The 55,258-nt window shown below is 60.3% G+C and carries 57 protein-coding genes (1 of these 57 cut by a window edge); 32 read left to right on the forward strand and 25 right to left on the reverse strand.

From position 1 onward, the window contains the following. Positions 1-387 precede the first annotated feature (387 nt). The 3 genes from infA to aat all read right to left on the reverse strand — a co-directional run bounded on the left by infA (position 388) and on the right by aat (position 2,165). Positions 388-606 carry a translation initiation factor IF-1 gene (gene infA / locus AC0Z5Z_RS18400; RefSeq protein WP_002553999.1) on the reverse strand — a complete coding sequence of 73 codons (219 nt, stop codon included), beginning with the start codon at positions 604-606 and terminating at the stop codon, positions 388-390. Between the two features lie 112 nt (positions 607-718). Next, positions 719-1,426: an arginyltransferase gene (locus AC0Z5Z_RS18405; protein WP_041477071.1), complete on the reverse strand. Its 708-nt coding sequence runs from the start codon at positions 1,424-1,426 to the stop codon at positions 719-721. Positions 1,427-1,484: 58 nt separating this feature from the next. Further along, positions 1,485-2,165, reverse strand: a complete 681-nt coding sequence (gene aat, locus AC0Z5Z_RS18410) for a leucyl/phenylalanyl-tRNA--protein transferase (protein WP_310216873.1) — start codon at positions 2,163-2,165, stop codon at positions 1,485-1,487. Between the two features lie 521 nt (positions 2,166-2,686). Here aat and ftsK point away from each other — a divergent pair. The 6 genes from ftsK to cysG all read left to right on the forward strand — a co-directional run bounded on the left by ftsK (position 2,687) and on the right by cysG (position 10,366). Beyond that, the gene (gene ftsK / locus AC0Z5Z_RS18415) at positions 2,687-5,095 is read left to right on the forward strand and encodes a DNA translocase FtsK (protein WP_041477069.1); all 2,409 of its coding nucleotides are present in this window, start codon (positions 2,687-2,689) and stop codon (positions 5,093-5,095) included. A 67-nt stretch (positions 5,096-5,162) separates the two neighbouring features. Then, on the forward strand, positions 5,163-5,783 hold the full coding sequence (gene lolA, locus AC0Z5Z_RS18420; RefSeq protein WP_016775262.1) for an outer membrane lipoprotein periplasmic chaperone LolA: 621 nt from the start codon (positions 5,163-5,165) through the stop codon (positions 5,781-5,783). Positions 5,784-5,978: 195 nt separating this feature from the next. Then, entirely contained in the window at positions 5,979-7,301 is a 1,323-nt protein-coding gene (locus AC0Z5Z_RS18425; RefSeq protein WP_041477068.1) for a replication-associated recombination protein A, read from the forward strand. Next, a complete protein-coding gene (gene crcB, locus AC0Z5Z_RS18430) occupies positions 7,301-7,675 on the forward strand; it encodes a fluoride efflux transporter CrcB (protein ID WP_016775261.1) in 375 nt (124 codons plus the stop codon). The genes AC0Z5Z_RS18425 and crcB overlap by 1 nt, the downstream gene beginning before the upstream one ends. Before the next feature lie 15 nt (positions 7,676-7,690). Then, positions 7,691-8,971, forward strand: coding sequence for a serine--tRNA ligase (gene serS / locus AC0Z5Z_RS18435; RefSeq protein ID WP_056788907.1), 1,281 nt, complete (start codon positions 7,691-7,693; stop codon positions 8,969-8,971). Next, positions 8,972-10,366, forward strand: a complete 1,395-nt coding sequence (gene cysG, locus AC0Z5Z_RS18440) for a siroheme synthase CysG (RefSeq protein ID WP_252867863.1) — start codon at positions 8,972-8,974, stop codon at positions 10,364-10,366. A 116-nt stretch (positions 10,367-10,482) separates the two neighbouring features. On the opposite strand, the gene AC0Z5Z_RS18445 is transcribed toward cysG, so the two are convergent. From AC0Z5Z_RS18445 to AC0Z5Z_RS18475, 7 genes are all read right to left on the reverse strand, one after another. Further along, positions 10,483-11,484, reverse strand: a complete 1,002-nt coding sequence (locus AC0Z5Z_RS18445) for a glutathione S-transferase family protein (protein WP_256809119.1) — start codon at positions 11,482-11,484, stop codon at positions 10,483-10,485. Between the two features lie 91 nt (positions 11,485-11,575). Then, positions 11,576-12,577 (reverse strand): glycosyl transferase family protein, encoded by a 1,002-nt coding sequence (locus AC0Z5Z_RS18450; protein WP_256809120.1) that lies wholly within the window; start codon positions 12,575-12,577, stop codon positions 11,576-11,578. Further along, on the reverse strand, positions 12,574-12,909 hold the full coding sequence (locus AC0Z5Z_RS18455; RefSeq protein WP_016770652.1) for a TusE/DsrC/DsvC family sulfur relay protein: 336 nt from the start codon (positions 12,907-12,909) through the stop codon (positions 12,574-12,576). The genes AC0Z5Z_RS18450 and AC0Z5Z_RS18455 overlap by 4 nt, the downstream gene beginning before the upstream one ends. Further along, positions 12,906-13,199: a sulfurtransferase complex subunit TusB gene (gene tusB / locus AC0Z5Z_RS18460; protein ID WP_457262726.1), complete on the reverse strand. Its 294-nt coding sequence runs from the start codon at positions 13,197-13,199 to the stop codon at positions 12,906-12,908. The genes AC0Z5Z_RS18455 and tusB overlap by 4 nt, the downstream gene beginning before the upstream one ends. Beyond that, positions 13,199-13,555, reverse strand: coding sequence for a sulfurtransferase complex subunit TusC (gene tusC / locus AC0Z5Z_RS18465; protein WP_095182056.1), 357 nt, complete (start codon positions 13,553-13,555; stop codon positions 13,199-13,201). Before tusC ends, tusB begins: the two co-directional genes overlap by 1 nt. A gap of 2 nt (positions 13,556-13,557) precedes the next feature. After that, positions 13,558-13,950, reverse strand: a complete 393-nt coding sequence (gene tusD, locus AC0Z5Z_RS18470; protein WP_457262728.1) for a sulfurtransferase complex subunit TusD — start codon at positions 13,948-13,950, stop codon at positions 13,558-13,560. A gap of 165 nt (positions 13,951-14,115) precedes the next feature. After that, entirely contained in the window at positions 14,116-14,445 is a 330-nt protein-coding gene (locus tag AC0Z5Z_RS18475) for a DUF6388 family protein (protein ID WP_041477057.1), read from the reverse strand. Positions 14,446-14,578: 133 nt separating this feature from the next. On the opposite strand from AC0Z5Z_RS18475, the gene AC0Z5Z_RS18480 reads away from it, so the two are divergent. After that, the gene (locus AC0Z5Z_RS18480) at positions 14,579-14,929 is read left to right on the forward strand and encodes a hypothetical protein (protein ID WP_485611493.1); all 351 of its coding nucleotides are present in this window, start codon (positions 14,579-14,581) and stop codon (positions 14,927-14,929) included. Between the two features lie 102 nt (positions 14,930-15,031). Here AC0Z5Z_RS18480 and AC0Z5Z_RS18485 read toward each other — a convergent pair whose 3' ends face one another. After that, the gene (locus AC0Z5Z_RS18485; RefSeq protein WP_095182055.1) at positions 15,032-15,457 is read right to left on the reverse strand and encodes a GNAT family N-acetyltransferase; all 426 of its coding nucleotides are present in this window, start codon (positions 15,455-15,457) and stop codon (positions 15,032-15,034) included. A 152-nt stretch (positions 15,458-15,609) separates the two neighbouring features. Between AC0Z5Z_RS18485 and AC0Z5Z_RS18490 the strand changes: the two genes are divergently transcribed. The 5 genes from AC0Z5Z_RS18490 (at position 15,610) to AC0Z5Z_RS18510 (ending at position 20,053) form a co-directional block, all read left to right on the forward strand. Further along, complete coding sequence (locus AC0Z5Z_RS18490) at positions 15,610-16,050, forward strand: hemerythrin domain-containing protein (protein ID WP_016775257.1); 441 nt, start codon at positions 15,610-15,612, stop codon at positions 16,048-16,050. Positions 16,051-16,257: 207 nt separating this feature from the next. Beyond that, the gene (locus tag AC0Z5Z_RS18495; protein ID WP_095182054.1) at positions 16,258-16,893 is read left to right on the forward strand and encodes a lytic polysaccharide monooxygenase auxiliary activity family 9 protein; all 636 of its coding nucleotides are present in this window, start codon (positions 16,258-16,260) and stop codon (positions 16,891-16,893) included. A gap of 98 nt (positions 16,894-16,991) precedes the next feature. Beyond that, positions 16,992-17,579, forward strand: coding sequence for an NUDIX domain-containing protein (locus AC0Z5Z_RS18500; protein WP_315436169.1), 588 nt, complete (start codon positions 16,992-16,994; stop codon positions 17,577-17,579). Positions 17,580-17,727: 148 nt separating this feature from the next. After that, complete coding sequence (gene ggt, locus AC0Z5Z_RS18505) at positions 17,728-19,455, forward strand: gamma-glutamyltransferase (protein ID WP_485611494.1); 1,728 nt, start codon at positions 17,728-17,730, stop codon at positions 19,453-19,455. 64 nt (positions 19,456-19,519) lie between these two features. Continuing rightward, a complete protein-coding gene (locus tag AC0Z5Z_RS18510; protein ID WP_485611495.1) occupies positions 19,520-20,053 on the forward strand; it encodes a cysteine hydrolase family protein in 534 nt (177 codons plus the stop codon). A 156-nt stretch (positions 20,054-20,209) separates the two neighbouring features. Here AC0Z5Z_RS18510 and AC0Z5Z_RS18515 read toward each other — a convergent pair whose 3' ends face one another. Continuing rightward, a complete protein-coding gene (locus AC0Z5Z_RS18515) occupies positions 20,210-20,524 on the reverse strand; it encodes a DUF7693 family protein (RefSeq protein WP_150741133.1) in 315 nt (104 codons plus the stop codon). A gap of 160 nt (positions 20,525-20,684) precedes the next feature. On the opposite strand from AC0Z5Z_RS18515, the gene AC0Z5Z_RS18520 reads away from it, so the two are divergent. Next, complete coding sequence (locus AC0Z5Z_RS18520) at positions 20,685-22,130, forward strand: SulP family inorganic anion transporter (RefSeq protein ID WP_041477048.1); 1,446 nt, start codon at positions 20,685-20,687, stop codon at positions 22,128-22,130. Here AC0Z5Z_RS18520 and AC0Z5Z_RS18525 read toward each other — a convergent pair. Next, positions 22,098-24,329 carry a response regulator gene (locus tag AC0Z5Z_RS18525; RefSeq protein ID WP_485611496.1) on the reverse strand — a complete coding sequence of 744 codons (2,232 nt, stop codon included), beginning with the start codon at positions 24,327-24,329 and terminating at the stop codon, positions 22,098-22,100. The genes AC0Z5Z_RS18520 and AC0Z5Z_RS18525 overlap by 33 nt on opposite strands. 186 nt (positions 24,330-24,515) lie before the next feature. Then, the gene (locus AC0Z5Z_RS18530) at positions 24,516-25,034 is read right to left on the reverse strand and encodes a carboxymuconolactone decarboxylase family protein (protein ID WP_095182048.1); all 519 of its coding nucleotides are present in this window, start codon (positions 25,032-25,034) and stop codon (positions 24,516-24,518) included. Between the two features lie 131 nt (positions 25,035-25,165). Between AC0Z5Z_RS18530 and AC0Z5Z_RS18535 the strand changes: the two genes are divergently transcribed. Then, a complete protein-coding gene (locus AC0Z5Z_RS18535; RefSeq protein ID WP_258706908.1) occupies positions 25,166-25,981 on the forward strand; it encodes an AraC family transcriptional regulator in 816 nt (271 codons plus the stop codon). Between the two features lie 3 nt (positions 25,982-25,984). On the opposite strand, the gene AC0Z5Z_RS18540 is transcribed toward AC0Z5Z_RS18535, so the two are convergent. Then, entirely contained in the window at positions 25,985-26,878 is an 894-nt protein-coding gene (locus tag AC0Z5Z_RS18540) for a DMT family transporter (RefSeq protein ID WP_485611497.1), read from the reverse strand. Positions 26,879-26,967: 89 nt separating this feature from the next. On the opposite strand from AC0Z5Z_RS18540, the gene AC0Z5Z_RS18545 reads away from it, so the two are divergent. Further along, entirely contained in the window at positions 26,968-28,299 is a 1,332-nt protein-coding gene (locus AC0Z5Z_RS18545; protein WP_485611498.1) for an aminotransferase-like domain-containing protein, read from the forward strand. A gap of 40 nt (positions 28,300-28,339) precedes the next feature. Beyond that, positions 28,340-28,717, forward strand: a complete 378-nt coding sequence (locus tag AC0Z5Z_RS18550) for a c-type cytochrome (RefSeq protein ID WP_485611499.1) — start codon at positions 28,340-28,342, stop codon at positions 28,715-28,717. A 508-nt stretch (positions 28,718-29,225) separates the two neighbouring features. On the opposite strand, the gene AC0Z5Z_RS18555 is transcribed toward AC0Z5Z_RS18550, so the two are convergent. Then, a complete protein-coding gene (locus AC0Z5Z_RS18555; RefSeq protein ID WP_485611500.1) occupies positions 29,226-30,881 on the reverse strand; it encodes a sensor domain-containing diguanylate cyclase in 1,656 nt (551 codons plus the stop codon). A gap of 177 nt (positions 30,882-31,058) precedes the next feature. Between AC0Z5Z_RS18555 and AC0Z5Z_RS18560 the strand changes: the two genes are divergently transcribed. After that, on the forward strand, positions 31,059-31,394 hold the full coding sequence (locus AC0Z5Z_RS18560; RefSeq protein WP_095182042.1) for a hypothetical protein: 336 nt from the start codon (positions 31,059-31,061) through the stop codon (positions 31,392-31,394). Positions 31,395-31,468: 74 nt separating this feature from the next. On the opposite strand, the gene AC0Z5Z_RS18565 is transcribed toward AC0Z5Z_RS18560, so the two are convergent. Together AC0Z5Z_RS18565 and AC0Z5Z_RS18570 are read right to left on the reverse strand one after the other, a co-directional pair. After that, entirely contained in the window at positions 31,469-31,948 is a 480-nt protein-coding gene (locus AC0Z5Z_RS18565) for a phage infection protein (protein WP_423521375.1), read from the reverse strand. A 124-nt stretch (positions 31,949-32,072) separates the two neighbouring features. Beyond that, the gene (locus AC0Z5Z_RS18570; protein WP_150634961.1) at positions 32,073-32,642 is read right to left on the reverse strand and encodes a chorismate mutase; all 570 of its coding nucleotides are present in this window, start codon (positions 32,640-32,642) and stop codon (positions 32,073-32,075) included. Between the two features lie 198 nt (positions 32,643-32,840). On the opposite strand from AC0Z5Z_RS18570, the gene AC0Z5Z_RS18575 reads away from it, so the two are divergent. From AC0Z5Z_RS18575 to AC0Z5Z_RS18590, 4 genes are all read left to right on the forward strand, one after another. Then, positions 32,841-34,199, forward strand: coding sequence for an MATE family efflux transporter (locus AC0Z5Z_RS18575; RefSeq protein ID WP_071171782.1), 1,359 nt, complete (start codon positions 32,841-32,843; stop codon positions 34,197-34,199). Positions 34,200-34,272: 73 nt separating this feature from the next. Next, positions 34,273-35,313 (forward strand): acyltransferase family protein, encoded by a 1,041-nt coding sequence (locus AC0Z5Z_RS18580; protein ID WP_485611501.1) that lies wholly within the window; start codon positions 34,273-34,275, stop codon positions 35,311-35,313. Between the two features lie 61 nt (positions 35,314-35,374). After that, positions 35,375-35,932, forward strand: a complete 558-nt coding sequence (locus AC0Z5Z_RS18585) for a YceI family protein (protein ID WP_150634963.1) — start codon at positions 35,375-35,377, stop codon at positions 35,930-35,932. 87 nt (positions 35,933-36,019) lie between these two features. Further along, positions 36,020-36,706: a GNAT family N-acetyltransferase gene (locus AC0Z5Z_RS18590; protein WP_056788965.1), complete on the forward strand. Its 687-nt coding sequence runs from the start codon at positions 36,020-36,022 to the stop codon at positions 36,704-36,706. 63 nt (positions 36,707-36,769) lie between these two features. On the opposite strand, the gene AC0Z5Z_RS18595 is transcribed toward AC0Z5Z_RS18590, so the two are convergent. Next, positions 36,770-37,210, reverse strand: a complete 441-nt coding sequence (locus tag AC0Z5Z_RS18595; RefSeq protein ID WP_460061906.1) for a hotdog fold domain-containing protein — start codon at positions 37,208-37,210, stop codon at positions 36,770-36,772. Positions 37,211-37,368: 158 nt separating this feature from the next. Between AC0Z5Z_RS18595 and AC0Z5Z_RS18600 the strand changes: the two genes are divergently transcribed. Beyond that, positions 37,369-38,001, forward strand: coding sequence for a TetR/AcrR family transcriptional regulator (locus AC0Z5Z_RS18600; RefSeq protein ID WP_095182036.1), 633 nt, complete (start codon positions 37,369-37,371; stop codon positions 37,999-38,001). 217 nt (positions 38,002-38,218) lie between these two features. Here the strand turns inward: AC0Z5Z_RS18600 and AC0Z5Z_RS18605 are convergent, their stop codons facing one another. Together AC0Z5Z_RS18605 and AC0Z5Z_RS18610 are read right to left on the reverse strand one after the other, a co-directional pair. Next, a complete protein-coding gene (locus AC0Z5Z_RS18605; protein ID WP_431078066.1) occupies positions 38,219-39,343 on the reverse strand; it encodes a DmpA family aminopeptidase in 1,125 nt (374 codons plus the stop codon). Between the two features lie 72 nt (positions 39,344-39,415). Beyond that, positions 39,416-40,519: a polyamine ABC transporter substrate-binding protein gene (locus tag AC0Z5Z_RS18610; protein ID WP_150634964.1), complete on the reverse strand. Its 1,104-nt coding sequence runs from the start codon at positions 40,517-40,519 to the stop codon at positions 39,416-39,418. A gap of 111 nt (positions 40,520-40,630) precedes the next feature. Between AC0Z5Z_RS18610 and AC0Z5Z_RS18615 the strand changes: the two genes are divergently transcribed. Beyond that, positions 40,631-41,410 carry a helix-turn-helix transcriptional regulator gene (locus tag AC0Z5Z_RS18615; protein WP_485611502.1) on the forward strand — a complete coding sequence of 260 codons (780 nt, stop codon included), beginning with the start codon at positions 40,631-40,633 and terminating at the stop codon, positions 41,408-41,410. Between the two features lie 122 nt (positions 41,411-41,532). Here the strand turns inward: AC0Z5Z_RS18615 and AC0Z5Z_RS18620 are convergent, their stop codons facing one another. After that, positions 41,533-42,474, reverse strand: coding sequence for a class I SAM-dependent methyltransferase (locus AC0Z5Z_RS18620; RefSeq protein WP_485611503.1), 942 nt, complete (start codon positions 42,472-42,474; stop codon positions 41,533-41,535). 198 nt (positions 42,475-42,672) lie between these two features. Here AC0Z5Z_RS18620 and AC0Z5Z_RS18625 point away from each other — a divergent pair, with 198 nt between their 5' ends. From AC0Z5Z_RS18625 to AC0Z5Z_RS18640, 4 genes are all read left to right on the forward strand, one after another. Further along, the gene (locus AC0Z5Z_RS18625; protein WP_056788985.1) at positions 42,673-43,086 is read left to right on the forward strand and encodes a response regulator; all 414 of its coding nucleotides are present in this window, start codon (positions 42,673-42,675) and stop codon (positions 43,084-43,086) included. A 56-nt stretch (positions 43,087-43,142) separates the two neighbouring features. Then, entirely contained in the window at positions 43,143-43,811 is a 669-nt protein-coding gene (locus tag AC0Z5Z_RS18630) for an HAD-IA family hydrolase (RefSeq protein WP_460095115.1), read from the forward strand. A 351-nt stretch (positions 43,812-44,162) separates the two neighbouring features. Next, positions 44,163-44,960 (forward strand): SDR family NAD(P)-dependent oxidoreductase, encoded by a 798-nt coding sequence (locus tag AC0Z5Z_RS18635; protein ID WP_073471267.1) that lies wholly within the window; start codon positions 44,163-44,165, stop codon positions 44,958-44,960. A 21-nt stretch (positions 44,961-44,981) separates the two neighbouring features. Then, positions 44,982-45,392: an SRPBCC family protein gene (locus tag AC0Z5Z_RS18640; RefSeq protein ID WP_252878487.1), complete on the forward strand. Its 411-nt coding sequence runs from the start codon at positions 44,982-44,984 to the stop codon at positions 45,390-45,392. A 131-nt stretch (positions 45,393-45,523) separates the two neighbouring features. Here AC0Z5Z_RS18640 and AC0Z5Z_RS18645 read toward each other — a convergent pair whose 3' ends face one another. Both AC0Z5Z_RS18645 and AC0Z5Z_RS18650 read right to left on the reverse strand, forming a co-directional pair. After that, entirely contained in the window at positions 45,524-46,918 is a 1,395-nt protein-coding gene (locus tag AC0Z5Z_RS18645) for a sensor histidine kinase (RefSeq protein ID WP_150634970.1), read from the reverse strand. Next, positions 46,896-47,579 carry a response regulator transcription factor gene (locus AC0Z5Z_RS18650; RefSeq protein ID WP_056788996.1) on the reverse strand — a complete coding sequence of 228 codons (684 nt, stop codon included), beginning with the start codon at positions 47,577-47,579 and terminating at the stop codon, positions 46,896-46,898. The genes AC0Z5Z_RS18645 and AC0Z5Z_RS18650 overlap by 23 nt, the downstream gene beginning before the upstream one ends. A gap of 307 nt (positions 47,580-47,886) precedes the next feature. On the opposite strand from AC0Z5Z_RS18650, the gene AC0Z5Z_RS18655 reads away from it, so the two are divergent. The 4 genes from AC0Z5Z_RS18655 to hcnC all read left to right on the forward strand — a co-directional run bounded on the left by AC0Z5Z_RS18655 (position 47,887) and on the right by hcnC (position 52,208). After that, positions 47,887-48,816 carry a hypothetical protein gene (locus tag AC0Z5Z_RS18655; RefSeq protein ID WP_485611504.1) on the forward strand — a complete coding sequence of 310 codons (930 nt, stop codon included), beginning with the start codon at positions 47,887-47,889 and terminating at the stop codon, positions 48,814-48,816. 419 nt (positions 48,817-49,235) lie between these two features. Beyond that, a complete protein-coding gene (locus AC0Z5Z_RS18660; protein WP_130927315.1) occupies positions 49,236-49,550 on the forward strand; it encodes a (2Fe-2S)-binding protein in 315 nt (104 codons plus the stop codon). Continuing rightward, positions 49,547-50,956: a cyanide-forming glycine dehydrogenase subunit HcnB gene (gene hcnB / locus AC0Z5Z_RS18665; RefSeq protein WP_485611505.1), complete on the forward strand. Its 1,410-nt coding sequence runs from the start codon at positions 49,547-49,549 to the stop codon at positions 50,954-50,956. The genes AC0Z5Z_RS18660 and hcnB overlap by 4 nt, the downstream gene beginning before the upstream one ends. Beyond that, positions 50,949-52,208: a cyanide-forming glycine dehydrogenase subunit HcnC gene (hcnC, locus tag AC0Z5Z_RS18670; RefSeq protein ID WP_485611506.1), complete on the forward strand. Its 1,260-nt coding sequence runs from the start codon at positions 50,949-50,951 to the stop codon at positions 52,206-52,208. Before hcnB ends, hcnC begins: the two co-directional genes overlap by 8 nt. Before the next feature lie 121 nt (positions 52,209-52,329). On the opposite strand, the gene AC0Z5Z_RS18675 is transcribed toward hcnC, so the two are convergent. Beyond that, the gene (locus tag AC0Z5Z_RS18675; protein ID WP_485611507.1) at positions 52,330-54,138 is read right to left on the reverse strand and encodes a monovalent cation:proton antiporter-2 (CPA2) family protein; all 1,809 of its coding nucleotides are present in this window, start codon (positions 54,136-54,138) and stop codon (positions 52,330-52,332) included. 249 nt (positions 54,139-54,387) lie between these two features. On the opposite strand from AC0Z5Z_RS18675, the gene AC0Z5Z_RS18680 reads away from it, so the two are divergent. Next, positions 54,388-55,258, forward strand: partial view of a LysR family transcriptional regulator gene (locus tag AC0Z5Z_RS18680; RefSeq protein WP_150634976.1) — the 5' portion only. 44 nt of this gene lie beyond the right edge of the window; 871 of the gene's 915 nt are visible here — the first part of the coding sequence; its start codon is at positions 54,388-54,390; its stop codon lies beyond the right edge, outside the window.

A 55,258-nucleotide genomic window follows, 5' to 3' on the forward strand; every position in this document is an offset into this window, starting at 1 on the left:
GATCGGTCTCCCCCAGAAACACATCTTCGTATGTCGCACCAGCGAGCTTAGATCTCATTCATGCTGGTGTGTGGGGAACATACAAGGAGCTGCCGGAGGCTGCGATCTTTTGCCTTTGCCTTTGCCTTTGCCTTTGCCTTTGCCTTTGCCTTTGCTTTTCTGTGGGAGCGAGCCTGCTCGCGAAGGCGGCCTGCAGGTCAACCCGTTTCTATCGAATTCACGCGATCCAACCGGAGCTGCCGAAGGCTGCGATCTTTTGATCTGCTTGCTGTAGAGCGAAACCGCCAGCGGCAACACCCGCAGCAACGATTAAGTCCCCAGCCTCCAAACCTCAAAACGCAGACACAAAAACGCCCGGCATAACCCGGGCGTTCTGTATTGACTTGATTAACGAGCGCGGTAAGTGATCCGCCCTTTGCTCAAGTCATAGGGCGTCAGCTCGACGCGCACTTTGTCACCGGTAAGAATACGAATGTAGTTCTTGCGCATCTTGCCGGAAATATGCGCGGTTACGACGTGCCCATTTTCCAACTCCACACGAAACATGGTGTTGGGCAGGGTGTCGACGACAGTGCCTTCCATTTCGAAGCTGTCTTCTTTCGACATGCAGTAAAGCCCTCGGTATCCAATGAATGGCCCGGTGCAACTGCGCCAGGCAAAAGCGGCGTGCATTGTGCCCGAAAAATGGTGTTTACGCCAAGGGGTTTAGGCCGCAGCTTCAGTTCAGGATGACCCAGCGCTGATTGATCAGCAATTCGATGGGCCGATATTGCGTCTTGTAGTTCATCTTTTTGCAGTTCTTGATCCAGTAACCCAAGTACACGGCCTCAAGGCCCAGACGCTGGCTCTCGGCGATTTGCCAGAGGATTGCGTAACGGCCGAGGCTGCGGCGTTCTTCGTTCGGTTCGTAGAAGGTGTACACCGCTGACAAACCGTTGGGCAGCAGATCGGTCACCGCCACCGCGAGCAACCGTCCGTCGAGTCGAAACTCGTAGAAGCGCGAGAAGGGCAGGTCACGCACCAGGAACGTCGAGAACTGATCGCGGCTTGGCGGATACATGTCGCCGTCGGCATGGCGCTGTTCTATGTAGCGCTGGTACAGGTCGAAATATTCTTCGCTGAAGTGCGGTTTGACCGGCTGCACCTGCAAATCCGCGTTGCGTTTGTAGATGCGCTTTTGCTGGCGATTAGTGATGAATTGTGCGGAGGGAATGCGCGCAGGCACGCACGCATTGCAATTCTGGCAATGCGGCCGGTACAAATGATCGCCGCTGCGACGAAAGCCCATTTCCGACAGGTCTGCGTAGACATGCACATCCATGGGCTGACTCGGGTCGAGAAACAGCGTCGTGGCCTGCTCCTCGGGCAGATAACTGCAAGAGTGGGGCTGAGTGGCATAAAACTTCAAACGCGCCAACTCGGTCATGAATCAACCCTCGGGATAAGCTGGTGGATTAAGTGTAAGCCACCTGCGCAAAAGTCGCTCAGCAAACCCAGGTCGCTGAATTCGGTTGATCTAGATGGCGCCGCAGATAGTCGGCGAATTCGCCGCGCGGAATCGACCGCGCACCGAGGCTGTGCAGGTGATCGGTCGGCATCTGGCAGTCGATCAGCACAAATCCGGCGGCTTTCAAATGCTGGACCAGCGTGGCAAAGCCATATTTGGACGCGTTGTCAGCGCGGCTGAACATCGACTCGCCAAAAAACAGTTGGCCCATCGCCAGGCCGTACAGGCCGCCGACCAGCTGTCCCTCGTCCCAGACCTCAACCGAATGCGCGAAACCGCGCCGATGCAATTCTACGTAAGCATCCTGCATGGCCTCGGTGATCCAGGTGCCGTCGGCGTAATCACGCGGTGCAGCGCAGGCGCGGATGACGGCGTCGAAATCCTTATCGAAGGTCACTTGATAGCGTTGCTTGCGCAGCAGCTTGCCGAGACTGCGCGAGACGTGCAGTTCGTCGGGAAACAGCACGGTGCGAGGGTCTGGCGACCACCAGAGAATCGGCTGGCCCTCGGAAAACCAGGGGAAGCAGCCATGGCGATAGGCTTGGATCAGTCGATCGGCGGAAAGATCGCCGCCGGCGGCGAGCAATCCGTTCGGCTCGCGCATGGCTTTTTCCAGTGGCGGAAAGGTCAGGGAGTTACGTTGTAACCAAGTCAGCATGGCATCCAGGCTTGCAGAAGGGGAGGGCAGTCAGGGGCGTGCAGGCCCCGCGAAAGAGTTTGCCGCGAAACGGCGCCGCTGTCCTGCACAGATGTCTGCTGCAGTGAGCATTGAGCTGCAACTTGATGTGTCGCCCGTGGTCGTAAGCGTCACCGTACCGATGCTGTCGAGCATTCCTGTGAGCCTGATCCGGCCAGGTTCGCTACGTTCATCAAATACAGCTCATAAGCCTTTGTCACAAAAGACAATGCATGCTCCAATTGCAACGCAGTGCATGTACGTTTGGCTATGCTCAAGGCTGGGGTCTGAAACATGGCATCGGACGCACAAACCCGTACAATGCCGGGTTGTGACAGGCTATACGCTGCGCACAGCGTTTATGGCTGTGTTTATAAAACCAGTGGCACAGTGTTAAAAGTAGTCCCAGTTGAGCTTTTCACCTTTTTTACCTGCCTGGATTGGGCAGTTTTTTATCGTCATTCAATAGATGGACGCGCCTCGGGCGCAGGAAAAGAAGCGTTTTGAAGAAGACCACCGAAGCACCCAAAACAGTCGTTCCGCTCTGGCGCCAGCAACTGCACTACCGGCTCAAGGAAGGTGCATTGATCGCCATTGGCGCTTTGTGCCTGTTCCTGATGATGGCTTTGCTGACCTACGGCAAGGACGATCCGGGGTGGAGCCATAACAGCAAGATCGACGATGTGCAGAACTTCGGTGGCCCGGCCGGCTCATACAGCGCCGATATCCTGTTCATGGTGCTCGGTTACTTCGCCTATATCTTTCCGTTGCTGCTGGCGGTCAAGGCGTACCAGATCTTCCGTCAACGCCACGAACCATGGCAGTGGAGCGGCTGGCTGTTTTCCTGGCGTCTGATCGGCCTGGTATTCCTCGTGCTCTCCGGTGCTGCGCTGGCGCACATTCATTTCCATGCCGCGACCGGTCTGCCGGCCGGCGCTGGCGGTGCCCTGGGCGAAAGCCTTGGCGATCTGGCGAAGAATGCGCTGAACATCCAGGGCAGCACGCTGTTGTTCATCGCTCTGTTCCTGTTCGGCCTGACCGTATTCACCGACCTGTCGTGGTTCAAGGTGATGGACGTCACCGGCAAGATCACCCTCGATCTGTTCGAACTGTTCCAGGGCGCCCTCAACCGCTGGTGGTCGGCGCGCACTGAACGCAAGCAACTGGTTGCGCAACTGCGTGAGGTTGATGACCGCGTCCACGATGTGGTCGCACCGACTGTCACCGACAAACGCGAACAGGCCAAGGTCAAGGAACGCCTGATCGAGCGTGAGCAAGCGTTGAGCAAGCACATGTCCGACCGCGAGAAGCAGGTGCCACCGGTGATCGCGCCGGCACCAGCCAAGGCGCCGGAGCCGAGCAAGCGCGTGCAGAAAGAGAAGCAGGCGCCGTTGTTCGTCGACAGCGCGGTCGAAGGCACCTTGCCGCCGATCTCGATTCTTGATCCTGCGGAAAAGAAACAGCTCAACTATTCGCCTGAGTCCTTGGCAGCAGTCGGCCACTTGCTGGAAATCAAGCTCAAGGAATTCGGCGTCGAAGTCACCGTTGATTCGATCCATCCGGGTCCAGTGATTACCCGATACGAAATCCAGCCTGCCGCCGGGGTAAAAGTCAGCCGCATCGCCAACCTGGCCAAAGACCTGGCGCGTTCGCTGGCGGTGACCAGTGTGCGGGTGGTCGAGGTGATTCCGGGCAAGACCACTGTCGGTATCGAGATTCCCAACGAAGACCGCCAGATCGTACGTTTCTCCGAGGTGCTGTCGACCCCCGAGTACGACAACTTCAAATCCCCGGTCACCCTGGCGCTCGGTCACGATATCGGCGGCAAGCCGGTCATCACCGACCTGGCGAAGATGCCGCACTTGCTGGTGGCCGGTACCACCGGTTCCGGTAAGTCCGTGGGCGTGAACGCGATGATCCTGTCGATCCTGTTCAAGTCCGGCCCGGACGATGCCAAGCTGATCATGATCGACCCGAAGATGCTTGAGCTGTCGATCTACGAAGGCATTCCGCACCTGCTTTGCCCGGTAGTGACCGACATGAAGGACGCCGCCAACGCCTTGCGCTGGAGCGTTGCCGAGATGGAGCGTCGCTACAAGCTGATGGCGAAAATGGGCGTGCGTAACCTGTCCGGCTTCAACGCCAAGGTCAAGGAAGCCCAGGATGCCGGCGAGCCGTTGAGCGATCCGCTGTACAAGCGCGAAAGCATTCACGACGAAGCGCCGCTGCTGCAGAAACTGCCGACCATCGTCGTAGTTGTGGACGAATTTGCCGACATGATGATGATCGTCGGCAAGAAGGTTGAAGAACTGATCGCGCGTATTGCGCAAAAGGCGCGTGCGGCGGGGATTCACTTGATTCTTGCCACCCAGCGCCCGTCGGTGGACGTGATCACTGGTCTGATCAAAGCCAACATCCCGACACGTATGGCGTTTCAGGTATCGAGCAAGATCGATTCGCGAACCATCATCGACCAGGGTGGCGCCGAGCAACTGCTCGGGCACGGTGACATGCTCTACATGCCGCCGGGCACCAGTTTGCCGATCCGGGTTCACGGCGCGTTCGTCTCCGACGATGAGGTTCACCGCGTGGTCGAGGCCTGGAAATTGCGCGGTGCGCCTGAGTACAACGACGACATTCTCAACGGTGTCGAAGAGGCGGGCAGCGGCTTTGAAGGCAGCAGCGGTGGTGGCGACGGTGATGATCCGGAAGCCGACGCGCTGTATGACGAAGCGGTGCAGTTCGTCCTCGAAAGTCGTCGTGCGTCGATTTCCGCTGTGCAGCGCAAGCTGAAGATCGGCTACAACCGTGCCGCGCGGATGATCGAGGCGATGGAAATGGCTGGCGTCGTTACCTCAATGAACACCAACGGTTCGCGTGAAGTCCTGGCCCCAGGCCCGGTACGCGACTGAAACGCAACGACTCGAGTGGCGCAATGACGCGCCACTCGCTCTCCCACGAGTATTCAAGAGGACTCTCATGCGCCTTATCCGCATGCTGTTGCCAGTACTGGCGCTGACCACACTCACGGCCCACGCCGATGAAAAGGACGTGGCGCGTCTGACCCAATTGCTCGAAACATCGAAAACCCTGTCGGCGAACTTTTCGCAGTTGACCCTCGATGGCACCGGCACCCAGTTGCAGGAAACCACCGGCAACATGACCCTGCAGCGTCCGGGCCTGTTCTACTGGCACACCAATGCGCCGGCCGAGCAGACCATGGTCTCCGATGGCAAGAAAGTCACCCTGTGGGACCCGGATCTGGAGCAGGCAACCATCAAGAAGCTCGATGAGCGTCTGACCCAGACGCCGGCCTTGCTGTTGTCCGGCGATGTCTCGAAGATCAGCCAGAGCTTCGATATCAGCGCGAAAGAGGCGGGCGGCGTGATCGACTTCACCCTGAAGCCGAAAACCAAGGACACCCTGTTCGACAATCTGCGCCTGTCGTTCCGCAACGGCCTGCTCAATGACATGCAACTGATTGACAGCGTCGGCCAGCGCACCAATATCCTGTTTACCGGGGTCAAGGCCAACGAAGCGGTGCCTGCGTCCAAGTTCAAATTCGACATTCCCAAAGGTGCCGACGTTATCCAGGAATAAACACCGGCACTTTGTGTCAGGGCCTTTGTGGTGAGGGCCTGCTATTGAGGGGCTATTGTGGCGAGGGGATTTATCCCCGTCCGGCTGCGCAGCAGTCGTCGCTTTTGGGGCCGCTTCGCAGCCCAACGGGGATAAATCCGCTCACCACAGGTTCTTCAGCAGATTTCAGAAAATCAGAGGTTTCAACGCTACGTGATGGATCTGTTTCGCAGTGCACCGATTGCCCAACCCTTGGCCGCCCGTCTGCGTGCGGCCAATCTGGATGAGTACGTCGGTCAGGAACACGTGCTCGCTCGCGGCAAGCCTTTGCGTGAGGCGCTGGAGCAGGGCGCGCTGCATTCGATGATCTTCTGGGGACCGCCGGGCGTGGGCAAGACCACCCTGGCGCGCTTGCTCGCAGAAGTCTCCGATGCGCACTTCGAAACGGTTTCGGCGGTGCTCGCCGGGGTCAAGGAAATCCGCCAGGCCGTTGAAATCGCCAAGCAGCAGGCCGGCCAGTACGGCAAGCGCACGATCCTGTTTGTCGATGAAGTGCACCGCTTCAACAAGTCGCAGCAGGACGCGTTTCTGCCCTACGTTGAAGACGGCACGCTGATCTTCATCGGCGCCACCACCGAAAACCCTTCGTTCGAACTGAACAACGCTTTGTTATCGCGGGCCCGCGTCTACGTGCTGAAAAGCCTAGACGAAGCGGCCTTGCGCAAACTGGTCCACCGCGCACTCACCGAAGAGCGCGGCCTGGGCAAGCGCAACCTGACCCTGAGCGATGAAGGCTTCCAGATGTTGCTGTCCGCCGCTGATGGCGATGGCCGGCGCCTGCTCAATCTGCTGGAGAACGCTTCCGATCTGGCTGAAGACGACAGCGAAATCGGCATCGAGCTGCTGCAAAGTCTGCTCGGCGATACGCGCCGGCGGTTCGACAAGGGCGGTGAAGCGTTCTACGACCAGATCTCGGCGCTGCACAAATCCGTGCGCGGTTCCAATCCCGACGGCGCGCTTTACTGGTTTGCGCGGATGATCGACGGCGGTTGCGATCCGCTGTACCTGGCGCGACGCGTGGTGCGCATGGCGAGCGAAGACATCGGCAACGCCGACCCGCGTGCATTGAGCCTGTGCCTGGCCGCGTGGGAGGTGCAGGAGCGTCTCGGCAGCCCCGAGGGCGAATTGGCGGTCGCCCAAGCCATCACTTATCTGGCCTGTGCACCGAAAAGCAACGCGGTGTACATGGGCTTCAAAACTGCACTGCGCGCGGCTGCCGAAAACGGCTCGCTGGAAGTGCCGCTGCATTTGCGCAATGCACCGACCAAGCTGATGAAGCAATTGGGTTATGGCGACGAATACCGTTACGCCCACGACGAGCCGGACGCTTATGCTGCCGGTGAAGACTATTTTCCGGAAGAACTCGAGCCGATTCCGTTCTATCAGCCCGTACCCCGCGGCCTGGAGTTGAAGATCGGCGAAAAACTCAATCACCTCGCTCAACTCGATCGTCTGAGCCCTCGGCAGCGGAGAAAATAGTGGTTCCATTGATACTCGCAGTGTCGGTCGGCGGTGTTGCCGGCACCTTGTTGCGCTTCGCCACCGGTAATTGGGTCAGCGCCAATTGGCCGCGGCACTTCTATACCGCGACGCTGGCCGTTAATATCGTGGGCTGCCTGCTGATTGGCGTGTTGTACGGCCTGTTTCTGATACGCCCGGAGGTGCCGATCGAGGTGCGCGCCGGGTTGATGGTCGGCTTCCTCGGGGGGCTGACGACTTTTTCATCCTTTTCACTGGATACGGTGCGCCTGCTGGAAAGCGGGCAAGTGTTGCTGGCCCTGGGCTACGCGGCACTCAGCGTATTCGGCGGGCTGCTCGCGACGTGGGCCGGCCTGTCCCTGACCAAACTTTGATAACGAGAAACCGACATGCTCGATTCCAAACTGTTACGTAGCAACCTTCAGGACGTAGCGGACCGCCTGGCTTCCCGTGGCTTTGCCCTGGACACTGCGCGCATCGAAGCGCTGGAAGAACAGCGCAAGACCGTCCAGACCCGCACCGAAGCACTGCAGGCTGAGCGTAACGCGCGTTCCAAATCCATCGGGCAGGCCAAGCAGCGCGGCGAAGACATCGCGCCGCTGATGGCGGACGTCGAGCGCATGGCAGGCGAGCTGAGCGCTGGCAAGGTCGAGCTGGACGCGATCCAGACCGAACTCGATTCGATCCTGCTCGGTATCCCCAACCTGCCGCACGAATCGGTTCCGGTCGGCAAGGACGAAGACGACAACGTCGAAGTGCGCCGTTGGGGCACCCCGACCCAGTTCGATTTCGAAGTGAAAGACCACGTCGCCCTCGGCGAGAAGTTCGGCTGGCTGGACTTCGAAACCGCCGCCAAGCTGTCCGGCGCTCGTTTCGCCTTGTTGCGTGGCCCGATCGCGCGTCTGCATCGCGCACTGGCGCAGTTCATGATCAACCTGCATGTCACCGAACATGGCTACGAAGAGGCTTACACGCCTTATCTGGTTCAGGCTCCGGCGCTGCAAGGTACCGGCCAGCTGCCGAAGTTCGAAGAAGATCTGTTCAAGATTGCCCGCGAAGGCGAAGCCGATCTGTACCTGATTCCAACCGCCGAAGTGTCGCTGACCAACATCGTTGCCGGCGAAATCGTCGATTCGAAGTTGTTGCCGATCAAGTTTGTCGCCCACACCCCATGCTTCCGCAGCGAAGCCGGCGCGTCGGGTCGCGACACGCGTGGCATGATCCGCCAGCACCAGTTCGACAAAGTCGAAATGGTCCAGGTCGTCGAGCCGTCGCAATCGATGGAAGCGCTGGAAAGCCTGACTGCCAACGCCGAAAAGGTTCTGCAACTGCTCGGCCTGCCTTACCGCACCCTGGCGCTGTGCACCGGCGACATGGGCTTCAGCGCCGTCAAGACCTATGACCTGGAAGTGTGGATTCCGAGCCAGGACAAATACCGCGAAATCTCCTCGTGCTCCAACTGCGGCGACTTCCAGGCGCGTCGCATGCAGGCGCGTTTCCGTAACCCGGAAACCGGCAAGCCTGAGCTGGTGCACACCTTGAACGGCTCTGGTCTGGCGGTCGGTCGTACTCTGGTTGCGGTACTGGAAAACTACCAGCAGGCCGACGGTTCGATCCGCGTGCCGGACGTGCTGAAGCCGTACATGGGTGGCCTTGAGGTCATCGGCTAAATGAAATATCTGCCGCTGTTTCACAACCTGCGCGGCAGTCGTGTGTTGGTTGTCGGTGGGGGGGAAATTGCCTTGCGCAAATCCCGCCTGCTGGCCGATGCCGGTGCGCTGCTGCGGGTGGTCGCACCTGAAATCGAAACGCAACTGGCCGAACTGGTCGCTGCCAGCGGCGGTGAATGCCTGTTGCGCGGTTACGCCGAAACGGATCTGGACGGTTGCGGGCTGATCATTGCCGCTACCGACGACGAAACGCTCAACGCGCAAGTCTCCACCGACGCCCACCGCCGTTGCGTGCCGGTCAACGTGGTCGATGCGCCGGCCTTGTGCAGCGTGATCTTCCCGGCGATCGTCGATCGCTCGCCGTTGATCATCGCCGTGTCCAGCGGCGGCGATGCGCCGGTACTGGCGCGTCTGATCCGCGCGAAAATCGAAACCTGGATTCCTTCGACCTACGGTCAATTGGCAGGGCTGGCTGCGCGTTTTCGCAATCAGGTGAAAAACCTGTTTCCGGATGTTCAGCAGCGTCGCGGCTTCTGGGAAGACGTTTTCCAGGGCCCGATCGCCGATCGTCAACTGGCCGGGCAGGGCGCTGAAGCCGAGCGCCTGTTGCAGGCCAAGGTCGATGGCGAGCCAATGGTCACCACTGGCGAGGTTTATCTGGTCGGTGCCGGTCCGGGTGATCCGGATCTGTTGACCTTCCGCGCACTGCGTCTGATGCAGCAAGCCGATGTGGTGCTCTATGACCGCCTGGTGGCGCCGGCGATTCTCGAGTTGTGCCGTCGCGATGCCGAGCGGGTGTATGTCGGCAAGCGGCGCTCCGAACACGCCGTGCCGCAGGATCAGATCAACCAGCAACTGGTCGATCTGGCCAAGGCTGGCAAGCGTGTGGTGCGGTTGAAGGGCGGCGATCCGTTTATCTTCGGCCGCGGTGGCGAAGAGATCGAAGAACTGGCGGCCCACGGTATTCCATTCCAGGTGGTGCCAGGCATCACGGCGGCCAGCGGTTGCGCCGCTTATGCGGGGATCCCGCTGACCCACCGTGACCATGCGCAGTCCGTGCGGTTTGTCACTGGCCACTTGAAGGATGGTTCCACCGATCTGCCATGGGCCGATCTTGTCGCCCCGGCGCAGACGCTGGTGTTTTACATGGGCCTGGTGGGTTTGCCGATCATCTGTGAGCAGTTGATCAAGCATGGTCGCGCGGCGGATACCCCGGCGGCGTTGATTCAGCAGGGCACTACAGTCAATCAGCGGGTTTTCACCGGCACGCTGGCGGATCTGCCGCGAATGGTGGCGGAGCATGAAGTGCATGCGCCGACTCTGGTGATCGTCGGCGAAGTGGTGCAACTGCGCGAGAAGCTGGCGTGGTTTGAAGGTGCTCAGTCGCAGGTCTAAACGCCGCGTCGTTCCCTTCGCGAGCAGGCTCGCTCCCACATTGGATCTGTGTCATGCACAAATCCCGTGTGGGAGCGAGCCTGCTCGCGAATGGGGTCTCGAAAACACCGAGCTAATCAACCCCGGCGCCAAACCCCTTTCCCGATCAACCGCGACCGGTCATGCGCTACGCTGAAATCCTGCTGCGGCCCCTTCGGCACCACGCCGGTCGGGTTGATGGTCTTGTGGCTGCCATAGTAGTGATGCTTGATGTGCTGGAAATCCACCGTCTCGGCAATACCCGGCCATTGATACATCTCGCGCAGCCAGTTCGACAGATTCGGGTAATCGGCAATCCGCCGCAGGTTGCACTTGAAGTGCCCGTGATACACCGCGTCAAAGCGAATCATCGTGGTAAACAGGCGCACGTCGGCCTCGGTCAGGTATTCCCCGCTCAGGTATCGATTGGCACCCAGCAGTTGCTCCAGATGATCCAGTTCGGCGAATACTTCATCGAACGCCTGTTCGTATGCCTGTTGCGAGGTGGCGAACCCGGCACGATAGACACCGTTGTTCACCGCCGGGTAGATCCGCTCGTTCAGCGCATCGATCTCGTTGCGTAGCGGCGCCGGATAAAAGTCCAGATCGTTACCAGTGATCCCGTCGAAGGCGCTGTTGAACATGCGGATGATTTCCGCCGATTCATTGCTGACGATGCGCTTGAGTTTCTTGTCCCACAGCACTGGCACCGTCACGCGCCCGGTGTAATCAGGCGTGTCGGCGGTGTATCGCTGATGCATGAAATCGAAGCCATCGAGTTTGTCGCCTGTCGAACCCAGCGCCTTGTCGAAGGTCCAGCCGTTCTCCAGCATGAGCCAGCTGACCACCGACACGTCGATCAGACCTTCCAGCCCTTTGAGTTTGCGCAGAATCAGCGTGCGATGCGCCCAAGGGCAGGCGAGGGAAACATAGAGGTGATAGCGCCCGGCTTCAGCAGTGAAACCGCCTTCACCGCTGGGGCCTGGTTGACCGTCGGCGGTCACCCAGTTGCGGCGTTGCGCCTGTTCGCGCTGGAACGCGCCGTCCTTGCTGCTTTCGTACCACTTGTCCTGCCAGTGGCCGTCGACGAGTAAACCCATGATCAAGACTCCCAAAACCAATATTCGTTGGAGTCGAGTCTATTCCGATGAGTTCGAACAAAAAGCGCAAAGATCGGGCGCTAATGATCGGTTAGATCGATGTGTTGCGTGCCGCCCAATATTGCTCTGCGGTCGCAAAGGCCTGTTCGCGATTCTGACCGAGACCGCGCAGGGCGAGGGCCATGGTCGCAATCAAGGCCATTTGCGGGTAACTGTCGACCACATCGCCACGCCACACGGCTTTCAAGTGCTCGATTTCCAGCGAAGCGGGTTTGACGTGGCGCTGCGCTGACAGCTGCGGCCATTCTTCGTCCCAGCTCTGACCGCCGCTGGTGCCGTAAAGGTGGCTGGTGGCGTCGGGGTTGATCTCGATTTCACCGCCATCACCCTTGACCACAATTGCCGCGTCGCCGAGCAAGCCGCTGGCATCGCGATGCACCGCCTGGTAACCCGGGTGAAAAATGCTTTGCAGGCCGCAGCGTGCGCCCAACGGATTGAGAATCCGCGCCAGCGAGTGGATCGGCGACCGCAGGCCCAAGGTATTGCGCAGGTCGATCATCTTCTGCAGTTGCGGCGCCCAGTCCACCAGCGGCATAAAGGCCAGGCCGCCGTTGCCCAGTGCCGTGCCGACCTGCTGCCAATCACGGCACAGGGGAATGTTCAGTTCGCCCAGCAGTTGTTCGCTGTATAGACGCCCGGCCGTGTGCGCGCCGCCGCCGTGCATGAAGATCCGCACGCCGTTTTGCGCCAGGCATTTGGCTGCCAGCAGATACCACGGCAGATGGCGTTTTTTGCCGGCGTAGGTCGGCCAATCCAGGTCGACATTCAGCGACGGCGCCTGCAAGCGTGCGCGCAGGGCTTCGGTGAAACCGGCCATTTCCTCGGCACTTTCTTCCTTGTGGCGCAGCAACATCAGGAAGGCACCCAGTTGCGTATCTTCGACCTTGTCATCGAGCACCATGCCCATGGCCTCGCGGGCTTCCTCGCGCGTCAGGTCGCGGGCGCCGCGCTTGCCCTTGCCGAGAATGCGCACGAATTGCGCGAACGGATGCTCGGCAGGCGTTTCGAGGGTCAAAGCTGGAAAGTCGTTCATAGGCAATTCGTCGGTTTGGGCAGGCCCGCCAGTTTCGCGGCGAGTTTGGCAGGGGTGCCTTTGAACAGTCGGTTCAGGTGCAGGCTGTTGCCTTTGTCCGCGCCGAGTTTCAACGCGGTGTACTTGATCAGCGGCCGCGTGGCCGGCGATAGCTGGAATTCGGCGTAGAAGCTACGCAGAAGCTCAAGGACTTCCCAGTGTTCGGGCGTCAACTCGATGTCTTCAGCGGCGGCGAGGGCGCTGGCGACTTCAGCCGACCAGTCGCTGAGGTCAACGAGAAAGCCGTCCTTGTCCAGTTCGATGGCGCGGGCGCCGACGGTCATTGAATTCATAGCCAGCTGTTGACCTTGGCGTGATGGATCGACAGTTCGACAAACGCCGGGTAATCGATGGCCTCGGCCCAGTCTGGAATCTCGATCGCACGCGCCTGTGCGTCCTCAGTCAATACAAACAGTCTGATTGCTCGCTCTTGAAGGGTTGAGAACGGCACAGTGTCCGGTTGCAGCGCATACACCGCATCGCCGGACAACAACACGGCATCGGCGCTGCCGAGCAGGCGCAGGCAACTGCTCAGACGATCGTCGCCGAACGGGGAATGAGACAACACATGCAAAGTCGACATCAGAGGGTGATCACCTGATCGTAACGGTCAATAAGGGCGGTGATGTGGTCAGCAGCAAGCGGCTGTGCCTCGTCCAGCGACAGGTTGCCAAGACCGCGAGCATTGGCGCTTTCGGCGCAATAGAACAGCTCTTCGACACCAAACATCGGCAGCGCCTGCAGATTGGCGCTGAGGTCTTTCTGCTGCAAGGCCTTGGCGTTCTGCCCGGCGGCCAGTTGCAGCACGCCGTCATCGAGAAACAGCAAACCGATCGGCAGATCAAAGGCGCCACCGGCCAGCACGATATCCAGCGCTTCCCGCGCACCGGGGCCGGACCATGGCGATTGGCGGCTGATGATCAACAGCGATTTGGCCATGTTCAAGCGCCTCCGAAACAGATGAGACGGTCAGCGTCCTGCACGGCATCGTGCAATTGACCCAGACCGGACAATTCCCACGGCGCGCTCAGCGAAATCGCTTCACGCTGGTAACGCTTGGATTCTTCTTCGTTCAACACGCCACGGCGCAGAGCGGCGGCGATGCAGACCACCCCATCCAGTTGCCTTTCGTTGATGAAGGCGCGCCATTGCTTGGGCAAATCCAGTTCATCCTGCGGCGTCACCACTGCATCGGAGGCGTTGAACACGCCGTCCTGATAGAAGAACAGCCGGACAATCTCATGGCCGCCGGCCAGCGCGGCCTGGGCAAACAGCAGGGCACGGCGCGAGGAGGGCGCATGGGCGGCGGAAAACAGCGCGATGGCGAACTTCATGATGGACTCGATCAGCGAAACTGCGGCCATGATAAAGCTTTATCGCTCGTGCCGCGAAACCCGAGTTTTACGCAGATACCTTTGTAGGAGCTGCCGAAGGCTGCGATCTTTTGATCTTGAAGAGCAAAATCAAAAGATCGCAGCCTTCGGCAGCTCCTACATCGATTACGGGGTGATGCCGTAAAGATCGCAATACTCGATCCAGTCCATCCCCGCCATTTCCGCCACTTCCCGATGCACTTCCAGGCGTTGCGCCTGATAGTCCTCCGGTGAATCAGCGGTCAGCTGCAACGTCAGCTCCCAGGCAAACAACCCCTGGCTTTCCGCCTCAGCCTCGAATGCTTCATGCAAGCGTTCTTCGCGGTACTGCGCCTGGGTTTCACCCTTGGCCTGAGCCAACAGCGGGTTGAGATGGTCGAGGGTCTCGCGCAGTTCGGGTCGCGCATCGAGAAACAGTTTCAGGGCGTGTTCATGTCGTTGGTCGCTAGGCGCCATGTAATGTCCTTGTGTGGCTGAAGATCTCAGAGTGCCGCAGCTGCTCACGCGTGTCGCGCATAAAAACAGTAAAGCAGAACGATTTGCCGCGTCGCAGTGCTACAGTCCGTTTTTTTCTCGATGAGCAAATGCAATGCGAATGCTGATGGTAGTGCTGGCGGCGGCCCTGTTGGCCGGGTGCGCCGGTTCGGTGATGAACGATGCTCGCAGCAAGAGCCCGGACAAGGTCCTGACCTCGGACAAGCCGGAGAAAGACGTCGCCCGGTGCGTGCAATTCGCCTGGCAGGAAGAAGCGGTTTTCGGCGTCGACGCGGCGGCCTATCTGGAGCCGCGCGAGTCTGGCGGCACGACGGTCTACACGCGTTCAGCGGAGTCGTTTGTCGATGTGATCACCGAAGCGTCCGGCACAACCTTGAACTACTACGCGCAGAAGAGTGATTTTGTCGCGATGCGGCGGATGGCGGCGATGGCGACCTGCCTCTGATTGTGTGTCGAGGCGGCTGGCGCTTTCGCGAGCAGGCTCGCTCCCACCGATTGAATGCTTTCCAGTGTGGGAGCGAGCCTGCTTGCGCAAAGAGCGACACAGTCAGTTGATCAGCCGCTTCTGGAAAAAATGCCGCTTGTGCCCCGGTGGATAGTCAACGATCTCACCGAACTGGCTGAAGCCCAGCTTCTTGTAGAACTCCGGCGCCTGAAAATCGAAGGTGTCGAGCCAGATTCCGTAGCAGTTCCTGTCTTCGGCCAATGCTTCTGCCTGTGCCATTAACCGGGAACCAATCCCCTCTCCGCGACTTTGTTCCGGTACTGACAGCAAATCGATGAACATCCAGCGCAAAGTCACTCGCCCGTACAACCCGCCCAGTATCGCGCCATACTCATCTTTTACCATCAAGGCGAACGGCTCGGTTTTCGATATGCCGGTCTTCGCATCGTTGTATTCAATCAACGGTTGGAGAATGGCCTGACGCTGTTCCTCGGTAGGATTGTCCGTCAACTCGATACGCAAATTCATGCATGACTTCCTTGTGTGATTGAACGCCCAGCCTAACCCGTCCGGGCAAACGCCTCCAAGCCCTTCGATCGAACAAGCGGAACCGTCAAACCAGCGTTGCGGTCTAGGCTTTTATCGCGTCTTTCCCTGAGCGCGATTGATGAGGAAATCCCGTGAATATTTTTGAAGCCCTGCGCGAAAGCCACGAGCGCCAGCGCACTTACGCCAAGGCTCTGATCGCGACCAGCGGCGACAGCCCTGAGCGGGTCGAGGCCTACAAGCAGCTCAAAGCAGAACTGCAAGCGCATGAAACCGCTGAAGAGCGGCACTTCTACATCCCGTTGATGGAAATCGACGAAGGCGTTGACCTGAGCCGCCACGCCATCGCCGAGCACCACGAAATGGACGAAATGATGGAAGAACTCGACGAGACCGAAATGTCCAGTCCGGCGTGGCTGGCTACGGCCAAGAAGCTTTCCGACAAGGTTCATCACCACCTTGAGGAAGAAGAGCACAAGTTCTTCCAAATGGCCGGCAAACTGCTCGACGATAAACAGAAAACGCAACTCGCCGGGCAGTACGAAAAGGAGTATCAGGCGCAACTGTCTGAATGACCAAAGGCGACTCGGCGTGTAGGTGTTCAGCTACACGTTGAGTGCGACGTGTCGACTTGAGCTGGTTATCCATCCAGTGTTTTAGGGTTTTTTACGTCCTGCAAAATCGCATTGCGACAAAAGCGCCAATGGACAAAAAATTCACCTCCGTTAGCTTGAAGGCCTCTCCTCGGGAAGGAGAGTTCTCAAATCAACGGAGTGAAGACGATGAATCAGGCAATCCCACAAACCCAACTCAAACACGGTCGTGTCATCTCGCCAGCAAGTCGCGGCGCAGTGGCCATTGACCTCGGCTTGCTCGGCGCTTGGCAAGTCAATGAAATGGAGGGCGGCAAAAACTTTCCGGCCGTGAATGCCGGGCCGTTCCCGCAACCCTTCGAGACCGACTCGGACAGCGTCGCGCCGCCGGCCGATGGCTACATTCTCAGCGGCGGCAAGACCGATGCCCGCGATTGCGTCAATTACACCGACGACGAGATGAGCAAGAAGCTCGGCCGTTCATTCAACTGGCCGCTGCTTAATGTCGATCCGGGGCAGATTCTCGAGGTCAGCTGGGCGTACACCGCGCCGCACACCACCCGTGGTTATCGCTGGCTGATCACCAAAGACGGCTGGGATCCACAGCAACGCATCAGCCGTGCGCAGCTCGAAACCCAGCCGTTCTTCGAAGATTTCTACCCGCAAGTGCCGTATTACAGCCATGCCGGCGAATTGAAGGCCAAGGTTGATCACCAAGTGCAACTGCCGACGAACAAGAAGGGTCATCACGTCATTGTGCTGATGTGGATCGTCGCCAACACCGGCAACGCCTTCTACCAGGCCTTCGACGTCGACTTCCAGTAACAACCCAGGCTGAACGAGCCCGGTAGCGCTGCCGGGCTTTTTTTGTCGGCGCAATTGTCCGACCATGGCAGTCCCCCATGAAAACAGGATCAGACGCGATGTCCAACACAGCCGAACGGGTCAACATCGTCGACACACAGGTGTTGTCCCACGACTGGTATCTGCTGAAGAAAATCACTTTCGACTACCACCGCAACAACGGTGAATGGCAGCGCCAGACCCGCGAGGTCTACGACCGGGGCAACGGCGCGGCGATTCTGCTGTTCAACCGCGACAAGCGCACGGTTGTGCTGACCCGCCAGTTTCGTTTGCCGGTGTTCGTCAACGGCCACGATGGATTGTTGATCGAGGTGGCGGCGGGGTTGCTGGAAGGTGCCGCCCCTGAGCAACGCATTCGTGACGAAGCCGAGGAGGAAACCGGTTATCGCGTGCATGACGTGAAGAAGGTATTCGAGGCGTATATGAGCCCCGGCTCGGTGACGGAGAAGCTGCACTTTTTTATCGCCGAATACGACGCCGCGTCCAAAGTCAGCGACGGTGGTGGGCTGGAAGAGGAAACCGAAGAACTGGAAGTGCTCGAGTGGGGCTTCGATGAGGCACTGGCAGCATTTCAACGCGGCGAGATCTGTGACGCCAAGACCATCATGCTGTTGCAATACGCAGCGATGAACAACCTCTTCGCTTGATTCGGGCAGGAGCTGCCAACGGCTGCGATGGCTCAGCATACTGGCTGAACGGGGAGGCGCAATACGCAAAGCCGGCCATACTGCTTGTTGCTCCTGAAGCGCTGCCCTGCGTTTTGCGCAGTCCCCAAAAACAAAAAGAGATCGACTCATGAAGTACGAACCTTTGGCCAGATCGCTCATTGCGACCTCCCTGGCGCTCAGCTGTCTCATGGCTCACGCGGCATCAGTGGCGCCGGTGGCGGCGGAAAACGGCATGGTGGTCACCGCGCAACATCTGGCGACCCATGTCGGCGTCGATGTGTTGAAAAACGGCGGCAATGCCGTGGATGCGGCAGTGGCCGTGGGCTATGCGCTGGCGGTGGTCTATCCGGCTGCGGGCAATCTTGGCGGTGGCGGGTTCATGACCATTCAACTGGCGGACGGACGCAAGACCTTTCTCGACTTCCGCGAGAAAGCCCCGCTGGCAGCGACCGCCAACATGTATCTGGACAAGGACGGTAACGTCATTCCGGAACTGAGCACGCGCGGCCATCTGGCCGTCGGGGTGCCGGGCACTGTGTCCGGCATGGAGCTGGCGCTGAGCAAATATGGCACCAAACAGCGCAAGGACATGATTGCCCCGGCGATCAAACTGGCCGAAGACGGTTTCGAGCTGCAGCAGGGCGATGTCGAGCTGCTCGAATACGCGACGGATGTGTTCAAGAAGGACACGCGCGATTCCGGCTCGATCTTCCTCAGCAACGGCGAGCCGATGCAGGTCGGGCAGAAACTGGTGCAGAAGGATCTGGCGAAAACCCTGCGGACGATTTCCGAGAAGGGCGCCGACGGCTTCTACAAAGGTTGGGTCGCCGATGCCATTGTCACGTCCAGCCAAGCCAACAAAGGCATCATCAGCCAGGCCGACCTGGACAAATACAAGACTCGCGAACTGGCCCCGGTGGAATGCGATTATCGCGGCTATCACGTAGTCTCGGCGCCACCGCCCAGCTCCGGCGGGGTGGTGATCTGCCAGATCATGAATATCCTCGAAGGCTATCCGATGAAGGACCTGGGCTTCCATTCCGCTCAGGGCATGCACTACCAGATCGAAGCGATGCGCCACGCGTACGTTGATCGCAACAGCTACCTCGGCGATCCGGATTTCGTGAAGAATCCGATCGAGCACCTGCTGGACAAGAACTATGCGACCAAACTGCGCAACGCCATCCAGCCGCAAAAGGCCGGCGTGTCGGCTGAGCTCAAACCCGGTGTAGCGCCGCATGAAGGCAGCAACACCACGCACTATTCGATCGTCGACAAGTGGGGCAATGCCGTTTCGGTCACCTACACCCTTAATGACTGGTTCGGCGCTGGCGTGATGGCGAGCAAGACCGGGGTGATCCTCAACGACGAAATGGACGACTTCACCTCCAAGGTCGGCGTGCCGAACATGTACGGTCTGGTTCAGGGGGAAGCCAATGCCATCGCGCCGGGCAAGGCGCCGCTGTCGTCAATGAGTCCGACCATCGTCACCAAGGATGGCAAAGTGGTGATGGTGGTCGGCACGCCGGGCGGTAGCCGGATCATCACCGCGACCTTGCTGACCATGCTCAATGTGATCGATTACGGCATGGGGCTGCAGGAAGCGGTCGACGCGCCGCGTTTCCATCAGCAGTGGATGCCGGAGGAAACCAACCTCGAAGACTTCGCCGCCAGCCCGGATACGAAAAAGCTCCTCGAGAGCTGGGGCCACAAGTTTGCCGGCCCGCAGGATCCCAACCACATCGCCGCGATTCTGGTCGGCGCGCCGTCACTGGACGGCAAACCGGTTGGCAAGAATCGCTTCTACGGCGCCAATGATCCACGGCGTAATACCGGCTTGTCACTGGGTTACTGAGCGGAGTAAAAAGGGGCGGGCTCAGGTCCGCCCCATCTCAAGGACTGATCAAGGAAGGCTCGACATGACCACCGCATTACTGATCATCGACGTCCAGCAAGCACTGTGTGCTGGTGAATATCAGTGTTTTGAAATCGACCGCGTGATCGCCACGATCAATGATCTCAGCCAACGCGCCCGCGACGCTGGCGTTCCAGTGGTGTTGATTCAGCATGAAGAAAAGGACGGTCCATTCGTGCATGGCGCGGACGGTTGGCAACTGGCTAACGGTCTGCTGACTTCGACGAAAGACCTGCGTGTAGGCAAAACTACCGGGGACTCTTTCTACCAGACCGATCTCGGCAAGCTGCTGCCCAGCGAGGACTTCGAACGTCTGATCATCTGCGGTCTGCAGACCGATTATTGCGTCAACGCCACGGTGCGCAGCGCGCATTCACTGGGCTACGACATCGTCGTTGCGCGGGATGCGCATTCGACGGTCGATAACGGCAACATGAGCGCTGAAGACATCATTGCCCAACACAACAAGGACTTCGCCGCCCTGACCAGTTCCGTGGCACGGATCGACGTCAAACCGGCAGCCGAGATCACCTTCTGAACTCACACAAACCCCCTGTGGGAGCGAGCCTGCTCGCGAAAGCGCTATGACAGCCAAGATCAAACCGACTGATATACCGCCTTCGCGAGCAGGCTCGCTCCCACAGGCATTTGGTCGGTCTCAACATCAGAGAGCACCGCAGTCGGAAACGATGCACTAGGTTTGGACGCGATTCGCATCACGCAGCAACCGCTCGATCTGCGCCAGTTCCCATGTGCTGAGCAGACTCACCGGGTCCGTGCCATAACGCTGCCAAGTGTCCAGCGTCGCTTCATCCCCGGCGCAGTTGCGCGCGTATTCACAGTGATGCAAGTGTCCCTCGGCGAAGTCCAACAGCAGATGCCAGCCCTCGATGTAAACGGCAATCAGCCCGGACTGGGACATTACCTCGCAGACTTCGAACGCAAGCACGCCCAGCGCAGCTTCGCGCAGACGCTGACACACATCCCGGGCGGACAAAAACGCTGACATGCTGCGACTCGATTCGATGGACAAGCCTGCAAGGATAAGGCCCGCGCCACTCCATGTCAGCGTTTCACTGGCCCGAGGCCGAACAATTCCGTAACATTCGCCTCCCTCTTTTTTCGCGAAAACAGCAGCCGTGCCCAGCGGCCGCTCAGTCAGGTAAGCCATGAAACCGATTCGTCTGCGCGCCGATGTCCTCGCCGGACTCACCACCTCGTTCGCCCTGTTGCCCGAATGCATTGCTTTCGCCCTGGTCGCGCATCTCAATCCGCTGATGGGCCTGTATGGCGCTTTCATCATTTGCACGCTGACAGCGTTGTTTGGCGGCCGGCCGGGCATGGTTTCCGGCGCGGCGGGCTCGATGGCGGTGGTGATCGTCGCGCTGGTGGTGCAACACGGCGTGCAATATCTGCTGGCAACGGTGCTGCTCGGCGGTCTGATCATGATGGCGTTCGGGCTGTTGCGCTTGGGCAAACTGGTGCGCATGGTGCCGCATCCGGTGATGCTCGGTTTCGTCAACGGCCTGGCGATCATCATTGCCCTGGCGCAACTGGAGCACTTCAAAAGCGGCGAGCACTGGCTCAGCGGTACGCCGCTGTATCTGATGACCGGGCTGGTGCTATTGACCATGGCCATCGTTTACATCCTGCCGCGCCTGACCAAAGCAGTGCCGCCGGCCCTGGTGGCGATCCTTGGCGTCGGCCTGCTGGTTTACCTGTTCGGCCTGCCGACCCGCACCCTCGGCGACATGGCGCACATTGCCGGCGGTCTGCCGACTTTCGCCATGCCAGACATTCCATGGAGCCTGGAAACGCTGCGCATCATCGCCCCGTACGCAATCCTGATGGCGATGGTCGGACTGCTGGAAACCTTGCTGACACTGAACCTGACCGACGAAATCACCGAAACCCGTGGCTATCCGGATCGTGAGTGCGTAGCGCTCGGAGCGGCCAATATGGTGTCCGGGGCCTTCGGTGGCATGGGCGGTTGCGCGATGATCGGCCAGACCGTGATCAACCTCAGCTCCGGCGGGCGCGGGCGCTTGTCCGGCGTTGTGGCCGGTGTGCTGATTCTGTTGTTCATTCTGTTTCTGTCACCGCTGATCGAGCGTATTCCGCTGGCCGCACTGGTGGGGGTGATGTTTGTGGTATCTCAGCAGACGTTCGCCTGGGCGTCGTTGCGGGTGATCAACAAGGTGCCGCTGCACGATGTGCTGGTGATCATCGCCGTGACCACCATCACCGTGTTCACCGATCTGGCCACGGCCGTGCTGTGCGGGATCATCATCGCCGCGCTCAACTTCGCCTGGCAGCAGGCGCGCGAACTGTACGCCGATGAACACCTGGAGGCCGACGGCAGCAAGCTCTATCGCCTGCACGGCACGCTGTTCTTTGCCTCGACCACGCCGTTTCTCAATCAGTTCGATCCGGCCAACGATCCGGCGAAAGTCACTCTCGACTGCCGACACCTGAGCTTTGTCGATTACTCGGCGATTGCCGCGTTGAAAACCTTGCGTGAACGCTACGCCAAGGCTGGCAAGCATTTACAGGTGTTTCACCTGTCGGAACGCTGCAAGAAATTACTCAAGCGCGCCGGCGTCGATCACGACTGACGCCGCTGGTTTTGCGTCCTTGAGCCAGGTCTTGCCGAGAATCCGCGAGACCTGTTCGGCGGAATAGGGCTTGGCGAGAAACTCGAAACCTTCGTACCCGCTGCGGGCCAGTTCTTCGCTGTAGCCGGAGGTCAGAATCACCGGTAGATCGGGGCGGCGCTGGCGCAGCTCCCTGGCCAGCGCGACGCCGGTGATGCCCGGCATGACCACGTCGGAAAACACCGCATCGAACGCGCTGGCATCGCTGCCCGCCAACTGCAGGGCTTCTTCAGCGTTGGTTGCCCATGCGGTTTCATAGCCCAGATCCTGGAGGATCTGGTTGGCGAAACGGCCGACGTCGAGATTGTCTTCTACCACCAGCACCCGGCGTTTTTCGCAGGCCGGCTGTACCTCGCCATCGTCCTCGGTGCTGTCCTGTTCAGCCTCGTCCGCCGGCACTTGCGGCAAATACAAGGTGAACTCGGTGCCTTGGCCAAGGACGCTGGAAACATCGACGTTGCCGCCCGATTGCTTGGCGAAGCCGAACACCTGCGACAGCCCGAGCCCCGTGCCTTTGCCGACAGCCTTGGTGGTAAAGAACGGTTCGAAGATGTGTTCGAGGGTGTGTGCGTCGATGCCGGCACCGGTATCAGCCAAGGCTATCGACACGAAATGGCTGCTGGACCCGGCGTGACCGCGAATCGGCGGCAGCGCTTTGTGGCACTCCAGGCGCAATTTCAGCTCACCCTGACCGTTCATGGCGTCGCGGGCGTTAAGCGCAATGTTGATCAACGCGGTTTCGAACTGACTGAGGTCGACACGGATGTAGCAGGGGTGATCCGGTCGTTCGACGCACACGTGAATCTGCGCGCCGGTGACCGATTCGAGCATCTCGCCGATGTTTGCCAAACGTTCGCCGGCGTCGACTACCTGCGGATTGAGCGGCTGACGGCGGGCGAAGGCGAGCAACTGGCTGGTCAGCTTGGAGGCGCGCTCGACGGTGTCGGACACCGCGCGCATGTAGCGCTGACGGCGTTCTTCCGGCAGGTTGGGCTGGCGCAGAAAATCCACCGACGAACGAATGATCGTCAGCAGATTGTTGAAGTCGTGGGCGACGCCGCCGGTCAATTGGCCGATGGCTTCGAGCTTCTGCGACTGGCGCAACGCCGACTCGGCCTGGGCCAGGCGCAAGCTGCGCTCTTCGACCCGTTGCTCCAGCGTGGCGTTGAGCTCAGCCAGCGCCAGCAGGCCTTCACGCACATTGGCATCGGCGCGCACCCGCTCGATGTGCGCCCAGCACCGTTCGGTCACTTCGCTCATCAATGCCTGCTCAAATTGCGACCAGACCCGCGGCACTTTGTCGTGGACGGCCATCAATGCGGTCAGACGGCCCTGCTTGATCAGTGGTACACAAATGGTCGCGGTAATACCGATGGCCTGAAAGGTCGCCGACTCTTCCGGTGGTAGCTCGCTGCGGTTGTCATGGATGACCAGCGGTTCCCCGGCGCGCAGCAGACGCACTGCCTTCTCACCGAAATCGCGCAGGCGGTAGTGGCCGACGATGCTTGGCGAACCCGGTGCCGCATAGTCGCCGCGAATGGTGAAGCCGTCCTCGTCGGCATCCATGTCGGCGTACGCGCAGTTGGACAATTGCAACTGCTCGACCATCAGCCGGGTGCTCGCCGCCAGGATTGCTTGCGCATCGGTGGCATTGGTCACCGCTTCGCCGATGGCATCGAGGACGGCCAGGCGTTGGTTGAGATAAACGGTCTGGGTGGTCTCGGTGACCGTGTCGAGCATGCCGACGACATTGCCCAGCGAGTCACGAATCGGGCTGTAGCAGAAAGTGAAGAACGCCTGCTCCGGACCGTTGCCGCGTTCGATCTTCAGGGCAAAGTTTTCGATGTAGGTGGCTTGGCCGGCATAGGCCGCCTCGGCTATCGGGCTGATCTCATGCCAGGCTTCTTTCCAGATGTCGCTGAAAGGACGTCCCAGCGCATGCGGCTTGTCGCCGAGAATCGGCACGAAGGCGTCGTTATAAAGGGTGATCAGTTGCGGACCCCAGACGATCGCCTGAGGGAAATGCGACGCGAGACTGAGCGAGACAGTGGTCTTGAGTACATCGGGCCAGTGTTCCAACGGGCCGAGGGGCGAATTCGCCCAGTCGTGACGGCGGATCTGCCCGGCCATCTCGCCGTTGTCTTGCAACCAGTCTGTCATGGGGTTCGTATCTTTCCGGGCATTTGTCTGAGAACAAAGACCTGCGCGCAGGGTGTTTGGTTTCAGCGCACCAGACACTGTTTGCGCTGCGAATTATTCTGACCTACATCATGGCAGCAAAAAACAGCGCTGGCGAAAAGAGCATCTTTTCGCCAGCGGATTTTTCTTCAGTTCGTGAGCGACTGCTCAGGCCTCGACGGTCGGGAAATCAATGTCGGTCAACGCCGTGTTGTTCAGGTAGTTGGTCAATGTCTGCACGGCCACTAGGGCAATCACTTCGATGATCTTGCGGTCATCGATACCGGCAGCGCGGGCAGCGGCCAATTGTTCATCGCTCAAGTGGCCACGGGTTTCGGTCAGTTGGCGGGCGAGGGCGGCGTAGGCATTCAGTTCGCCGTGACGGGCCGCGACGATGTCCTGTGGCGAGAGCCCGGCCTTGCCGGCGAACATTGTGTGTGCGGACAGGCAGTAGTCGCAGCCGTTTACTTGCGAAGTGGCGAGGTAGACGGCTTCTTTTTCCTGGGCGCTGAGCGAGGTCTTGCCGAGGATCGCCGAAGCTTGCAGGTAAGTGTCGAATGCAACTGGCGCTTGGGCGAGGGTAGTGAAGACGTTGGGCAGGAAGCCGATTTTTTTCTTCACGCCTTCCAGTGCAGGACGGGTGGCATCGGTGGCGGTGTCGAGGCTGATAGCGGGGATGCGGCTCATGGTGATTCTCCGAAATTCCGCAGCGAAGTGCAGCGGCGATGGAGAGATCTTAGGGGCTGCCAATGGCGCTTTGGCGGCAAATCGTCGAGGATATGCGGCAGATCGTCCAGATATGCCTTCGGGAGTCAGCCATGGATCGCCTTTCCACATTACTCAGTCATTTCGGCGTGAACGCCGGCACCTTTCATAGCGGCGCGTTTTGCGGCGTGAGCGTTCACGAAGGCGAGCCGGTCGGGCACGTGCATGTTCTGCAAGCCGGGGCGTTGCTGCTCAAACCGGGCAACGAGCGGGAGATCCGTCTGGACGAACCGTCACTGATTTTCTTTCCCCGGCCGTTTACCCATCGGATGTTTGCCGACGAAGCCATGGCCAGTCAGATTGTCTGTGCCTCGCTGACCTTCGACGGTGGCTCGGGCAATGCCCTGGCCGCCGCGCTACCCGACTATCTGGTATTGAAGCTCACCGACATCCCGGAACTGCGCAGCACCCTTGACTGGCTGTTCAATGAAGCCTTTGAAGGGCATTGCGGGCGCGTGGCGGTGATGGATCGCCTGTTCGAATTGCTGGTGATTCTGCTGCTCCGCCATCTCATCGGCAGTCGAGATCAGCAACCGGGCATGATGGCCGGGCTGGCTGACCCGCGCTTGTCTCGCGCTTTGAACCTGATCCATGAGCAACCGCACAAGCCTTGGAGTGTGGCCGATCTCGCGGCGGCGGCGAACCAGTCCCGCGCCGGTTTTGCCGAGCAGTTTCGCCGCGTGGTCGGGCAGACGCCGGCCGATTATCTGCTGAGCTGGCGCGTCAGTCTTGCGCAGAAACGCCTGCGCGAAGGCCGGCCGATTGCGTTGATTGCCGAAGAGGTCGGTTACGAAAGTCCGTCGGCGCTGGCCCGGGCGTTTCGGCGCAAGACCGGTCTCAGTCCTCGGCAATGGAAAGCCGAACACTGAACATTACCTGGCGAATTTCTTCGCTCCGGCCACGCAGAGAATCACCCCAAGCGTTACGCCGAGCATGCCGACGCTGACCTGCTCATGCAGCAACGTCGCCGCCAGTGCCAGACCAAAAAACGGCTGCAGCAACTGCAACTGCCCGACCGCCGCAATCCCGCCCTGGGCCAGGCCGCGATACCAGAACACAAAGCCGATCAGCATGCTGAACAGCGACACGTAGCCCAGGCACATCCACGCAGGCAAGCTGATGTTGCCGAACGAGGCGGGCGCCAGCCACAGGCTCAGCACTGCCATCAGCGGTAACGACATTACCAGCGCCCAGCAGATCACCTGCCAGCCGCCGAGGCTGCGTGACAGTTTCGCGCCTTCGGCGTAACCGAGGCCGCAGGCGAGAATCGCCGCGAGCATCAGCAAGTCCCCGGTCGGCGACGCGCTCAGGCCTTGGGACAGAGCGAAGCCCACCACCAATGCGCTGCCCAGCACCGAAAAGATCCAGAACACCGGCCGTGGCCGCTCACCGCCACGCAAGACACCAAACATTGCCGTGGCCAGCGGCAGCAATCCTACAAACACGATCGAATGCGCTGACGTTAAGTGCTGCAATGCCAGCGCGGTCAACAGCGGAAAACCCAACACCACGCCCAGCGCCACAATCACCAGCGACAGCCACTGATGGCGCGACGGTCGCGGTTGCTTGAACAACAGCAGAAGTCCGACCGCCAGTGCGCCGGCAATCGCTGCTCGCACCACGGTCAGAAACACCGGATCGAATTCCAGCACCGCCAGCCGTGTCGCCGGAAGTGAACCGCTGAAAATCAGCACGCCGATAAAACCGTTGATCCAGCCACTGGTTTTTTCCAGCGCCGGGTGGGCCGCAGTCGATGTTGTGTGCATGTCGGTTGCGCTCAAATAGTGGGTTGTATTGCGGCGATCCTAGGGCTGAGAATCAGCACAATCAAAAAATTGTCATGGATACAGCCTGCATGCCCCGATCCCGTTACAAGACCTTGGTTGACCGTTATGCGGCGGATATTCGTGGCGGACGACTGCCGCCGGGCACGCGATTGCCTACGCATCGGCAACTGGCGGCGCAGGAAGGACTGGCGCTGGTTACCGCTTCACGGGTTTATGCCGAGCTTGAGGCGATGGGCCTGGTCAGTGGCGAAGCCGGGCGCGGCACTTTTGTGCGGGACACGTCGCTGGCGCCGGGGCAGGGCATCGATCAGAAAGACGTAGCGGTCGGCATGATCGACCTGAATTTCAACTATCCGTCGTTGCCCGGTCAGGCTGAGCTGTTGCGCACGGCGTTGCGGCAACTGGCGTTGTCCGGCGATCTCGAAGCGTTGCTGCGTTATCAACCCCACGCCGGACGTGCCCACGAACGCGCCTCGGTGGCGCGACATTTGTCGACACGCGGCGTGACCGTTGAAGCCGACCAAGTGCTGATCGTCAATGGCGCTCAGCAAGGTTTGGCGGTGACGCTGATGGCCCTGCTCAAACCCGGTGATGTGATCGCCGCCGATGCGCTGACGTATTCCGGGTTCAAGGTGCTGGCCGACGCGTTGCATCTGGAAGTGCTGGCGATCCCGATGACAGAGCACGGCCCGGATTTGCCGGCACTGGACAGGCTCTGCCGCCAGCGTGCGGTGCGCGCCGTGTACAGCATGCCGACGCTGCACAATCCGCTGGGCTGGGTCATGCCACTGGAACAGCGCGAGCAATTGGTGGCGATTGCCCGCCGCTATGATCTGACACTTATCGAAGATGCTGCCTACGCGTTTCTGGTGGAAAATCCGCCGCGAACCTTGATCGATCTGGCACCGGAACGGACGTTTTACGTATCGGGCCTGTCGAAAAACATCGCCACCGGATTGCGGGTCGGCTTCATCGCGGCGCCGCTGCCTCAAGTGCCCGCACTGGAACGAATCATTCGCGCGACAACGTGGAACACGCCCGGGGTGATGACCGCCATTGCGTGCGGCTGGCTCGACGACGGCACCGTCACCGTGCTTGAGGAGCAGAAACGTCGTGATGCGATGGCGCGACAGGCTTTGGCCGCCGAGGTGCTGAAGGGGCTGCGCTACATTGCTCATCCGGCCTCGTATTTTCTGTGGTTGCCGTTGCCCGAAGATGTGCGTGCCGATCAGATCGTGGTCGAGTTGATGCAGCAGCAGATTTCGGTCACCAGTGCAGAGCCGTTTTCGCTGGCGGCCAATACGCCCCATGCGATTCGTCTGGCGCTCGGCTCGGTGGACATGCAGGTGTTGCGTCAGGCGTTGATCACTGTCAGAACGATTGTCGGCGCTTATCTGTAAACTGCGTTCACGCCATGAAAAGCCAGGTTTGGACTGTTTAATGAAATTCACCACAGCACTGCTTCTCGCCTTGATCTTCAGCACCAGCGCTCAGGCTGAGGGCGATCCTGAGGCCGGAGAGAAGATCTTTCCGCGCCTGTGCGGCGGTTGCCATCAGGTTGGCGAGTCGGCTCGTTCGGGGTTTGGTCCGCAGTTGAACGGCATCGTTGGCCGGGCTGCGGGGGCTTCGGCCAATTATGTTTATTCCGCTGCGATGAAGAACTCGGGGATTACTTGGGATCGGGCGACGTTGAAGGCTTATCTGGAGGATCCGAAAGAGGTGGTGCCGGGGACGCGGATGATTTTCTGGGGGCTGAGTGATGAGGAGAAGTTGAATAATTTGTTGGCTTATCTGCAGAGGTTCAGTGCTGAGCCCTAGTCGGGCGATGGTTTCCTGGCTGATTGAGTAGATATCCATTGCTGCGGTAACGGCTGCTTAGGGTTCCGCCCTTACGGCGGGTCACCTTTTTCAAACGCCAAAAAGGTAACCCAAAAGGCTTGCTCCTGCGTTCGGCCCCTCGCAAGCTCGGGGTTCCTTCGCTGCGGGATCGATCCGGGCGCAGCGGCTACGGTTTGCTTCGCTGCACCTACACTCGCTGTGTCTGGCTGCGCCAGACGGTCGCTGCGCTCCCACCCCCGGATCAATCCCTCCGCTCAGCCTTCCGACGTCGCCGGTGGATCAAGATCAAAAGCGGTACTCGAGCTTGCGCTCATTGTGGAGTGGGGCGGCTTCGCCGCGGGCAGCTGCGCTGCTTTGCTTTTTTGTGGGAGCGAGCCTGCTCGCGAAAGCGGTTCTCCAAACGACCAATATCTCCGGCTTTACCTCATCCCTGTGGGAGCTGGCTTGCCAGCGATGGCAGCCTGTCTCTGGTTGATATACGCCGGTGTCAGTGAGCATGGAACGCCACCTGATTGCGCCCCGCAGCCTTGGCCTGGTACAGCTGCTGATCGGCGCGTTTGATCAGGGCCGTGTGGTTGTTGTCTGCCGGATCTGCCAGGCCGAGACCGATACTCACGGTGACGTGGCCGACGCCGGGAAACTGCGCTTCGGCGACCGCCGTGCGAATCTTTTCGGCGACGACTTCCGGGGTGTCGGGTTGCGCGACTTCCGGCAGCAGTACGGCGAACTCTTCGCCGCCGTAGCGGGCGACGAAATCGGTGCTGCGTACGCTGTTCTGGATCAAGGTCGCCAGTTGTTGCAGGACCTCGTCACCGACCGCGTGGCCATGGCTGTCATTGATGCGTTTGAAGTGGTCGGCATCGATCAGCAACAAGGCAAAAGGGCGCCCGGTGCGTCGGGACAGCAGCGAGTATTCAGTGATTTTTTCGTCAAAACGGCGGCGGTTGTAAACGCCGGTCAGGCCGTCGTGAGTGGCCAGGCTCAGCAGCTCGGCGTTGGCCTCGGTGAGTGCGGCGGTGCGTTGCGCCACGGTGGCTTCCAGCGACGCGTTGGCTTCTTGCAGCTCGCGTTCCTTGCCGAGCAGTGACTGCGTCATTGCGTCGATGGACTGGCCGAGCTGGGCGATTTCCAGTACCGGATGCTGGAGCTGGAACTGCGCGCCGGACTGGTTGTTTTGCACTTGTTTGGCCGAGCGTGCCAGTTGTTCGATCGGGCGGCTCAGGTACAGCGCCAGGTAATAAGCCACCAGACCGAAAACGATGGCGGCGAAAACGCCGAGTATCAACAGTTCATATTGCAGCGTCCGCGCCGGTTGCAGCGCGGTTTCCAGTGGCTGGCGGATGGCAATCGACCACGACAGCGCCGTGCCCGATGGCGTCGGCACAGTGACCATGCTGGTCAGGTAACCGTTGGCCGCCGTCCAGCCCGACAATACCGGATCGTTGGTCGCCAGCTGTTGGCCCATCAGGGCTTCGGGGTAGAGCACCTTGCCGTCGTGGTCGACGATCAGCGCCTGGACATCCGGCGCCGAGTTTTTGTGGGAAAACGCCGCCGATTCGACGATGCGCGTTACCCAACTCCAGTGTGCATGTGCGCCCAGCACGCCAATCACCTGTCCTTCGGCATTGTGGATTGGCGCGGCAAAATCGATGAAGCGCAACGGCTCGCCATTGGCCAGGCCCGGCAACAACTTGGCCAGCAACACCGCTTCGTGGGGATCGCCGGTGTATTGCCGGCGCAAGCCGATCTGGAACCACGGGCGTTTCTGCACCGATTGACCGACCAGCAGATCATTGACCGCTTGGCGAACGTTGCCCTCGGCGTCGGTGACGCCCATCCACGCATATTCGGCGCGCGCCTGGGTGCGCAACTGCATCGACTTGAGGATGGCTGGGTTGTCCAGATCTCCGCGCTCCAGATGCGGTGCGCGACTGAGCAGGTAGACCTCCAGTTGCCGTTCGCGCAGCTGTTCGCCCAACAGCGTCGCCGCTGCACGCGCGGTGTTCAGCAAGGCGTTGCCGCTGGCCTGCTTCATTTGTTCGGTGGCGATATGACCGACATAAAAGCCGACGCTCAATAACGTCAGCAGGGACAAACCGCCGAACCACAGGGTGAGATGGCTACGCAGACTGGCTTTGAACATGGAGGCGGGTGTCTGTCTTTATTGAAGTGGCGCCATGGTATGCGACATCGCCGATGGGCGGCCAGCGAACGGGTTCATGTAAATACAAAGAAGATTGATGCCAATGAGCCATCATTTTGGTTAGAATGCGCGCCGCCCGAGAGACGGATCCCGGGCGTTTTCCCATGGAGTTTTACCGTGAAATACCTCAGCAAAGTAGTCGCCGCCACACTGTTCGGTGTGGTTCTGGCAGGTTGCACCGGCGCCCCGATGAAAACCGCCCATTACGACAGCAACCAATACACCGTGGTTGGCCACAGCGAAGCATCGGCCACCGGCCTGCTGCTGTTTGGCATCATCCCGATCCGCCAGAACAGCCGATTTGTGCGCGCGCAAAACGCGGCCATCCAAGCCAAGGGCGGCGATGCAATGATCAACACACAGGTTCAGGAAAACTGGTTCTGGGCCTGGGTCCTGACCGGTTACACCACCACCATCTCCGGTGATGTGGTCAAGCTGAAAACCGCGCAATAAGCGACGGCTGAATGCAAAAAAGCCCGGCTGATCAGGCCGGGCTTTTTCATGGGTGTTGCGGTCATGCAGATGATTCAGGCGACACGGCGTTCGATCAGACGATCAGAACCACCTTCGGCAACACGGCGTTCGAGCAGACGATCCGAACCACCTTCAGCAACGCGGCGCTCGATCAGACGATCAGAGCCACCTTCAGCAACGCGGCGTTCGAGCAGACGATCCGAACCGCCTTCAGCAACACGGCGTTCGAGCAGACGATCAGAACCACCTTCGGCAACACGGCGTTCGAGCAGACGATCAGAGCCACCTTCAGCAACGCGGCGATCGATCAAGCGATCGGAGCCACCCTCGGCAACACGGCGTTCGATGAGACGATCCGAACCGCCTTCAGCAACACGGCGTTCGAGCAGACGATCTGAACCACCTTCAGCCAGACGGCTTTCGATCAGCTTGTCCGAGCCGCCTTCAGCGACCAGGGTGTGAGCAGGCGTTACTGCAAAAGCGTTAACTGCGAAAACCGAGAAAGCGATGCCGAGAAGGGTTTGGCGTTTCATGATCGTGTGCTCCAGAAAGTTGTTTGTTTGTCTGGAGCCGATGTTACGCCGCGCAGTTTTTATGAGAACTTCATTGACGTGATGGTGAACATCGACGCCGATGATGTTTGCCATGAGCGGCGATTCAGAGGGCTTTTGCCCGAATGCACAACTCGCCGCTGGCACGAATCAGCGCCATGTCATGCAGCGAATCAGCGGCCAGACCGTTGCGGACATTGGCCAGCCATGCCGGGCAATTCGGATCCTGGCGATAGGGCGCGAAGGCGGCGTACTGCTGCAACAAGCGCTTTTGCAGTTCATCCAGGCGCGGGCGGATCTGTTTGCCCAGATCCGGACGCGGTGTGTCCGGTGCAGCACCTGCCGCTTGCCATTGCGCGAGCAGACCGTATTGCACCAGTTTGTTCGCTTCCATCTGTGCGGCGATCAGCTGCGCGACGTCGTCCGGATCGAGTTTGTGTTCGGTGGCCAGAGTTCGGGCATTGGCGATGACCTGCGCCTCTCGCGGGCTGTCCTGGATCGGCTTGCCGCTGTCCCACTTGGTCAACGCAACCAGATCGCCGATGCTCAGGCGTTCATTCAAAGTGGCCAGTAGCGGTTTCAATGAAGCAGGCGCCGCTGCGGGTGCGGCCGCTTGAGCGTAGGCGGCCGACAGAGCGAGGAGGGAGCCAAGCAGAAAATTTGCAACGTTACGCATGAACCGAGCCTCAATAGTCAGTGTCGAGAGAATCGCTGATTTACCACAGCCGCACACTGACACAAAGCGATGCCTGGCATTTACACAAATGCAAAACAGGCAATCAACGCCGATGGGAAATGTTGATTGCACGCTGCACGCAACTCACCGAAGCTATCGTCAATCAGGCCTGCCGCCGTCGAGATGGACCTCCATTCAATGCAAAGCGCCACCTTCGCCAAGCCGCTCTGGCAAACCTATCTGCTGTTTCTCGCGCCGATGGTGCTGTCGAACTTCCTGCAATCGATGTCCGGGACGGTCAACAGCATCTATATCGGCCAGATGCTCGGCACACAGGCGCTGGCGGCGGTATCCGGCATGTTTCCCGTCGTGTTCTTTTTCATCGCCCTGGTCATCGGCCTTGGAGCTGGCGCGGGCGTGTTGATCGGTCAGGCGTGGGGCGCGCGCGAAACGCACATGGTCAAGGCGATTGCCGGAGCGACGTTGCTACTGGGTGTGTTGATCGGTTTGGTCGCGGCGGTGCTGGGCACGGTGTTTGCGCGACAGGCACTGACGGGGTTGGGCACGCCGGCGGATGTGCTCGACGACGCGGTGGACTATGCCCACGTCATGTTGTGGATTCTGCCATCGCTACTGGTATTCGTGCTGTTCACCCAATTGCTGCGTGGTGTCAGCGATACGCTGTCGCCACTACTCGCGCTGATCGTCTCCACCGCCGTGGGGCTGGCGCTGACGCCAGCGTTGATTCGCGGCTGGCTGGGCTTGCCACCGTTGGGCATTCAGAGCGCGGCGTATGCCGGGCTGGCGGGGAATCTCTCAGCAATGGCGTGGCTGGCCTGGCGGCTGATCCGCAAGGGCCATCCGCTGGCGCCGGATCGAGAGTTCTTTGCCGCGCTGCGACTGGATCGGGTCATTCTCGGCAAGGTCCTGCGCATCGGCCTGCCCACCGGCGTACAGATGATCGTGCTGTCGTTATCGGAGCTGGTGATCCTGGCACTGGTCAACCAGCACGGCTCGCAAGCGACGGCGGCGTATGGCGCAGTAACGCAGATCGTCAACTATGTGCAGTTTCCGGCGCTGTCGATTGCGATCACCGCATCGATCCTCGGTGCCCAGGCGATCGGCGCCGGGCATTTGCAACGCATGGGGCCGATCCTGCGCACCGGGCTGTTGATCAACGTGTGCCTGACCGGTGGCCTGATTGTGTTGGGTTATCTGCTATCGCACTGGTTGCTGGGCCTGTTCCTGACCGAGGACTCGACCCGGGCGATGGCCGAGCATCTGCTGCACATCATGCTCTGGAGCCTGTTGGTGTTCGGCTTCCAGGCCATCATCGGCGGGATCATGCGCGCCAGCGGCACCGTCCTGGTGCCGGTGGTCATTTCGATTGTCTGCGTGGTCGGCGTGCAGTTGCCGGCGGCGTACTGGCTCGATGGGCAGTTCGGTTTGCAGGGTGTATGGATGGCTTTTCCGGTTGCCTATCTGGGGATGCTGATACTGCAGACGCTCTATTACAAACTGGTCTGGAAACACCAGAAGATCGAGCGGTTGATTTAGGCACGGCGGACAAACATTTCTCTGTCCCCCGAGACGAAAGCATCGTAGCGTATGCGCCCACAACGATAAGGGAATGACGAGGGTTCAAGTGGGAGCTTTTCGACTGCTGTTGGCGGTGTTGGTCGCTGTATCTCATATGGGCAAAAAGTTCGCCGGACTGAATCCTGGTGTGATCGCCGTCATCTCGTTCCTGATCATCAGTGGATTCGTCATGGCTTCGCTCATCGAGCGAAACTACCGTGAGCCGAGGAAGATCGGTCTGTTCTATATCGACAGGGCTCTGAGGTTGTATCCGCAATTTCTGGTCTACTTCGTCGCCTCGTGTCTGGTTATTCATTTTCTGTTGCCCGGTACGCCCCAAGCGGCTGAGCTGACATGGAAGACCTTGTCCACCAGTTTGCTCATGCTACCGCTTGGCTATTACATGTTCGGCGTCGGCGGGACCGAGATCCTGCCACCGGGCTGGTCGCTGGGGCTGGAAATGAGTTTCTACCTGCTGATTCCATTTCTGCTGATTTGCAAGGCGCAGGGTGTCGCCTTTGCTGTCTCGGTCGGGGTTTTTCTGCTGGCCTGCCTGGGCTTCATCAATACCGATGTCTATGGATATCGTCTGTTGCCGGGTGTGTTGTTCATCTTCCTGTGCGGCTGTTATCTATACCAACGCAATATCAGAGCAATGGTCGTTGTCACCGGCACAGCCGCTGCGGCGGGACTGCTGTTTGTAGCGATCATGGTCGGATGGATTGAGCGTCGTCCGTTCAATGCCGAAGTCACTCTGGGTATCGCCGTGGGCATTCCCTTGGTCTACCTGTTGACCAACCTCAAGTTCCACCGGATGGACGAGTTCCTGGGCAATATCAGTTATGGCGTGTTTCTTAACCACTTTGTGGTGATGTATCTACTGCGGGGTTTTTGGCCCGTCGCGTATGACGCCTACGTTGTCGGAGCGGTGCTGGCGTTGTCATTTTTCTGCAGTGGCCTGACGTATTACTGCGTCGAGCGACCGGCGCTGAAGTTGCGTCACCACCTGCGCGGCAGGGCGAAGGAAAGGCCGGTTCAACCGGGGAGCGCCGAGAAAATTGTATCCCCTTTGGGTGAGCGTGAACTGGCATAACGCTCGGCTGTTTGCTTAAGTCAACCAAGGCCCCGACGACACACGCCGCCCGGAGAATTTCATGACGTCGCGATTGCTGCTGGTTGCCGCGTTTACATCCTTTGTCATGGCCGGTGCGCAGGCGGCTGAATACAACCGGGTCAACACCAGCGCCAGCCAGATCAGTTTCACCTACAACCAGATGGGCTCGCGAATGTACGGCACCTTCGGCAAGTTCGAGGCGGCTCTGGATTTAGATACCGAAAACCTTGCCAACGCCCGCACCACCTTGCATATCGACCTGAGCAGCATTGACGCCGGCAGCGAAGACGCCAATACCGAGCTGGTGAAACCCGCCTGGTTCGATACTGAAAAATTCCCGCTCGCGGTATTCGAGTCCCGTCGTTTCACCCAAGTGGCCGAGCATCGTTACCAGGTCGCCGGTCAGCTCACGCTCAAGGGCATCACTCGCGATGTCGAGGTGCCGGTGGAGCTGAAACCGGACAACGCCATTGGCATTTTCGACGGCGAGCTGGTGCTCAACCGTGAGGAGTTCGGCCTCGGCGCAGGGGAGTGGGCTGACAGCGTGGTGTCGAGGGACATCAACATCAAATTCAGGGTGGTGGCGCCACAACAGTGACGGTTCAATAGACCCGGCACGGTATGATGTCGCGGTTCGTCGACGGCTCTGATCATCGGCAACGTTTTTTATCGCCGGAGTTTGCCCATGCCACGCATCACCCACTACACCTCCCCATGCCCGGAAAGCGTCAACAGCCAGATCCTGCAAATGGTCGTCGACTACCTGACCGACATCAGTGCGGTCGGCCTCGGCCCGAGCAATCTGCTGTACAACGTTTATCAGTACGCGGTGGGTTTCGAGGTGCATCTGTACCTCGAGGCGTTGAACGGCCAGAAGGGCACCGAGGTGGAATTGCTGGTGGCCACTGACGATGAGGATCCAGAGCAAGTCATCGGATTTCTCATCTGTCTGCCGGTGCAGGGCGATTGGGAGGCGTGCAGCGTCGCGTACATGGCGGTGCGTGAAGGCCATCGGCGTCAGGGTGTGGCGCGGGCGATGCTCGCGGACATGGTCGGGCGCTATCCGCATGCGGAACTGGCCTGCAGCATTGGCAAGGTGCCGTATTTCGAGGCGCTGGGTTTTGAAGTGATCGGCCAGCGCGAAACGCAGGTGCTGATGAGCACGCGGCATTACCGCAGCAACGGCTTGCGCGGGTTCATCGACACCACGCCGATCTACCGCTCGCTCGAAGTGCAGCAGATTCATACTTACTTGCTGCAGAAAAACGGCAAGCGCGCGATGCTCGATGCGGAGAAACAACGCGATCGCCATCTGGATCAGACCAGCCGTCACGTAGAAGAATTTGTCCGTCAGCGCCTGACTCTGCACTGACCCGGCCAATAAAAAAGCCCTTGCTGCGCATTGCGCAACGAGGGCTTTTTTGTGCCTGCAATTTCAACCGATCTTGACGTTCATGGTGATGCGCGCGGTGAAGACTTTTTTGCCCTCGGCATCGTGAATGTCGACGTTGACCACCTTGTCGCCATCGCTTTGCCAATCCACACCTTCGGCGCTGGCCACGGCGGTGACGTCGGTTTTCGCCTTGGCCAGGTATTCCACGGTCATGCCCTTTGGAATCCAGCGCGCGCCGGGCAGGATCGAGACGTCGGTCATCATTCCGCCGGCCAGTTCCGCCGCGTTGCACAGGGCGATCGCATGCACCGTGCCAAGGTGATTGGTAATTTCCTTGCGAAACGGCACTTGTACGGTGGCGGCGTTCGGGCGCAATTCGCTGATCAGCGGATTGATGGTGCTGAAGTACGGGGCGAACTGACAGGCCATTTTGCTGAATGCATCCGCGCCGACGCTGTTGAACATGCTGAGAGATTGACTCATGGAAGCCTCACTGGGTGGTTTGCAGAATTATGTTCCGTTACAGAATAATGTTCTGTAACGGAACGGTATTCTGTTCGCGGCAAATCTGTCAACCTAGGCGCGATTTGTTCACGGGCACGTGACGCCTTTATCAACCTCCGTTTTTGGACCCGAGCAGCATGGACACCGCCGATCTACTGGAACGCAGCTACCCCGGCCGCCGCGCCGAACTCAAACGCGATATCTTTCGCAAGGCCCTGAGCCTGTTCAATGAACAGGGGATCGAGGCCACCACCATCGAGATGATTCGCGCCGAGTGCGACACCAGCGTTGGCGCGATCTACCACCATTTCGGCAACAAGGAAGGGCTGGTCGCGGCGCTGTTTTTCACCGCGCTGGAGGATCAGGCGCGTCTGCGTGATGCGTATCTGGACGCGGCCATTACCACGGAGGAAGGAGTGCAGGCGCTGGTCTTCAGCTATGTCGACTGGGTCGAGCAGCAGCCGCAGTGGGCGCGTTTTCAGTACCACGCACGATTCGCAGTGACCAAAGGCCCGTTCAAGGAAGAGCTGGCCGAGCGCAACAAGACGCGCAACCTGCGCTTGGGCCAGTGGTTGGCCGAATCGGGTCGCGCCGCTGAGCTTAAGGATTTGCCTGCGGAGTTGCTGCCATCGCTGATCATCGGCCAGGCGGACAGTTACTGCCGGGCCTGGCTGGCAGGGCGAGTTAAGGGCAGTCCGATGGCTTATCGCGAAGTGCTTGCGCAGGCGGCATGGCGGTCGATTCGCGCCGAAGGTCTCGCCGAGAACTGAAATACGCAGACAAAAAAAGAGCCTCCAAGCTCTTTGATGGGGAGGAAGTAGAGCCCGTGAGGCTCAAGAGGCGTGTGAAGCAGAACTTGGGCTTGATTGGGAGTCAGTACACCCACGCCTACGCAGCGCCGGATCAATCCAGGCACCGCGTAGCTTCATCCTGGGAGCGTGCAATGGACGACTCAAGTACCGCCAGTCGTCCCTGCACAATGCCGGTTCATGCCGGACGCGATCCCGGCCAACCGGATTTTTTCAGCGCCGCCAGAAGCGTCTGCGCATCCAGGCCCGGCACCGAATGACCGTTGCCCTCGCTGCTGTCGCTGGCGAGCAGGGCATTGATGATCGCTTCTTCAACGGCTTCGGTCGCGGCCAGAAACAGCTCGCTGATGTGGTCGTTGTTGACCATGCGCAAGCCGTCGCAGGTGGCTGCGCGTTTAGCCTCGTAAGCGGCGGGCGGGACGTGATCATTGCCGGTGGCGAAGGCAATGAAGATGTCGCCGCTGTGGTCTTCGTTACCGCCGCCGGTGCGCGCCAGGCCCAGGCTGGCACGCTGTGCCAGGCGCGTGCATTGATGGGGCAGCAGCGGCGCATCAGTCGCCAGGCAAACGACGATCGAGCCCATGCCCGGGTGCGGCAGCGCTGCCCGCAGGAACGGTGAATCCTTCTGTTCCATATAGCGCCCGACCGGGTAACCATCGACGCGTAATTCACTGCGAATACCGTGGTTGGCCTGCACGATCGCGCCAACGGTCCAGCCACCCTGGGCAGCACTCAAACGGCGCGATGCGGTGCCGATACCGCCCTTGAACTCATGGCAGATCATGCCGCTGCCACCACCCACCGCACCTTCGAGCACCGGGCCGTCCACGGCGCCGTTCAGTGCCTCGGCGACATGCTCGGGCTTGACGTGAAAGCCGTTGATGTCATTGAGCAGCCCATCGAAGGTCTCCAGCACCACCGGCATATTCCAGTAAAGCCGCCCGTCATCCGGCTGTTGTTCACGGTCCAGCACAATCAGCGCATCCCGCACCACACCGAGGCTGTGGGTGTTGGTAAAGGCAATCGGACTGGTCAGCAGACCGGCCTCGCGAATCCATTCCAGCCCGGTCGCATCACCGTTGCCATTGAGTACATGCACGCCGGCAAAGCACGGTTGCTGGCAGGTCGAGCCGGGGCGCGGCTCGATCAGCGTGACGCCGGTGCAGATGTCACGGCCGCTGCTGCTGCGACCGCGTACATTGCTGTGACCGACGCGCACGCCCGGCACATCGGTGATGGCATTGAGCGGGCCGGGTTGCATCTGGCCAATGAGGATGTCGAGATCACGGGCACGCGGATTCATAGATTCAGTCTCTTGATTCAAAAGGTCGGGCGGCTTACCGCTCGGATGAGGCAGGCAGATTTCTTGCGCGGACTACTGGCCGTTCTTGACCTTGCTCCACACCCGCGTACGCACGCGTTCGGCGGCTTTGGGCAAGGGTTCGAGGGTGTAGAGGGTGGCCATGGCGGCAGGGGACGGGTAGACCGCCGGGTTGTCGCGAGTTGCTGCTGCCACCAGCGTTGTCGCGGCGCGATTGCCATTCGGGTATGACAAGTGATCACTGACCGGCGCGATCACCTCCGGCCGCAGCAGGTAATCGATAAACGCCAGGCCCTGGGCGCGATTGGGCGCGTCCTTGAGCAGTACCAGAGTGTCGAACCACACCGGCGCGCCTTCCTTTGGCAGGCTGTAGGCGATCTTTACGCCGTTGCTGGCCTGCTCGGCGTTGGTTTTGGCTTCGAGCATCGCCCCGGACCAGCCAACCGCCACGCAGATATTGCCGTTGGACAAATCGCTGATGAACTTCGAGGAGTTGAAGTAGGCGATGTGCGGGCGCAGCTTGAGCAGCAGTGCTTCGGCTTTTTTGTAGTCCTCGGGATCGGTGCTGTTGGGCGGCAAGCCCAGGTAATGCAGGGCGACCGGCAGCATTTCCGACGGCGAATCGAGCATCGCCACGCCGCACTCGGCCAGTTTGGCCAGATTGGCTTCGTTGAACAGCAACTCCCAGGAGTCCACCGGCGCTTTGTCACCCAACACGGCGCGGACTTTGTCGACGTTGTAGCCGATGCCGTTGGTGCCCCACAGGTAAGGCACAGCGTACTGATTGCCCGGATCGTTGACCGCGAGTTTTTTCAGCAGATCGGGGTCGAGGTTTTGCCAGCCTGGCAGTTGATCGCGAGGCAATGGAGCGAGGGCGCCGGCCTTGATCAGGGTCGGCAGGCTGAAGTTGCTCGCCACGACAACGTCGTAGCCGCTGCGGCTGGTCATCAGTTTGCCTTCGAGCACTTCGGCGCTGTCGAAGGTGTCGTACACCGGCTGGATGCCGCTGTCGCGCTGGAAATCGTGCAGCGTGTTCGGCCCGATGTAGTCGTACCAGTTGTAGACATGCACGCTCGGTACGTCTGCCGCCATGGCGACCGAGGAGAGACAAAAACAGGCCAGCAGGCCCGGGTTGATAGATCCACGGTGACGACGCATGATGCGGCACTCCTGGCCTGTCGCAGGCCGGTAATGAACTGGAGTGGTCAGGCTAACGGGCCGGTCACACCAGCCCCATTCCCATCATGGGTTACTCGAAAGGGGTAGTGCGTGGACGCGTTGTTACAGGAACTGCCGGTGCATCAGAGTCTGGCGCGGGTATTTACCCAGCTCGGGCAGGACGGCTTCTGGCGCGCGCTGGTCGACACCCTGCGCCTGCTGGTGCCGCTGGACAATGCCCTCGTCGCCCTGATGCAGCCCGGCCAGCCGCCGCGTTTGCTGATCGACTTCGACAGCAAGGGCTATGTCGACGATCAGCAAGAGCTGGCCGGTTATACCGCCGGCATGTACCTGCTCGATCCGTTCTATCAAGCCGCCGTCAGCGGGATCAGCGACGGCCTGCACAGCCTGGCCTCTGTTGCGCCGGATCAGTTTCTGCACAGCGAGTATTACCAGAGCTACTTTCGTGCCGTGGTGGGCGAGGATGAATTGCAGTTTCTGATCAACGTCGAAGGCGCTGTACTCGGCTTGTCCCTGGGCCGCTCGACCGCGTTTGGCATGGCCGAGCAGGGCCGGCTGTTGTGCGTTCGTGACTGGGTATTGGCGGCGATGCATCGCCACATGCAGTTGCTGCCACCGCAAGGACCGGTGGCTGAAGCGGTGGTGGGTGATCTGGCGACGCTGCTGGACCGTTTCGATGCCCGGCTGACCGCGCGCGAGATCGACACGGCGCGTCTGATCCTGCAGGGCTTTTCCAGCAAGGCGATGGCCCAGCAGATGGGGATTTCGCCGGAGACCGTGAAAGTGCATCGACGCAATCTCTATCACAAGCTCAACGTCACCGGGCATGGTGAGTTGTTTGCACTGGTGCTGCGGCCGACGGCTTTTTGATCAACGCAGAACTTGTGTGGGAGCGAGCCTGCTCGCGAAAGCGGTGTAGCAGTCAACAAAATTGTTATCTGACACTGCGCTTTCGCGAGCAGGCTCGCTCCCACAGGTGAACTTTCGCTGTGTTAGTGGCTGCGCTGGAAGACCAGGGCTTTCAGGCCGCTCTCTGGATCGATATCGGGAAACTCCGGCGGATTGTCCAGCCGATGATCGAAGCGCAGGCTCGGCGCTTCCTGAGTCACGCCATCAATGAGAAAGTCGGAACCGAACGACGGATCGTTCATGCACGCCAGCAATGTGCCTTGCGCAGTCAACAGTTCCGGCAAGCGGCGCAATACGCGTTGATAGTCCTTGGTCAGCAAAAAGCTGCCTTTCTGAAACGACGGCGGGTCGATGATCACCAGATCGTACGGGCCGCTGTTGATCACTTTGCCCCAGGATTTGAACAGGTCGTGGCCGAGAAAGCTGACCTTGCTCAGGTCGTGGCCGTTCAGGCGGTGATTGTCACGCCCTCGGCTCAGGGCCGCACGGGACATGTCGAGATTCACCACATGGCTGGCGCCACCCTCGATTGCCGCTACGGAAAAGCCGCAGGTGTAAGCGAACAAGTTCAACACCCGCTTGCCCGCTGCCTGTTCACGGACCCAGTTGCGTCCGTAACGCATATCGAGAAACAGTCCGGTGTTCTGCTTGCGTCCCAGGTCGACGCGGTACTGCAAGCCGCCCTCGACGATGGTCATTTCTTCGATTTCCTCACCGATCAGCCATTCGGCCGTGCTTTGCGGCAGGTAACGGTGCTGGATCAGCAGGGTATGTGCACCGGACTGCTGCCATTGGGGCGAGGCGGCGAGTTGCAGCAGCGAATCCCGCAGATCCTGCAGTTGCTCAGGCGCCGGTTCTTTGAACAGCGACACCAGCACCACGCCCTGCAACCAGTCCACGGTCAACTGCTCCAACCCCGGCCAGCAGCGCCCGCGCCCGTGAAACAAACGGCGGGTTTCGCTGGGCGCCGCCGCCAGTGCGGGCAGCAAATGAGCGTGGAGGGTAGCGAGGGCTTCAGGGTTCATGGATCAGGATCGGCCAGGCAAAGGGCCGGCATTTTAACCACAAATGAGGGGATTCGATGGGCGCTGCGCTTCGAAAAACAACACCTTGGCGAAATCCTCTGTATCAAAAATGAATTTCTACAGGGCGCGCTGCTCATACCAGATAAGCAGCGGATTCAAAACCGCTTATCAAAAATGTAATTCGGGGGAGTGCTGTTCATGTGCCCTACACCTACGTCGAGCGCGCACCTTCCTGGCGGGTTGATTCTGGTTGTCGAGGACGATCCGTTGATTCTGGAGTTTCTTTGCGAAATTCTTCAGGAGGAAGGGTTCAAGGTCGAACCGCAAACCAGCGCCGACGCCGCCTCACTGTATCTGGAAGAACACGCGGCGAACGTCGCGCTATTGCTGACCGACATCACCATGCCCGGCACGCTTAACGGCGCCGACCTGGCGAATCTGGTCGGCGATCGCTGGCCGGAAAAACCGGTGATGGTCATGTCCGGCTACGAGACGCCCGAGACCTCCGGGGTCAAGCATTCGGTGGCGTTCATCAAGAAGCCGTGGGCGATCGGTCAATTGCTCGACTGTGTGGAAAGTGCGTTCAAATCCAAGGCCCCGCAGCTGCACTGACTAGTGCTACATTGCCGGGCCAGGCTGCCCGGCCAACTGTCAGAGGATTTGTTCTTTTGTCTGCACAAGCATCGGTTTTTGATCGCGCATTCGGCGCGTTTCTGTTCGACATGGACGGCACCGTCCTCAATTCCATCGCCGCCGCCGAGCGCATCTGGTCAGCGTGGGCGGTGCGCCATGGCGTGGAGGTCGAGACGTTTTTGCCGACCATCCATGGCGCACGGGCGATCGACACCATCACCCGGCTGAATCTGCCGGGGCTGGATGCTGAGGAACAAGCGGCGTTCATCACCGCAGCGGAAATCAATGACGTTGAAGGCATTGTCGAGATTCCTGCGGCGGCGGCATTTCTCAACGGTCTGCCGAAAGATCGCTGGGCAATGGTGACGTCGGCGCCTCGCGATCTGGCGTTGCGGCGGATGGCGGCGGCGGGTATCCCCGAGCCGGCGGTCATGATCACGGCGGAAGATGTAAAGGCTGGCAAGCCTGATCCTGCGGGGTATCTGCTGGCGGCGAAAAAGCTCGGTGTCGAGCCAGCGGATTGCCTCATTTTTGAAGACGCCACGGTTGGTATTCAGGCTGCGGAAGCGGCGGGCGCCGCGTTGATGATCATCACCACCACGCACCAGCATCCGATCGAAACGGCGCATGCGACGTTGGCCAGTTACGATGCGATCAGCGTCAGCGTCGGCGCCGATGGTCTGCTTCGTCTGACGGAAATCTGATCTGTTCCGAAATGCCCCTCACCCTAGCCCTCTCCCGGAAGGAGAGGGGACTGACCGGGGGATATTCGGGTAATACGCCGACGTGAAAGGTCTTCTCTGAATCCATAATCGCTATGGTCTTTCAGGTCGAGGGCAAACTCAGCACAACTCGATCGGTTCCCTCTCCCCCGGGAGAGGGCCAGGGTGAGGGGCTACGGTCTGCCAGACACAGGGGATCGTCGATCAAACAACATCCCCGTCACCGGTCGGCAGCTCAACCATGCCGGCAATATCGCAACTACGCTGATCCATGCTTGTGAAATCGTCGCTAAAGTCGAGCGCGGTGGAACTCCTTGCTAATGAGGTAAACGCATGAAGATCGATCTGAGTGGAAAACTGGCCATCGTCAGCGGCAGTACCGGCGGCATCGGTCTGGGCATCAGCCAGTCGCTGGCCGAAGCCGGCGCCACGGTGGTGGTCATCGGTCGCGACACGGCCAAGGTCGAGCAGGCACTGGCGAGCATACGCCAAGCGGTGCCAAGCGCGCAGTTGCGCGGTCTGACCGCTGATCTGGGCACGGCCGAGGGTGCGGAAAAGCTGTTCGCCGCCGAACCGCGCGCGGACATTCTGGTGAACAACCTCGGCATCTTCAACGACGTCGATTTCTTCGAGACTCCCGACAGTGAGTGGACGCGCTTCTACGAGGTCAACGTGATTTCCGGCGTGCGCCTGGCGCGGCATTATGTGCCGGCGATGGTTGAGCAGGGCTGGGGCCGGGTGATCTTTCTGTCATCGGAATCCGGCGTGGCGACGCCGGCGGACATGCTCAATTACGGCGTGACCAAAAGCGCCAACCTGGCGGTGTCCCACGGCCTGGCCAAACGTCTGGCTGGTACCGGTGTCACGGTCAATGCAATCCTGCCGGGGCCGACTTTCACGGATGGTCTGCAGGACATGCTCAGAGACGCGGCCGCCGAGTCCGGGCGCGACCTGCGCGACGAAGCCGACGCCTTTGTGCGCAAGGCCCGTCCGACCTCGATCATCCAGCGCGTGGCGGATGTTTCGGAAGTGGCGCATCTGGTCACGTACATTGCTTCGCCGCTGTCCTCGGCCACCACGGGCGCAGCCTTGCGCGTTGATGGCGGCGTGGTCGACAGCCTGACTATCTGAATTTTCCAAAAGAGAGGTTTTATGCCAACTGCATCTGCAACCATCGACATCCCGGCCTCGGCCGATCAGGTCTGGCAGTTGATCGGCGGCTTCAACACGCTGCCGGACTGGCTGCCGTTGATCACCAACAGTGAACTGAGCGAAGGCGGGCGAGTGCGCACCCTGCACACCGCTGACGGCGGCGTTGTCGTCGAACGTCTGCAGACTTTCGATAACGCCGCAAAAACCTACAGCTATTCGATTGAACAGGCACCGTTTCCGGCCAGCGATTACCTGGCGACGATCAAGGTTGAAGCCCAGGGGCAGGGCGCGCGGGTGACGTGGTCGGGGCGCTTCAATGCGGTCGGCGTGAGCGATGAAGAAGTGGTGGCGCTGTTCAACGGCATCTACCAGGGCGGGCTCGAAGCCTTGCGGGCCAATTACCCAACCTGAGACGCAGATCGTTCCCACGCTCTGCGTGGGAATGCAGCCCGGGACGCTCTGCGTCCCATTTCGAAAGCCGGAACGCGGAGCGTCCCTTGAGGCATTCCCACGCGGAGCGTGGGAACGATCGGCGCGAGACGTCAGGCCTGACTGATCAAACTCTGCCGACAATCCAGCACCAGTTTCGCCCCACCCAGATCACTGCTGCCGACTTCAAGACTGAAGCCGTGCAAGCTGACAATCGCCGCGACAATCGACAGCCCCAGACCAAAGCCACTCTGCGGCTGGCCACCCTCGGTGCGATAAAAGCGCTGGAACACCGCCTCACGTTCCGCCTCGGGAATCCCCGGCCCTGAATCGTGCACCTCGATCCGCGTCTCCCCACCGGCATTGACCCCACGCAACATCACCGTGCCGCCGGGCGGGGTGAATTTGATCGAGTTGCTCAACAGGTTCGCCAGCGCTTCGAACAGCAACGCGCGGTCGCCATTGAGCGGCGGCAGCGTCTCCGGCATGTTCAACTGAAAGCGCAGATCGCCTTCCTCGGCCAGCGGCAGATAGAACTCGTGCAACTCCTCCAGCAAACGCACCGGATCAAGTTCGACGAAACCTGAACGGCGCTGGCGATCTTCCAGTTCGGAAATCCGCAGCAAACCGCGAAACCGCGCCATCAGCGTATCCGCTTCAGCCAGTACCAAGTCCAGTTGCGCCGCTTCTTGCGAACCTTCGCCGGCCTGTTGCTGCATGCGATACAACTGCGCGCGCAGGCGGGTCAGCGGCGTGCGCAAATCGTGGGCGATGTTGTCGCAGACGCCCTTGACCTCGTTCATCAAGCGCTCGATGCGCTCGAGCATGGCGTTGACGATGGCGGCGAGCATGTCCAGTTCATCGCGGCGATTGGACAGCGGCAAGCGGTGCGTCAGGTCACCGGCTACGATGGCCTGCGCGCTGTTCTGGATCGCGCGGATGCGCTGCAACGGTCGACGCCGCAGCAGATGCCAACCGGCGACCCCGGGAATAATCGTCAGCGACACCCCCCAGAACAGCGCGTGCAAAATGATCCGCGTCACCGCGAACAGCGAACCGTTGTCACGCAGCAGCACCAGCCAGCGCCCGTCACGGGTTTGCGTGGCCACGGCATCGCAGCTGTCGCTCGGCAGGGTCGGGTCATCGGAATCGGCGCACTCGGCGAGCATATGGATCTTGCCATCCAGCGGCAGTCCTTCGGGAATTTGCTGGAGTGCGCCGCCCAGGTAAACACCGTCAGCGCTGAACAGACCATAGGCGTCGATACCGCGAATATCGAAGGTCATGCTGGCCGCGAGCGCGTCTTCGAGTTGCTCGCCGCGAAAATGCGAGAACAGGTGCTGACGTTGCATCAACGAATGTTTGGCGAGCTTGTCGAGGTAGCCGGACACCTCGTAATACATGACCCCCATGAGGATCGCGCTCCACGCCACGAACAGCGAGCTGTACAGCGCCAGCAAGCGGCTGCTGGAGGAGCGCCAGCCGTCAGACGGGTTCGGCAATGACATAGCCCGAGCCCCGTACCGTGCGGATCAGCGGAACGTTGCCGGCTGCGTCGATCTTCTTGCGTAGCCGGCCGATATGCACGTCGATGAGGTTGGTGCCCGGGTCGAAGTGATAACCCCAGACCTCTTCGAAAATCATCATCCGCGAGAGAATCTGGCCGCTGTTGCGCATCAGAAACTCGAGCAGTTTGTATTCGGTGGGCAACAGCGTCAGCACCTGCTCGGCGCGACGGGCTTCGTGGCTGATCAGGTCGAGCTCGAGGTCGGCGACTTTCAGCGTGGTGGCCTGGGTGGCGACGCTGTTCTGCCGGCGCAGCAACACTTCAACCCGCGCGGCCATTTCATCGGTGGCGAACGGTTTGGTCAGGTAGTCATCGCCACCCGCGCGCAAGCCGCGTACGCGCTCATCGACATCGGAGAGGGCGCTGATCATCAGAATCGGCGTCGCCACGCCCATGGTGCGCAGGGTGGTGACGATGGCCAGACCATCCAGCTCGGGCAGCATGCGGTCAAGGGTGATCAGGTCGTAGTTGCCGCTCACGGCGCGGTCGAGGCCTTCGCGGCCATTGTCGACCCAGTCGACGTCCAGCCCGTGGCTGCTCAGTTCGGCAACGATTTCCCGCGCGGTCACGGCGTCGTCTTCGATGGTCAAGATACGAGTCATAGGCAGGCCTGCTGATCGGTTCAAACGGAATGGCAGCATTTTGCCAAGAATTTGCCGTGACGCTTTAAATTAACTTTCATCTTCGTCGCCTGGTGAATCAGAACTGATCGGATTTGCCACGCTTTGGTTAATGCAGAAAACCCGCAATCGGATGCGCTTTATTGCAAGTTGCACGGTTCGAGGAAGTTCAAGTTTTGTAACTAATTGAAAGAAAAGGAGTTATTAAAAGTGTTTGACTGGCACGGTCACTGCAATTCCTCACCCGACGACTTGTAACACCATTTTTCATGCCTGGAGCACTACAACAATGAATAGATCCCCTGATGGCTATTATCCTGCCTTGGAAGAGTCGAGCAGCGTGTCAGGCGTGTCCTGGGGCGCGATTTTCGCCGGTGCTGCGGCTGCCGCCGCGCTGTCGATGATTCTGGTGCTGCTCGGGTTTGGCCTGGGCTTTTCGGCGGTATCACCGTGGGCCGGAGAAGGCGTCAGCGCCAAGGGCCTGGGCATTTCAACGATCGTCTGGCTGGCGGTGACGCAGATCATCGCTTCCGGTATGGGCGGCTACATTGCCGGCCGTCTGCGCGTTAAGTGGGCGAACATGCACGGTGACGAAGTCTACTTCCGCGACACCGCCCACGGCTTCCTCGCCTGGTGCGTCGCCACGTTGGTCACCGCTGTGCTGGTGGTCGGTTCGGTCAGCAGCGTGATCAGCGGCGGTGCGCAGGCTGGCGCTAACGTTGTTGGCGGTGCTGCCGGTGCGATGAGCCAGGCCGCCGGCTCTGCCGCAGCCAATACTGACAGCGATCAGTACGGCTACTTCGTCGACAGCCTGTTCCGCGATGATCGTCCTGCTGCCGTCAGCGATGACGCTGCACGCGGCACTGTGACCCGCATCTTTGCCCAAAGCCTGGCCAACGGTCAGCTCAGCGCCGAAGACCGCACCTACCTCGCACAACTGGTATCGCAACGTACCAACCTGAGCCAGGCCGATGCTGAACGTCGTGTTGACGAAATTTACGCCAACACCCAGAAAGCCATCGCTGACGCCAAACTGAAAGCTCAGCAAGCGGCCGATACCGCCGCGAAAGTCGCGGCCTACACCTCGCTGTGGATGTTCGTCGCGCTGCTGGCCGGTGCGTTCTTCGCCAGCCTGGCAGCCACCTTCGGCGGTCGTCGTCGCGATGCGGTCGAGTACGTTGAAGTCGACACCTACACCACTACCACTCCGGTCCGTTAAAAAGGAGAGTCACCATGCGCTCATTACTGCTGTTTTTCCTCGGCGTACCGATCCCGATCATCATCCTGATCGCCCTGTTCGTACACTGATCCCTCTGAGGCAGGATGCCTCTGCCGCTTTCATCTTCGGGTGAAAGCGGCTTTTTGCATTCTGCGGGGCCAGGTCGTCTTCTCCAACTAACCGTTTCCATCCCGCCATTTTCACTGGCCTGGATCAATATTTCGTCTGGCGATATCGCCTACCGTAAATGATCCAGGCCTTTGCTGAGGTATGAGCTACAGTGCTTGTCGCGCACCTTGTTGCGCTGACGAAGTATCCGCGTCGACGTTGAAAACACAGCAATAAAAAAGCGTCGACGAGGCGTAGTGCAGCAAGGAGCTGTCACAACTTCAACTGAATCTTCACGGACGAATACCGTAATGAACTGCCTAGAAAGAACCTTCGATATCCAGCCCTTGGTGCAGGCGGACATGACCGTGCACATCAATGGCCAAGCGGTCAGCGCCGCCATCGGTGAAACCGTTCTGAGCGTCATCCAGTCCCTCGGCGTGCGCCAGATCGCACGCAACGATCACGATCAGATCAGCGGCGCCTATTGCGGCATGGGCGTGTGCCAGTGCTGTCTGGTGAAAATCAACGGTCGCCACAAGCGCCGCGCCTGCCAGACCGTAGTGCGCGACGGCATGCTGATTGAAACCCGAGTCAACCGCGTCGTCGGGCAGGAGGTTGTATGAGCCTGCAACCGTTGATTGTCGGCGGCGGGCCGGCGGGAATGGCGGCGGCCATCGAACTGGCGCGCCACGGCGTGCGCTGCACCTTGCTCGAAGAGGCTTCGCGCCTCGGCGGCGTGGTCTATCGCGGGCCGTTGCGTGATGGCGTGCAGCTGGATTATCTCGGGCCGCGTTATTCCGAAGCACTGGACAAACTGCACGGTGAATTTCAGCAGCAGTCAGGGCTGATCGACGTACGCCTCAGCCATCGCGTGGTCGGCGCTGAAGGCACCCGCGCAGTGGTGGTGCTTGATGGCGATGAGCAGCTGCACGAGATGGCTTACTCGCAACTGCTGCTGGCCGCCGGTTGCCATGAACGCAGCGTACCGTTTCCCGGCTGGACGTTGCCGGGAGTGATCCTGCTCGGCGGTCTGCAGTTGCAGATCAAGAGTGGCGTGGTCAAGCCGCGGGGGCCGGTGATCATCGCCGGCACCGGGCCGTTGCTGCCGCTGGTTGCGACCCAGTTGCATGCCTCTGGCGTGCGCGTCGCCGGCGTCTATGAGGCTTGCGCATTCGGCAAGATCGCCCGCGAGAGTCTGGCGCTGCTGAACAAGCCGCAGCTGTTCCTCGACGGCTTGAGCATGCTCGCTTACCTCAAGTTGCACGGCATCCCGATGAAGTATGGTTGGGGCGTGGTTGAAGCCCATGGCGACGGCGAGCTGAAAAGCGTTAGCGTCGCGCCGTATTCGCCGACGTGGGAGGCGGATCTGTCGCGGGTCGAGCGTTTCGAAGTGCAGACGCTGGCGGTCGGTTACGGTTTTATTCCGCGCACGCAATTGAGCCAGCAGATGGGCCTTGATCACGGCTTCAGCGACGATGGCTACCTGCGTGCGCACGCCAATGTCTGGCAGCAAAGCAGCGTGGCGCATGTGCATCTGGCCGGCGACATGGGCGGGATCCGCGGCGGTGAAGCGGCGATGCTGGCGGGCAAGATCGCCGCCACTTCGATCCTGCTGCAACGCGGTGTGCTCGACGCCGAGCTGGCCCGGGTGCGCCGCGATCGTTACGCGAGCAAGCTCAGAGCCATCGTGCGCTTTCGTGCGGCGGTGGATCGCTACACCGAGCGCGGCGTTGGTCAGATCGCTTTGCCCGCAGCCGACACGGTGATCTGCCGCTGCGAACATGCGACCCGCGCCGACATCGATCTGGCGCTGGAGCAGGGTGTGCAAGACATCGCCAGCCTGAAAATGCGCACCCGCGTGAGCATGGGCGATTGTCAGGGGCGGATGTGCGTCGGCTATTGCAGCGATCGCCTGCGCCAGGCCACCGGACGTCAGGATGTCGGTTGGCTGCGCCCGCGCTTTCCAATCGATCCGGTGCCGTTTTCCGCGTTCCAGTCCCTCGGCAAGGAGGGCGCTTGCCATGAGTAAGTTCTACGACGTGGTCATTGCCGGTGGCGGAGTGATCGGCGCCTCCTGCGCCTACCAATTGTCCAAACGCAAAGATCTCAAGGTGGCACTGATCGACGCCAAGCGCCCCGGCAATGCGACCCGTGCTTCGGCGGGTGGTTTATGGGCGATCGGCGAGTCGGTCGGCCTCGGCTGCGGGGTGATTTTCTTTCGCATGATGTCGGCCAACCGCAAGCGCGAAACCCAGGGCGCAGCGGTGGCGGTGGACGCCAGTACGCCGCATATCTTGCCGGCGTCGTTTTTCGATTTTGCCTTGCAGTCCAACGCGCTGTACCCGGCGCTGCACCGCGAGCTGAAAGACAATCACGGCATGGATTGCAAGTTCGAGAAGACCGGGCTGAAATTCGTGATCTATGACGATGAAGACCGGCTCTACGCCGAGCACATCGTCGGCTGCATTCCGCATCTGGCTGATCAAGTGCGCTGGCTCGATCAGGCGGCGTTGCGCGCGGCGGAGCCGAGCGTCAGCCATGAGGCGCGCGGGGCGCTGGAGTTTCTCTGCGATCATCAGGTCAGCCCGTTCCGCCTCGCGGATGCCTACATGGAAGGCGCGCGGCAGAACGGCGTCGATATCTTCGTCAACACCAACGTCACCGGCGTGCTGCATCACGGCACTCGCGTGACCGGCGTGCAGACGGCGGAGGCGGGGGTGTTCCACTGCAAGACGCTGATCAACGCCGCCGGTGCCTGGGCGGCGGATCTGAGTGAGTGGGCCACGGGGATTCGCATTCCGGTGAAACCGGTGAAAGGGCAGATTCTGCTGACCGAACGCATGCCGAAAATCCTCAACGGCTGCCTGACCACCAGCGATTGCTACGTGGCGCAAAAGGACAACGGCGAAATCCTTATCGGCAGCACCACCGAAGACAAAGGCTTCGACGTCACCACCACCTACCCGGAAATCGCCGGGCTGGTGCAGGGCGCGGTGCGCTGTCTGCCGGAGCTGGCGGACGTCAACCTCAAGCGCACCTGGGCGGGATTGCGCCCGGGCTCGCCGGATGAGTTGCCGATCCTCGGCCCGATGCGTGGGGTCGAGGGTTATCTGAATGCTTGCGGGCACTTCCGCACCGGCATTCTGACCTCGGCGATTACCGGTGTGCTGCTGGATAAACTGGTGAATGACGACCCGCTGCCGCTGGATATCACGCCGTTTCTGGCGGATCGGTTTGCGGTGGCAGCCGTCGAGCCAGCACCCGCGCTGGAACTGGTCTGACCCAATCCCCTGTGGGAGCGAGCCTGCTCGCGAATGCAATCTGTCAGTGAAGTATTGGGTGACTGATACGACGCTTTCGCGAGCAGGCTCGCTCCCACAGTTGGTTCTGGGCAAGGCACGATCAGGATTTTCGGGCTTCCTCTTCGAGCTGATCCGATTCAAACAATTTGGCCAGTTCCGCCCGGGCTTCCTGGGCGGTCTGCAGGACTTTGGCGGCATCGTCGTAGACGGCGTGTTGCGCCTCCAGCACCTGTTCGTCGTGATGCTTGAAACGCTTGATCCGCGCATCGGCCTGGGCTTGGGTCAGACCGAGGCCGACCAGCGTGCGCCGGCTCATTTCCAGGCTCGAATAATAGGTCTCACGAATCGCTTCCGCGCCGACATCCACCAGGCGATGCACGTGCTGACGGTTACGCGCGCGGGCGATGATTTTCATGTGCGGATATAGCTTGTGCACCACTTCGGCAGTCTTGATGTTGGTCTCCGGATCGTCCGTGGCGATGACGAAATATTCCGCCTCGCCGACCTTCGCCGCGTGAAGGATTTCCGGGCGCATCGGGTCGCCGTAGAACACCGGTACGCCGCCGAAGCTGCGTGACAGTTCGATGGTTTCCACCGAGGTGTCCAGCGCAACGAACTTGATGTTCTGCGCGCGCAGAATCCGCGCCACGATCTGGCCCATCCGGCCCATGCCGGCAATCACCACGCGCGGCGCTTCGGTGTCGATTTCGCGGAATTTCTCCGGCACTTCCACCGGCTGCACTTTCGGGCTGACCAGACGCGCGCAGATCAACAGCAACAACGGCGTCAGCGCCATCGACAGGGTGATGGTCAGCACCAGCAAATCGTACAGACGCGGCTCGAACAGGCCCTGATCGCGGCCGATCTTGAACACCACGAACGCAAACTCACCGCCGGCGGCAAGGACGATGCCGAGGCGGATTGCGCTGATTTTGTTCAATCCTCCTGCCAAGCGCCCAACCAAGAACAGCAGCGGCAATTTCAGACCGATCAGCAACAAGGTCAGGCCCAATACGGTGATCGGCGCGCTCAACAACAGGCTGAGATTGGCGCCCATGCCGACGCTGATGAAAAACAGCCCGAGCAGCAGGCCCTTGAACGGTTCGATCTGCGCTTCCAGCTCATGCCGGTATTCCGAGTCCGCCAGCAGCAGACCAGCGAGAAACGCACCCAGCGCCATCGACACGCCGACCAGATCCATCAGCCACGCCGTGCCGATCACCACCAGCAACGCGGTGGCGGTGGACACTTCGGGCAGACCGGTTTTTGCCACCACGCGGAACACCGGACGCAGCAGATACCGTCCGCCGATCACCACCACGGCAATGCCGCCGAGCACCTGCAAGCTGTGACGAATATCGTCGGCGGTGCTGGTGTGATGATCGACGCCGGCCAGCATCGGCACCAGGGCGATCAATGGAATCGCCGCGATGTCCTGGAACAGCAGAATCGCAAACGCGAGGCGCCCGTGGGGGCTGGTCAGTTCCTTGCGTTCGGCAAGGCTTTGCAAGCCAAAGGCAGTGGAGGACAGCGCCAGACCGAGGCCCAGCACAATCGCGCTGTTCAGCGGCTGGCCGAACACCGACAGTGCCAGCACGCCGATCACCGAAGCGGTCAACAGCACCTGCGCCAGACCGACGCCGAACACCGATTTGCGCATCACCCACAAGCGTCGCGGCGACAGCTCCAGGCCGATGATGAACAGCAGCAACACCACGCCCAGCTCGGAAATATGCGCAACGCTTTGCGGGTTGCCGATCAGACCGAGCACCGACGGGCCGATGATCACCCCGGCAAACAGATAACCGAGCACCGCGCCCAGTTGCAGACGTTTGGCCAAAGGCACGGTGAGCACGGCCGCGAACAGGAACACAACGGCGGCTTGCAACAGATTGCCTTCATGGGGCATGGAACGACTCCTGACTACGGCTACGGCGGGGGTGACAAGGATAAGGGTTACGCGGTCTCCAGACCATTCGAGAACCAATGTGGGAGCGAGCCTGCTCGCGAATGCGCCGGGTCAGCCACCTATCCATTGACTGATGCCCCGCGTTCGCGAGCAGGCTCGCTCCCACAAGGGCAGCTTCCATCAGGTCTGTAATAATTTGCATCAACTGGTTACATTTATAACCCCTGCGCATCAATTTCCGGAAACGCCATGGCCATCAACTTCGACCTAAACGACCTGCAAGCCTTTCGCGCGGTGGTCGAGCAGGGCAGTTTTCGCAAGGCTGCCGACACTGTGCGCCTGTCACAACCGGCGCTGAGTCGGCGCATCGAAAAGCTCGAAGATGCCCTCGGCGTGAAACTGTTCGAGCGCACCACGCGCAAGGTCAGCCTGACCCAGGCCGGGCGCGGTTTCATGCCCAGCGTCGAGCGCTTGCTGGATGATCTCGACATTGCCTTGCTCGGCATCAGCGAAGTCGCCTCGACCCGTCTGGGCCATGTCACCGTCGCCTGCGTGCCCTCGGCGGCCTACTACTTCATGCCCCGCGTGGTCGCGCGCTATCACCAGCAGTTTCCGCGGATCAAGGTCAAAGTCCTCGATTCCAGCGCTCACGATGTGTTGAGTGCGGTGGTCAATGGCGAGGCGGATTTCGGTTTGAGTTTTCTCGGCACGCAGGATGCCAAAGTCGAGTTCGAACCGCTTGTGCAGGAGTGCTACGTTGTCGCCTGTCGTCGCGATCATCCGCTGGCCGGGCGCAGCAGCGTCAGTTGGGACGAGTTCTATAAGCAGGATTACATCGCGCTGGACAAGACCTCGGGCAATCGCTTTCTGCTCGATCAGGCCTTGGGCGGGGTGGTGCCGCAGCGTCAGAGCATCTGCGAGACGCGGCATGTGACGACGATGATCGGTCTGGTAGAGGCGGGTCTGGGCGTGGCAGCGGTGCCGTTGATGGCGATGCCCGGGCCGGATCATCCGATCCTGACGCGGGTGCCGCTGATTGAGCCGCAAGTGATGCGCAGTGTCGGCATCATCAAGCGCCGGGATCGCACGTTGACCCCGGCGGCACTGGAACTGGAGCGGC

The sequence above is a fragment of the Pseudomonas sp. 1L-E-NC-VB-C3 genome (assembly GCF_057291535.1).

Coding starts and splice junctions, on each gene's coding strand:
- AC0Z5Z_RS18455 (WP_016770652.1), bottom strand. CDS start 12,909: ATGAATTCAATGACCGTCGGCGCCCGCGCCATCGAACTGGACAAGGAC.
- AC0Z5Z_RS18570 (WP_150634961.1), bottom strand. CDS start 32,642: ATGCGTAACGTTGCAAATTTTCTGCTTGGCTCCCTCCTCGCTCTGTCG.
- AC0Z5Z_RS18595 (WP_460061906.1), bottom strand. CDS start 37,210: ATGAGTCAATCTCTCAGCATGTTCAACAGCGTCGGCGCGGATGCATTC.
- cysG (WP_252867863.1), top strand. CDS start 8,972: ATGAAATATCTGCCGCTGTTTCACAACCTGCGCGGCAGTCGTGTGTTG.
- AC0Z5Z_RS18480 (WP_485611493.1), top strand. CDS start 14,579: ATGCGAATGCTGATGGTAGTGCTGGCGGCGGCCCTGTTGGCCGGGTGC.
- AC0Z5Z_RS18565 (WP_423521375.1), bottom strand. CDS start 31,948: ATGAAACGCCAAACCCTTCTCGGCATCGCTTTCTCGGTTTTCGCAGTT.
- AC0Z5Z_RS18550 (WP_485611499.1), top strand. CDS start 28,340: ATGAAATTCACCACAGCACTGCTTCTCGCCTTGATCTTCAGCACCAGC.
- aat (WP_310216873.1), bottom strand. CDS start 2,165: ATGCTGACTTGGTTACAACGTAACTCCCTGACCTTTCCGCCACTGGAA.
- AC0Z5Z_RS18600 (WP_095182036.1), top strand. CDS start 37,369: ATGGACACCGCCGATCTACTGGAACGCAGCTACCCCGGCCGCCGCGCC.
- AC0Z5Z_RS18515 (WP_150741133.1), bottom strand. CDS start 20,524: ATGTCAGCGTTTTTGTCCGCCCGGGATGTGTGTCAGCGTCTGCGCGAA.
- AC0Z5Z_RS18655 (WP_485611504.1), top strand. CDS start 47,887: ATGAATAGATCCCCTGATGGCTATTATCCTGCCTTGGAAGAGTCGAGC.
- AC0Z5Z_RS18580 (WP_485611501.1), top strand. CDS start 34,273: ATGACGAGGGTTCAAGTGGGAGCTTTTCGACTGCTGTTGGCGGTGTTG.
- AC0Z5Z_RS18645 (WP_150634970.1), bottom strand. CDS start 46,918: ATGTCATTGCCGAACCCGTCTGACGGCTGGCGCTCCTCCAGCAGCCGC.
- AC0Z5Z_RS18500 (WP_315436169.1), top strand. CDS start 16,992: ATGTCCAACACAGCCGAACGGGTCAACATCGTCGACACACAGGTGTTG.
- AC0Z5Z_RS18485 (WP_095182055.1), bottom strand. CDS start 15,457: ATGAATTTGCGTATCGAGTTGACGGACAATCCTACCGAGGAACAGCGT.
- AC0Z5Z_RS18535 (WP_258706908.1), top strand. CDS start 25,166: ATGGATCGCCTTTCCACATTACTCAGTCATTTCGGCGTGAACGCCGGC.
- AC0Z5Z_RS18675 (WP_485611507.1), bottom strand. CDS start 54,138: ATGCCCCATGAAGGCAATCTGTTGCAAGCCGCCGTTGTGTTCCTGTTC.
- AC0Z5Z_RS18520 (WP_041477048.1), top strand. CDS start 20,685: ATGAAACCGATTCGTCTGCGCGCCGATGTCCTCGCCGGACTCACCACC.
- AC0Z5Z_RS18660 (WP_130927315.1), top strand. CDS start 49,236: ATGAACTGCCTAGAAAGAACCTTCGATATCCAGCCCTTGGTGCAGGCG.
- infA (WP_002553999.1), bottom strand. CDS start 606: ATGTCGAAAGAAGACAGCTTCGAAATGGAAGGCACTGTCGTCGACACC.
- AC0Z5Z_RS18405 (WP_041477071.1), bottom strand. CDS start 1,426: ATGACCGAGTTGGCGCGTTTGAAGTTTTATGCCACTCAGCCCCACTCT.
- hcnC (WP_485611506.1), top strand. CDS start 50,949: ATGAGTAAGTTCTACGACGTGGTCATTGCCGGTGGCGGAGTGATCGGC.
- AC0Z5Z_RS18650 (WP_056788996.1), bottom strand. CDS start 47,579: ATGACTCGTATCTTGACCATCGAAGACGACGCCGTGACCGCGCGGGAA.
- tusD (WP_457262728.1), bottom strand. CDS start 13,950: ATGAAGTTCGCCATCGCGCTGTTTTCCGCCGCCCATGCGCCCTCCTCG.
- AC0Z5Z_RS18620 (WP_485611503.1), bottom strand. CDS start 42,474: ATGAACCCTGAAGCCCTCGCTACCCTCCACGCTCATTTGCTGCCCGCA.
- tusC (WP_095182056.1), bottom strand. CDS start 13,555: ATGGCCAAATCGCTGTTGATCATCAGCCGCCAATCGCCATGGTCCGGC.
- AC0Z5Z_RS18425 (WP_041477068.1), top strand. CDS start 5,979: ATGGATCTGTTTCGCAGTGCACCGATTGCCCAACCCTTGGCCGCCCGT.
- lolA (WP_016775262.1), top strand. CDS start 5,163: ATGCGCCTTATCCGCATGCTGTTGCCAGTACTGGCGCTGACCACACTC.
- AC0Z5Z_RS18625 (WP_056788985.1), top strand. CDS start 42,673: ATGTGCCCTACACCTACGTCGAGCGCGCACCTTCCTGGCGGGTTGATT.
- AC0Z5Z_RS18610 (WP_150634964.1), bottom strand. CDS start 40,519: ATGCGTCGTCACCGTGGATCTATCAACCCGGGCCTGCTGGCCTGTTTT.
- AC0Z5Z_RS18510 (WP_485611495.1), top strand. CDS start 19,520: ATGACCACCGCATTACTGATCATCGACGTCCAGCAAGCACTGTGTGCT.
- AC0Z5Z_RS18495 (WP_095182054.1), top strand. CDS start 16,258: ATGAATCAGGCAATCCCACAAACCCAACTCAAACACGGTCGTGTCATC.
- AC0Z5Z_RS18525 (WP_485611496.1), bottom strand. CDS start 24,329: ATGACAGACTGGTTGCAAGACAACGGCGAGATGGCCGGGCAGATCCGC.
- AC0Z5Z_RS18450 (WP_256809120.1), bottom strand. CDS start 12,577: ATGAACGACTTTCCAGCTTTGACCCTCGAAACGCCTGCCGAGCATCCG.
- serS (WP_056788907.1), top strand. CDS start 7,691: ATGCTCGATTCCAAACTGTTACGTAGCAACCTTCAGGACGTAGCGGAC.
- hcnB (WP_485611505.1), top strand. CDS start 49,547: ATGAGCCTGCAACCGTTGATTGTCGGCGGCGGGCCGGCGGGAATGGCG.
- AC0Z5Z_RS18575 (WP_071171782.1), top strand. CDS start 32,841: ATGCAAAGCGCCACCTTCGCCAAGCCGCTCTGGCAAACCTATCTGCTG.
- AC0Z5Z_RS18530 (WP_095182048.1), bottom strand. CDS start 25,034: ATGAGCCGCATCCCCGCTATCAGCCTCGACACCGCCACCGATGCCACC.
- tusB (WP_457262726.1), bottom strand. CDS start 13,199: ATGTCGACTTTGCATGTGTTGTCTCATTCCCCGTTCGGCGACGATCGT.
- AC0Z5Z_RS18555 (WP_485611500.1), bottom strand. CDS start 30,881: ATGTTCAAAGCCAGTCTGCGTAGCCATCTCACCCTGTGGTTCGGCGGT.
- AC0Z5Z_RS18585 (WP_150634963.1), top strand. CDS start 35,375: ATGACGTCGCGATTGCTGCTGGTTGCCGCGTTTACATCCTTTGTCATG.
- ggt (WP_485611494.1), top strand. CDS start 17,728: ATGAAGTACGAACCTTTGGCCAGATCGCTCATTGCGACCTCCCTGGCG.
- AC0Z5Z_RS18590 (WP_056788965.1), top strand. CDS start 36,020: ATGCCACGCATCACCCACTACACCTCCCCATGCCCGGAAAGCGTCAAC.
- AC0Z5Z_RS18475 (WP_041477057.1), bottom strand. CDS start 14,445: ATGGCGCCTAGCGACCAACGACATGAACACGCCCTGAAACTGTTTCTC.
- AC0Z5Z_RS18540 (WP_485611497.1), bottom strand. CDS start 26,878: ATGCACACAACATCGACTGCGGCCCACCCGGCGCTGGAAAAAACCAGT.
- AC0Z5Z_RS18635 (WP_073471267.1), top strand. CDS start 44,163: ATGAAGATCGATCTGAGTGGAAAACTGGCCATCGTCAGCGGCAGTACC.
- AC0Z5Z_RS18445 (WP_256809119.1), bottom strand. CDS start 11,484: ATGGGTTTACTCGTCGACGGCCACTGGCAGGACAAGTGGTACGAAAGC.
- AC0Z5Z_RS18545 (WP_485611498.1), top strand. CDS start 26,968: ATGCCCCGATCCCGTTACAAGACCTTGGTTGACCGTTATGCGGCGGAT.
- AC0Z5Z_RS18640 (WP_252878487.1), top strand. CDS start 44,982: ATGCCAACTGCATCTGCAACCATCGACATCCCGGCCTCGGCCGATCAG.
- AC0Z5Z_RS18605 (WP_431078066.1), bottom strand. CDS start 39,343: ATGAATCCGCGTGCCCGTGATCTCGACATCCTCATTGGCCAGATGCAA.